The 57,415-nt window shown below is 65.3% G+C and carries 51 protein-coding genes and 2 pseudogenes (2 of these 53 running past the window's edge); 35 read left to right on the top strand and 18 right to left on the bottom strand.

Features of this window, described 5'->3' with window-relative positions:
• From AC3FJ6_RS09325 to AC3FJ6_RS09295, 7 genes are all read left to right on the top strand, one after another.
• On the top strand, positions 1-308 hold the final stretch of the coding sequence (locus AC3FJ6_RS09325; RefSeq protein ID WP_488771604.1) for a transposase family protein. 1,636 nt of this gene lie to the left of the window's left edge; 308 of the gene's 1,944 nt are visible here — the last part of the coding sequence; its start codon lies off the left edge, out of view; its stop codon occupies positions 306-308.
• Between the two features lie 17 nt (positions 309-325).
• On the top strand, positions 326-1,255 hold the full coding sequence (locus AC3FJ6_RS09320; RefSeq protein ID WP_488771603.1) for a TniB family NTP-binding protein: 930 nt from the start codon (positions 326-328) through the stop codon (positions 1,253-1,255).
• Positions 1,218-2,324, top strand: a complete 1,107-nt coding sequence (locus tag AC3FJ6_RS09315) for a TniQ family protein (protein ID WP_488771602.1) — start codon at positions 1,218-1,220, stop codon at positions 2,322-2,324. The genes AC3FJ6_RS09320 and AC3FJ6_RS09315 overlap by 38 nt, the downstream gene beginning before the upstream one ends.
• Positions 2,312-4,156, top strand: coding sequence for a TniQ family protein (locus AC3FJ6_RS09310; protein ID WP_488771601.1), 1,845 nt, complete (start codon positions 2,312-2,314; stop codon positions 4,154-4,156). The genes AC3FJ6_RS09315 and AC3FJ6_RS09310 overlap by 13 nt, the downstream gene beginning before the upstream one ends.
• Positions 4,153-4,671, top strand: a complete 519-nt coding sequence (locus AC3FJ6_RS09305) for an HAD domain-containing protein (protein WP_488771600.1) — start codon at positions 4,153-4,155, stop codon at positions 4,669-4,671. Before AC3FJ6_RS09310 ends, AC3FJ6_RS09305 begins: the two co-directional genes overlap by 4 nt.
• A 221-nt stretch (positions 4,672-4,892) precedes the next feature.
• Positions 4,893-5,357 carry a hypothetical protein gene (locus tag AC3FJ6_RS09300; RefSeq protein WP_488771599.1) on the top strand — a complete coding sequence of 155 codons (465 nt, stop codon included), beginning with the start codon at positions 4,893-4,895 and terminating at the stop codon, positions 5,355-5,357.
• Positions 5,358-5,466: 109 nt separating this feature from the next.
• Positions 5,467-6,738, top strand: a complete 1,272-nt coding sequence (locus AC3FJ6_RS09295) for a hypothetical protein (protein ID WP_488771598.1) — start codon at positions 5,467-5,469, stop codon at positions 6,736-6,738.
• A gap of 44 nt (positions 6,739-6,782) precedes the next feature.
• On the opposite strand, the gene AC3FJ6_RS09290 is transcribed toward AC3FJ6_RS09295, so the two are convergent.
• The 6 genes and pseudogenes from AC3FJ6_RS09290 to AC3FJ6_RS09265 all read right to left on the bottom strand — a co-directional run.
• A complete protein-coding gene (locus tag AC3FJ6_RS09290) occupies positions 6,783-7,664 on the bottom strand; it encodes a plasmid partitioning protein RepB C-terminal domain-containing protein (protein ID WP_488771597.1) in 882 nt (293 codons plus the stop codon).
• On the bottom strand, positions 7,661-8,563 hold the full coding sequence (locus AC3FJ6_RS09285; RefSeq protein ID WP_488771861.1) for a ParB/RepB/Spo0J family partition protein: 903 nt from the start codon (positions 8,561-8,563) through the stop codon (positions 7,661-7,663). Before AC3FJ6_RS09285 ends, AC3FJ6_RS09290 begins: the two co-directional genes overlap by 4 nt.
• Positions 8,563-10,125, bottom strand: coding sequence for a recombinase family protein (locus AC3FJ6_RS09280; protein ID WP_488771596.1), 1,563 nt, complete (start codon positions 10,123-10,125; stop codon positions 8,563-8,565). Before AC3FJ6_RS09280 ends, AC3FJ6_RS09285 begins: the two co-directional genes overlap by 1 nt.
• Before the next feature lie 91 nt (positions 10,126-10,216).
• Entirely contained in the window at positions 10,217-10,399 is a 183-nt protein-coding gene (locus AC3FJ6_RS09275; RefSeq protein ID WP_488771595.1) for a hypothetical protein, read from the bottom strand.
• 576 nt (positions 10,400-10,975) lie between these two features.
• Positions 10,976-11,209 (bottom strand): CopG family ribbon-helix-helix protein, encoded by a 234-nt coding sequence (locus AC3FJ6_RS09270; RefSeq protein ID WP_488771594.1) that lies wholly within the window; start codon positions 11,207-11,209, stop codon positions 10,976-10,978.
• A 272-nt stretch (positions 11,210-11,481) separates the two neighbouring features.
• Positions 11,482-11,669: pseudogene (locus AC3FJ6_RS09265) on the bottom strand (methyltransferase family protein); the annotation flags it as partial.
• A 95-nt stretch (positions 11,670-11,764) separates the two neighbouring features.
• Between AC3FJ6_RS09265 and AC3FJ6_RS09260 the strand changes: the two are divergent.
• From AC3FJ6_RS09260 to AC3FJ6_RS09230, 7 genes and pseudogenes are all read left to right on the top strand, one after another.
• Entirely contained in the window at positions 11,765-12,097 is a 333-nt protein-coding gene (locus tag AC3FJ6_RS09260; RefSeq protein WP_153946211.1) for a nucleotide pyrophosphohydrolase, read from the top strand.
• Between the two features lie 111 nt (positions 12,098-12,208).
• Positions 12,209-13,036: pseudogene (locus AC3FJ6_RS09255) on the top strand (DUF72 domain-containing protein); the annotation flags it as partial.
• Between the two features lie 385 nt (positions 13,037-13,421).
• A complete protein-coding gene (locus AC3FJ6_RS09250; protein ID WP_488771593.1) occupies positions 13,422-14,060 on the top strand; it encodes a DEAD/DEAH box helicase in 639 nt (212 codons plus the stop codon).
• A gap of 187 nt (positions 14,061-14,247) precedes the next feature.
• Entirely contained in the window at positions 14,248-14,688 is a 441-nt protein-coding gene (locus AC3FJ6_RS09245; protein WP_400396345.1) for a CBS domain-containing protein, read from the top strand.
• A gap of 322 nt (positions 14,689-15,010) precedes the next feature.
• Positions 15,011-16,501 (top strand): MDR family MFS transporter, encoded by a 1,491-nt coding sequence (locus AC3FJ6_RS09240; protein ID WP_488771859.1) that lies wholly within the window; start codon positions 15,011-15,013, stop codon positions 16,499-16,501.
• 142 nt (positions 16,502-16,643) lie between these two features.
• Positions 16,644-17,261 (top strand): glutathione peroxidase, encoded by a 618-nt coding sequence (locus AC3FJ6_RS09235; RefSeq protein WP_488771858.1) that lies wholly within the window; start codon positions 16,644-16,646, stop codon positions 17,259-17,261.
• A 131-nt stretch (positions 17,262-17,392) separates the two neighbouring features.
• On the top strand, positions 17,393-18,178 hold the full coding sequence (locus AC3FJ6_RS09230) for an oxygen-binding di-iron domain-containing protein (RefSeq protein ID WP_488771592.1): 786 nt from the start codon (positions 17,393-17,395) through the stop codon (positions 18,176-18,178).
• A gap of 17 nt (positions 18,179-18,195) precedes the next feature.
• Here the strand turns inward: AC3FJ6_RS09230 and gstA are convergent, their stop codons facing one another.
• The gene (gene gstA, locus AC3FJ6_RS09225; RefSeq protein WP_488771591.1) at positions 18,196-18,822 is read right to left on the bottom strand and encodes a glutathione transferase GstA; all 627 of its coding nucleotides are present in this window, start codon (positions 18,820-18,822) and stop codon (positions 18,196-18,198) included.
• Positions 18,823-19,062: 240 nt separating this feature from the next.
• Between gstA and AC3FJ6_RS09220 the strand changes: the two genes are divergently transcribed.
• Together AC3FJ6_RS09220 and AC3FJ6_RS09215 are read left to right on the top strand one after the other, a co-directional pair.
• Entirely contained in the window at positions 19,063-19,911 is an 849-nt protein-coding gene (locus AC3FJ6_RS09220; RefSeq protein ID WP_488771590.1) for a fumarylacetoacetate hydrolase family protein, read from the top strand.
• Positions 19,912-20,135: 224 nt separating this feature from the next.
• Positions 20,136-21,383, top strand: a complete 1,248-nt coding sequence (locus tag AC3FJ6_RS09215) for a M20 aminoacylase family protein (RefSeq protein ID WP_488771589.1) — start codon at positions 20,136-20,138, stop codon at positions 21,381-21,383.
• A gap of 52 nt (positions 21,384-21,435) precedes the next feature.
• Here AC3FJ6_RS09215 and AC3FJ6_RS09210 read toward each other — a convergent pair whose 3' ends face one another.
• Positions 21,436-22,254, bottom strand: a complete 819-nt coding sequence (locus AC3FJ6_RS09210; protein WP_488771857.1) for an AraC family transcriptional regulator — start codon at positions 22,252-22,254, stop codon at positions 21,436-21,438.
• A gap of 259 nt (positions 22,255-22,513) precedes the next feature.
• Between AC3FJ6_RS09210 and AC3FJ6_RS09205 the strand changes: the two genes are divergently transcribed.
• On the top strand, positions 22,514-23,731 hold the full coding sequence (locus tag AC3FJ6_RS09205) for an MFS transporter (protein WP_488771588.1): 1,218 nt from the start codon (positions 22,514-22,516) through the stop codon (positions 23,729-23,731).
• Positions 23,732-23,802: 71 nt separating this feature from the next.
• Here AC3FJ6_RS09205 and AC3FJ6_RS09200 read toward each other — a convergent pair whose 3' ends face one another.
• Positions 23,803-25,104, bottom strand: coding sequence for a M20/M25/M40 family metallo-hydrolase (locus AC3FJ6_RS09200; protein ID WP_488771587.1), 1,302 nt, complete (start codon positions 25,102-25,104; stop codon positions 23,803-23,805).
• A 104-nt stretch (positions 25,105-25,208) separates the two neighbouring features.
• Between AC3FJ6_RS09200 and AC3FJ6_RS09195 the strand changes: the two genes are divergently transcribed.
• Positions 25,209-25,487, top strand: coding sequence for a hypothetical protein (locus AC3FJ6_RS09195; protein WP_153946201.1), 279 nt, complete (start codon positions 25,209-25,211; stop codon positions 25,485-25,487).
• A 177-nt stretch (positions 25,488-25,664) separates the two neighbouring features.
• Positions 25,665-26,654 carry a Bug family tripartite tricarboxylate transporter substrate binding protein gene (locus tag AC3FJ6_RS09190; protein ID WP_488771586.1) on the top strand — a complete coding sequence of 330 codons (990 nt, stop codon included), beginning with the start codon at positions 25,665-25,667 and terminating at the stop codon, positions 26,652-26,654.
• 69 nt (positions 26,655-26,723) lie between these two features.
• Here the strand turns inward: AC3FJ6_RS09190 and AC3FJ6_RS09185 are convergent, their stop codons facing one another.
• Positions 26,724-27,446 (bottom strand): response regulator transcription factor, encoded by a 723-nt coding sequence (locus tag AC3FJ6_RS09185; RefSeq protein ID WP_488771585.1) that lies wholly within the window; start codon positions 27,444-27,446, stop codon positions 26,724-26,726.
• A gap of 191 nt (positions 27,447-27,637) precedes the next feature.
• Between AC3FJ6_RS09185 and AC3FJ6_RS09180 the strand changes: the two genes are divergently transcribed.
• Complete coding sequence (locus AC3FJ6_RS09180; RefSeq protein WP_488771584.1) at positions 27,638-28,099, top strand: response regulator transcription factor; 462 nt, start codon at positions 27,638-27,640, stop codon at positions 28,097-28,099.
• Entirely contained in the window at positions 28,077-28,445 is a 369-nt protein-coding gene (locus tag AC3FJ6_RS09175; protein ID WP_488771583.1) for a winged helix-turn-helix domain-containing protein, read from the top strand. The genes AC3FJ6_RS09180 and AC3FJ6_RS09175 overlap by 23 nt, the downstream gene beginning before the upstream one ends.
• Positions 28,446-28,449: 4 nt before the next feature.
• Here AC3FJ6_RS09175 and AC3FJ6_RS09170 read toward each other — a convergent pair whose 3' ends face one another.
• The 4 genes from AC3FJ6_RS09170 to minC all read right to left on the bottom strand — a co-directional run bounded on the left by AC3FJ6_RS09170 (position 28,450) and on the right by minC (position 31,945).
• Positions 28,450-29,532: a porin gene (locus AC3FJ6_RS09170; protein ID WP_487523353.1), complete on the bottom strand. Its 1,083-nt coding sequence runs from the start codon at positions 29,530-29,532 to the stop codon at positions 28,450-28,452.
• A 397-nt stretch (positions 29,533-29,929) separates the two neighbouring features.
• Positions 29,930-30,184, bottom strand: a complete 255-nt coding sequence (gene minE, locus AC3FJ6_RS09165; protein WP_061959726.1) for a cell division topological specificity factor MinE — start codon at positions 30,182-30,184, stop codon at positions 29,930-29,932.
• A 17-nt stretch (positions 30,185-30,201) separates the two neighbouring features.
• Positions 30,202-31,014 carry a septum site-determining protein MinD gene (minD, locus tag AC3FJ6_RS09160; RefSeq protein ID WP_101679758.1) on the bottom strand — a complete coding sequence of 271 codons (813 nt, stop codon included), beginning with the start codon at positions 31,012-31,014 and terminating at the stop codon, positions 30,202-30,204.
• Between the two features lie 49 nt (positions 31,015-31,063).
• Positions 31,064-31,945 (bottom strand): septum site-determining protein MinC, encoded by an 882-nt coding sequence (gene minC / locus AC3FJ6_RS09155; RefSeq protein ID WP_488771582.1) that lies wholly within the window; start codon positions 31,943-31,945, stop codon positions 31,064-31,066.
• 249 nt (positions 31,946-32,194) lie between these two features.
• Between minC and AC3FJ6_RS09150 the strand changes: the two genes are divergently transcribed.
• The 14 genes from AC3FJ6_RS09150 to AC3FJ6_RS09085 all read left to right on the top strand — a co-directional run bounded on the left by AC3FJ6_RS09150 (position 32,195) and on the right by AC3FJ6_RS09085 (position 54,105).
• Positions 32,195-33,166 carry a magnesium and cobalt transport protein CorA gene (locus tag AC3FJ6_RS09150; protein ID WP_488771581.1) on the top strand — a complete coding sequence of 324 codons (972 nt, stop codon included), beginning with the start codon at positions 32,195-32,197 and terminating at the stop codon, positions 33,164-33,166.
• Between the two features lie 198 nt (positions 33,167-33,364).
• Positions 33,365-33,535 (top strand): hypothetical protein, encoded by a 171-nt coding sequence (locus tag AC3FJ6_RS09145; protein ID WP_400393744.1) that lies wholly within the window; start codon positions 33,365-33,367, stop codon positions 33,533-33,535.
• The gene (gene kdpF, locus AC3FJ6_RS09140) at positions 33,535-33,624 is read left to right on the top strand and encodes a K(+)-transporting ATPase subunit F (protein ID WP_400393746.1); all 90 of its coding nucleotides are present in this window, start codon (positions 33,535-33,537) and stop codon (positions 33,622-33,624) included. The genes AC3FJ6_RS09145 and kdpF overlap by 1 nt, the downstream gene beginning before the upstream one ends.
• A complete protein-coding gene (gene kdpA, locus AC3FJ6_RS09135; RefSeq protein ID WP_488771580.1) occupies positions 33,624-35,456 on the top strand; it encodes a potassium-transporting ATPase subunit KdpA in 1,833 nt (610 codons plus the stop codon). Before kdpF ends, kdpA begins: the two co-directional genes overlap by 1 nt.
• 15 nt (positions 35,457-35,471) lie before the next feature.
• On the top strand, positions 35,472-37,709 hold the full coding sequence (gene kdpB / locus AC3FJ6_RS09130) for a potassium-transporting ATPase subunit KdpB (protein WP_488771579.1): 2,238 nt from the start codon (positions 35,472-35,474) through the stop codon (positions 37,707-37,709).
• Between the two features lie 15 nt (positions 37,710-37,724).
• The gene (gene kdpC, locus AC3FJ6_RS09125; RefSeq protein ID WP_488771578.1) at positions 37,725-38,342 is read left to right on the top strand and encodes a potassium-transporting ATPase subunit KdpC; all 618 of its coding nucleotides are present in this window, start codon (positions 37,725-37,727) and stop codon (positions 38,340-38,342) included.
• A gap of 204 nt (positions 38,343-38,546) precedes the next feature.
• Positions 38,547-41,393, top strand: coding sequence for a DUF4118 domain-containing protein (locus tag AC3FJ6_RS09120; RefSeq protein WP_488771576.1), 2,847 nt, complete (start codon positions 38,547-38,549; stop codon positions 41,391-41,393).
• A 1-nt stretch (position 41,394) separates the two neighbouring features.
• Positions 41,395-42,090, top strand: a complete 696-nt coding sequence (gene kdpE, locus AC3FJ6_RS09115) for a two-component system response regulator KdpE (protein ID WP_488771575.1) — start codon at positions 41,395-41,397, stop codon at positions 42,088-42,090.
• 188 nt (positions 42,091-42,278) lie between these two features.
• Positions 42,279-43,265 (top strand): hypothetical protein, encoded by a 987-nt coding sequence (locus AC3FJ6_RS09110; RefSeq protein WP_488771574.1) that lies wholly within the window; start codon positions 42,279-42,281, stop codon positions 43,263-43,265.
• Positions 43,266-43,507: 242 nt separating this feature from the next.
• The gene (locus AC3FJ6_RS09105; protein ID WP_488771856.1) at positions 43,508-44,170 is read left to right on the top strand and encodes a tetratricopeptide repeat protein; all 663 of its coding nucleotides are present in this window, start codon (positions 43,508-43,510) and stop codon (positions 44,168-44,170) included.
• 96 nt (positions 44,171-44,266) lie between these two features.
• Positions 44,267-47,689: a transglutaminase family protein gene (locus tag AC3FJ6_RS09100; protein WP_488771573.1), complete on the top strand. Its 3,423-nt coding sequence runs from the start codon at positions 44,267-44,269 to the stop codon at positions 47,687-47,689.
• 39 nt (positions 47,690-47,728) lie between these two features.
• Positions 47,729-50,416 carry a circularly permuted type 2 ATP-grasp protein gene (locus AC3FJ6_RS09095; protein ID WP_488771572.1) on the top strand — a complete coding sequence of 896 codons (2,688 nt, stop codon included), beginning with the start codon at positions 47,729-47,731 and terminating at the stop codon, positions 50,414-50,416.
• Between the two features lie 65 nt (positions 50,417-50,481).
• On the top strand, positions 50,482-51,411 hold the full coding sequence (locus AC3FJ6_RS09090; protein WP_488771855.1) for a transglutaminase family protein: 930 nt from the start codon (positions 50,482-50,484) through the stop codon (positions 51,409-51,411).
• A 183-nt stretch (positions 51,412-51,594) separates the two neighbouring features.
• Positions 51,595-54,105: a hypothetical protein gene (locus tag AC3FJ6_RS09085; RefSeq protein ID WP_488771571.1), complete on the top strand. Its 2,511-nt coding sequence runs from the start codon at positions 51,595-51,597 to the stop codon at positions 54,103-54,105.
• A gap of 85 nt (positions 54,106-54,190) precedes the next feature.
• On the opposite strand, the gene gatB is transcribed toward AC3FJ6_RS09085, so the two are convergent.
• The 4 genes from gatB to gatA all read right to left on the bottom strand — a co-directional run.
• A complete protein-coding gene (gene gatB / locus AC3FJ6_RS09080; protein ID WP_488771854.1) occupies positions 54,191-55,660 on the bottom strand; it encodes an Asp-tRNA(Asn)/Glu-tRNA(Gln) amidotransferase subunit GatB in 1,470 nt (489 codons plus the stop codon).
• A 64-nt stretch (positions 55,661-55,724) separates the two neighbouring features.
• A complete protein-coding gene (locus AC3FJ6_RS09075; RefSeq protein ID WP_488771570.1) occupies positions 55,725-56,813 on the bottom strand; it encodes a dienelactone hydrolase family protein in 1,089 nt (362 codons plus the stop codon).
• Between the two features lie 26 nt (positions 56,814-56,839).
• Entirely contained in the window at positions 56,840-57,310 is a 471-nt protein-coding gene (locus AC3FJ6_RS09070; protein ID WP_092600407.1) for a hypothetical protein, read from the bottom strand.
• A 38-nt stretch (positions 57,311-57,348) separates the two neighbouring features.
• Positions 57,349-57,415, bottom strand: the final stretch of a protein-coding gene (gene gatA / locus AC3FJ6_RS09065; RefSeq protein WP_488771569.1) for an Asp-tRNA(Asn)/Glu-tRNA(Gln) amidotransferase subunit GatA. Its footprint extends 1,433 nt past the window's final position; the window shows 67 of its 1,500 coding nt (coding positions 1,434-1,500); the start codon falls outside the window, past its right edge — the gene reads right to left on this strand; it ends in the stop codon at positions 57,349-57,351.

Raw genomic sequence — 57,415 nt, 5'->3', positions numbered from 1 at the left:
GCATGCGCGGTCTCAGCCGAGATTTGTACCGCGTTGCGCGCACACGTGCCAGGAAGGAAGTTCAAAGCGGTTCCCAAGCGAATGCCCAGATGGTCTTGGAAACCTACCGCTCCATCATGGCCGAAGCCGACGCCGCGATGGACTCCAACAAGCTGCGCAAGCGCAGATATGCAGCACGGTCTCGGCTGGATAAGGAGGGCAATAGCCGAGAAACACCGGTTCCTCAGGCGGAGCTTGGAGTACCCCAAGTGACGCTGGATCTCGACATCGAACCAGAGACTATTCAGATTCGTCCACTAGCCTTTTGAACGTCGCCCAAAAATCTATGAGCGAAATCCATTTCTCTCTCCGTCGTCACTTCATCGAAACGCAGCAAGTAACGAAAGTATTTCAGCGCATCGGTGAAGTGCATCAGGATATGTTGCGATCCGGTACGAGCAAAGGTCTTACTCTCGTTGGCGTTAGTGGTTCTGGCAAAACCACCGCCATCCGCCAGTGTCTCGCGTCCTCATTTCCGGCTGGCTTCATCCCCGGGAAACTTCGTCGAACAATGAAGGTCGCGACGCCTTCAAGTCCAACGACGAAGAACCTGGCGAGCGCTGTCTTGACCGGCTTGGATGATCCTTTCGCCGACTCGCGTAGTCACACCGAAAGTGTAAAGACCAAGCGAATCATCAAGCTAATTAAGAACTTGGAGACCGAGATTGTTGTGTTCGACGAGGCCCAACACATCGTCGATTGCACACGAAGCACTACCTACGAGGCTGCAGACTGGCTTAAAGAACTAATGAACGAATGCAACATCGTGGTTGTGCTTGCTGGGCTCGCGAGAACTCAGCAGCTTCTGTGGACTAACGAGCAGTTGCGGCGGCGCTTCTCTGCCGTCATACATCTCAAAGGATACGACCTCCATGTGCGGGAGGATGCGAAGCAGTTTGTCTCGCTACTGTCGGCATTGCATGCTTTTCTACCAGTGCCTACCGTTGATTTTATAACGGACGAAATGATCAAGCGCTTCCACTTCGCGAGCGACGGCTTGATCGATTATCTAATCAAGGTGCTTGACCGCGCGACCTGGCAGGTGTTGGCTGGGGGAGCGAAAGGAATCGACTGCACCGTTCTCTCCCGGGCATTTCGCGACGAGATTTGGTCGGAAGCACCGGCGCTACGCAACCCGTTTGCTCTCGAGTTCAACTTCAAGCCGTTACGAGGCGCACATGAACCATTTGAGGTGTTCAATGGATCGAAGGGGTGACTCGGTGCCGCGCAATGCAGAGGTCAATAAGCAGCGGACGCCAGTGTCAGCAGTTGATGCGTTCTTTCGCACCGTTGGCCTTCAACGCGTGGCACCGCTCTTCCCAACCAGTGTCGATCCATATCCGAAGGAAAATTTCGAGAGCTATCTATTTCGCGTCGCTGAGCGCAATGGTGTGCCCTCCATATATGAAGTCATGCAGGCGCTGCAAATACCGCCACGTAGAACGTACACGTTCAGCGAGCACAACGGTATCTGCCTTCGACTGGATCATCGACTTCGTGAACTCGTCCCAAGGGAGCATGTGGACAGCGAGGGCAAAGCAATCTTTGCTGGGCAATGGATCCGGGCAAAACATCTGACGACGTTCTCCACACGCTTGTGTCCTCAATGCCTCATCGAGGATGGATACGGTCAGATTGGGTGGAAATTGATCCCACTGCCGGTGTGCGATCGGCATGGTACCTATCTACTCGACAGATGTCCTTGCTCTCCGACTCGCGCCATCAGTTTACGGAGATATCGATACTGGGAGTGCGAGTGCGGCATGGATTTGCGCGCGGTCATCACTCGCCGGGCTAGTGACGTGGCCCACTTGCTTGCACGCGCTGTCATCAAGCGCTTGTTCGACAAGTCGTCTGACGACGCAATAGATAGACTTGGTGGCCTCTCGTCGATACCCCGCGCGATATCTTGTACGGAGCTACTGGACATCATTGTGGTCCTCGGTTGCATGGATCCAAGGACCGGAAAATTGGGCCCTCGGTACGGCTCGCCATCAAGTGAGTTGCGGCCGAACATTGAGCGGTTCGAGCGCGCGGCTAGGATGCTGGCGACCTGGCCTGAGAGTTTGCTTCCCTCAATCCGAGTGGTAATTGCGCCTACCGCGCATGGCTCCCTATCATGGGCCGATCCTTCCGATCGTCATGATGCAACGCGTAGATACCTGGATCCGACGCTATTCAACTGGATCAAGGCGGCTCAGTTTGAGGTCCTGCAGAAGAATGTTGGCTGGATGCTGCAGTCGTTGCGCACGGAGATATTAGAGGGGGAACCATGCTCTCACTAGCAGTATGCGCGGAACCCGCGCCAGATGAGGGACTCATGGGGTATCTCTCGCGGCTAGAGGGTGCGAATGCTTTAGTGGCGAACGAACTGCTTCGGCTTTTCAAGGCAATACCCGGGGAGGGTCTATCGTGTCTGACCTTCACCGGAAAACAACCTTCCGGGTGGGCGGCGGAGGCCGCCGAGATAAGATGTCCATCGACGAGGCCAGCGCGAGTATGGAGTCATAAGGTGTGGAAGTATTGTCCTCCATGCCTCCGCGTAGACGGCTACTGGCGCGGCCATTGGAGCCTCACTTTGGTCTCCTGCTGTCCGTTGCATGAAACCAGACTCATAGATCATTGCTCGAGGTGCGGGAAGAGAATCGCTCGGCGAGCACTGCTGGATTTCCGTTGTGACGAATGCGGGCAACCGCTCGCGAATGGCATCGCGCACAAGACCCACTCCCGAGGGGCCCTCTGGTTGGCGGCAGAACTTACCAACCGATTGAACGATGCGCGTCGCGACAAACTGGATGGCATCAGCGGGCTCGGACTCATAGAGTTGCATGAGTTGGCATTGCGACTAGGCCTGCGGGCTGCCCGTACCGAGCGGCTGAAGCCCTTGAAAGTTAAGAATGCCAGTCTGGTTGCCGAAGCGTTGCCGATCGCACGAGAGGCCGGCGGGATACTCATGGCGTGGCCCGACGGGATGAAGCAATTACTCGCCAGCCTTTGCGCCCAGGATCCTCAACGGAGCCGATGGCGAATTGAGAAGGCCGTGGGCCCCTTGTATCGAGATATTTATAAAGACCTAGATGGCCCTTGCTTCAACTTTGTAAGAAGGGAATTCGAGGCTTACGTGGAGGAGGAGTGGGAGGCGCCGCTCGCTCGGCGAAACCGACATCTCTCACGGTGGGTCGTCCGGCGACATAGTTGGCTGAACATAAGGAACGCCGCATCCCGGATCGGTATCCGGCCCTCTTTGGTAACACGGCTTGTAGGTAGCGGCGAACTGCGTGCGAATGAGGTTAAGCATTCGAGCGGGAGGGTCAGCCGATCGGTTGATCTAAACGACTTGACTGCAATCCGAACTGCGCTTCGTTCGGCATTGTCGCTACAACAGACGGCTCAGAGGTTGGGCCTTGGTCCGGAACGGGTGCGTCAACTCCTCAACGCCGGCTTGCTTCGGGCCATCGGCGGGCGGCCAAGACCGGGAGAACAGTGGTGGATTGATAAACAATGCCTGCCTGTTCCGGCCATACGAGCGAGCCGACCGCTGCAGGTCGCGGATTGTGCGTCAATCGCGATCGCGGATGCAGCGAAATATATCGTCGCCGATGCGGATGCCTTCGTTGACTTGATCGGCGCCATCTGTATCGGTTCATTGTCGGTTCGGCGGGGACGTGATGTTGCAAGAATCGGGGAGTGGCGCGTGCATCGGCTAGAGCTCGAGACTTGGTTGCGTGGAAGGCGAGGGCGCGGCGAAGTCTCGCTGGCTGAAGCAGCGACAGAGCTTGGCGTGAAGCAGGAGGTAGCGTATGCATTGTCTCGGGCGGGTATTCTGAAGACTGACGTGGCGCGGGTCGGTCGTCGTTACGCGCGGCGCGTGTCCAGGGACGCAATAACACAGTTCTCCAATACCTACGTGTTAAACACCGAGTTGGCACGACGTGCCGGTACGAGTCCGAAGCACTTAGCTCACAGACTTCTTGTGTCAGGAATCAACCCCATCGCCGGACCAACGGTGACGAGTTGCAGGTGTAGGCAATATGTATGGGCGCGTAGTCAGCAGACTCTCGATGTTGCGATGACCGCCCCCATGAAAACACATAGGAACGGAAGGCTAGAAGAATGATCATTTTTCTCGACTATGACGGCGTGCTCCATCCTGACGCCGCTTACCTTGTTAAGGGCAAGCCAGTTCTTTGTGCCGAAGGTGAGTTGTTCATGTGGATGCCGGTGCTTGAGGAGATTTTGTCGCCATTTCCGGACGTGGACATCGTTCTCTCTACGTCATGGGTGCGCGTCCTGGGCTTTAGCCGCGCTCGCGACTATTTGTCGCCCGCTCTGAGGCGTCGCGCAATCGGAGCGACTTGGCATTCGGCGATGCGTCGTCACAACGAGGGCTCACATCGCGTGGATGAAGGGTGGTTTGTTGCCCTGTCGCGTTATCAACAGATTGCCAGGTACGTTGATAGGGCGGGGGACCGCGCAAAGGCCTGGTTGGCAGTAGATGACGACGACAAGGGTTGGCCAGACGATCTTCGGGACCACCTCGTCGCCACTAACAGTGGCATGGGGCTCTCTTGTCCAAGCACGCAACAAGTACTTCGATCAAGAATTGAACAACTGGTGGATCGTGAGTCGTAGCACTCCCGCGTATGCTTTGCTAAAAGGGAGTTCCGAGTGTCTCGGCGACGCCCTTTGTCTGCAGGGTCCGCTGAAGAAGACAATGTCGTCGGTGCTCGTCTCTGAGCAAGTTCAACGGGTCTTTGATTCGAGGAGCCGGGGCTTAGAGAACATAGACGGCCGCGTCAGCCATCAACGTTTGGGACAGTATGCTATTTTTCGTTGATACCGAGTTCACTGACATGATTAACTGCGAGTTGATCAGCATCGCGCTGGTCGCCGAGAATGGTGCGGAATTTTACGGGGAGTTGAATGATTTCGACGACCTGGCCTGTAGTCCGTTGGTTCGAGAGGCGGTGTTGCCACAGCTCGGAAAATTCCCCGGAGCTGTGCATTCCTCCGGTCAGCTTTGTGAGAAGCTGATCGATTGGGTGAGAGGTGTTTCTCCAAATGATGAATGCTTTATCTGCGTCGATAATGTTCTTGATTGGGACATTCTCCTGAATCTAGTGGGAAATGTGCCAACCGGCTGGCAAGGTCTCCTGATCGGTCACTTGATTGACCGGAGCGCACAGGAGTCATATTTTAGGGAGTACGGCGGGAGACATCACGCATTACATGACGCCCGAGCGCTACGATTGTCGGCTCCGAGTGATCTAGCTGGTGCCATTTCTCCCAGGGATCTTAAGCATACCCGACTGTTCTGAATGGGAAGTTCCGCATACCTTCAGCCGCTGGACTACCAATATGGGGCTCCTTCTCGCCAGACTTGGAAAACAGCGCCCTCGCGATGGCCCAAGAATCCAGAGGTGAGTCATGAAGCGCAGCGAGCTATACATGAAAGTGTGGGCTACGCCGATCGTCCGATTGGCGAAAGAGTTGGGAATCTCCGATGTCGGACTTGCGAAGGCGTGTCGACGACATGCGATACCTGTACCTCCACGAGGCTACTGGGCGAAGCTAAGCGCAAGGAAAAATCCAACAAAAATCCCGCTACCTGCGCCTGAGTTGGATGTGTTTGTTCGATTTGCAGCAAGCGAACCAGACGAGCAAGCTAGGCAGCGCGCCATGGCTCAGCACCGGGCCAACTTGCTTACGGCGCGGGTAGCCGAGGCTGCCAACGCGGTGCCCGTTGAGTTCGCATTGACTCTTGAAGGTGCGCATCCCCTTGTGAGGACTACCCACAAATACTGCGAGCGCATTCCCAAGCTAATCGAGCGGTCGCGGCGTCGTAGCTACAGTTGGCCGATGGCCAAACCTGAAGATCATCCTCCGCCCGAACAACATGGCAGATACAGCTTATCCCGCAAGGGATGTCTTAACATTGTCGCTTCACTGGAATCGATGGACTGGATCCTTCGGTTGCATGCCACCCTGTTTCGCGGGCTTCTGAATGGGGGAATGAAGATTGCACAACGAGAAGTGCAAAGCGATCGCTCGTCCGGCAGAACGGACGATCCAGCAATTGAGTTGCGCTTTGACGAGGAGGTGCTAACGCTCAAATTTTCTGAAGGGTACCGTCGCGTTCGACTCACATCCGCGGAACTTGAGGAAAAGCGCAAGGAAGCGGCATGGGCTAGAGAGTTCGAGATGCACCCGTCCGGAATCTTCACATTGAGTCTTGAAGGCACCGAGTATCAAGCGCGCAAGTCCTGGCAGGGAAGCAAAGAGAAGCTGGAGATGCAGGTCAACGAAGTCATCCAAACAGCCTTTCATCTGGTTGGGTTGCTGCCACAACTCAGATCCGAACGAAAGGATCGGGAGGCCAACGCTCGCAGAGAAGAAGAGCTTCGAGCACGAGAGCGCAGGCGCCGAGAGGCGAGGGATGATCAGCTGAAGCAGGCTTTTGCGATGATGGAGGCGGACGGACGAGTACAGCAGTTGTACGCATTCCTTGACCGATTGGAAAAATGCTGCGCTGACTTCTCCCCGCCCTATGACGAGCGTGCCAGAGTTTGGATAAGCGTCATAAGGAACGAGCTGTCTGGCCGCAGCCCAGTCGATGAGATGTTGCAGAAATGTCTGAGTGTCCCTACGTGGGCGAGTTGGCCGCCGGCATGGTGGCCGGAAAACGTACCGTCTTCGTAAACCGTTCCAAATGCCACATGCCGTCGGGCCCAAAGAGTGCACGTTCACTGATCCAGCGAAACTGTTTGCACGATGAGTTCAAACTCGGCAAGGAGGTCAGGTTGACGCAGACGAAGGAAGTTTGCGACAGACTGATTCTCCAAGAGCTTTGCCAGGTATCCTTTAGCTAATACGAGATTGAGAATGTCTTGCCCGTACGTTTGCTCGACAAGCCGATACTGGCCTTGAAGATTGCCCATCTCCCGCTCCATCTTGGCCATTTGTTCCTGGCTGATGCCGACAAGTTTGCTGGGCTTCTTGCCGTCGATGAGCATCTCCACGGGCGTAGCGACCAGCAGCGCTTCAGCATATGCCACTGTTAAGTTGTTGGCAGACACCATCAGCTCTAGGCACTCCACTTGCCTTGTGGGCTTCATCTTGCGTATCACCCGTCCGAGCTCTGGCGAGAACTGTTGATCCTTAAGCAAGTCCGCAGCTTCCGGACAGATGCCGTTCAAGAGATTGATCTTCTTCTGGATGTGAGTGATGTCGACGCTGAATGCACGTGCCAATCGTTCTGGGGACACGCCGCGTTCAATAGCTCGCCGCAACATGAAATGTTCTTGGATCGTGGATAAGCGGTTGATGCGGTTGTTGTAGGTGTAGGCTTCGTCGTCCGTCGCGATGAGGCAAGAGGCCTCTACGAAGCCCAAGTCGCGCAAGGCGATTAGACGCATGTGACCATCCAAAAGTACGTGCTGCCCTGACTGTTCGTTCGCAGACGTTACGGTCAAGGGCTCGATAAGCCCGATCTCTTCTATGGAGGATTTGATCTGTTTGAACTTTCTCGAAGTACTTAGGCCTTCCGGAATGCGGCGCGACGGCAGTATGCATACAACTGGTACGCATCGTGGTTCCGGAATGAATCCAAGTGTGATGCCGCTCATTTTCCATATCCTCCTGCAACGACTCGCTCCGATAGATACTTGGGAAGCGTGGCGAGATCTTCAGCGCGAAGGAGATTGACGAAATTTTCATCGGCGAAAAGTTGGCGTAGTGCACCGACGACGAAGAGCAATCGCTGCTGTGCGAACTCCGCCTTTCGAACCATTGCTCTCTGGCGTTCCACCTCATTCTGATAAGTTCGAACCAGGCTTGACGTGGAGACATCGGTTTCGGACCCGCGCGGCATGCGGCGTGTCGCCGTACGACCGAGTGTCTGTCGTCGCTCGATTACACGTCGTGCATCCATCAACTGCTTACCACGCAGTTTCCCGGACTCGTACGCTTCCTGTAGTGCTGCCTGAATTGCCTTGTCGTCATCGCCAGCGCCGACAATGGTCAGTGCTGCGCTAAGGGGAATCGTTCCCTTTTCAACAGCGACAAGCAATCGTTCTTCCCCCTGTTGCAGAAGCGTGAGAATTCCTTGAACGTACGATTGGGTCAGACCGGTCTTATCTGCAATCACCTTGGGGATGTAGCCCTGTTCATGTAGTTGCCGGATGCCCGCGAGCAACTCCAAGGAGCGACACTGCCGTCTGGCGATGTTCTCCGCGAGGCTCATGATGAAGGCGTCTTCGTCGCTCACGTTCACAACGAGAGCGGGAATCATCGTTTCCCCTAGAGAGCGGAACGCCTTCAATCGGCCCTCGCCGCAAACGAGCATGTACCGTTCGCCACCATCTGACGCAGGCCTAGGCGTAACAGTTATGGGCTTCTTTAGTCCAATCGTCTTGATGTTTGTGACGATCTCTTCAAAGACTTTGCCGTTTCGCTCGCGAGTATTCAGAACCTCCACGCGGTCGATAGGGACCATGCGAACTTCGCCGGGCAGAGATTGCTCCATCATGCAGCCCTCCGAAGCTTCGCGCGGGCAGCCATACCGTAGAGGTAATCGAGCGTATCGAAACGATAGCTCTCAAGCTCGGCAGGGTTCCTTTCCGCAAGGCTGATACGAGCCTTAGAGAAGTCGATATGGGGTAAGAGGTAGTAGTCCAACGGCGCAGTGTTGGCTTGGTCCAGTCGAACAGCGACCGTGACATCGGGCAAGAGGCCAGCGTCGAATCGCACCTTCCAGCGGTTGCGCCCACATGCTGACGTTTGACACCGCGCGAGCACCAGCGATACCGAAAACTCACCATTGATCGTGAGTATGTCGGTCGCCAGGTCGCGCTCGACTGATCCGCCAAGATCCGCTATTCGGCGTTCTGTGTTTTCGACAATGTCCGGGTGGAGCCGTCTGAGAAATCGATTTGCTTCTATATATCGATAGTCTCGGGCCGGCGTAAATCCAACGACCTGGTAGGCGCGGATCAAGCTACCGAACCGGTACGAATAGACAGAGGACGAGGGCATGCCTTCGGTTTCGTCAATGATCAAGCCCGACAGAATTCCTCGAGTTTGATAGAGCGCGCGCAACCGTTCTATCAATTCGTCTTCGGAGTAGCGACGAGCTCGCGCCCGCATGATCCCTTGTGCCGTGTAGAAAATGTCGGCGGGTACAATTGGCTCAAAGGCATGTTCCTTCCTGATCCACATGTCAGGTGTGTTGACGACCCGAGCCTTCTTTAGCTTGTATGAAACGCGGTTGTAGACGTTGTTTCCGATGTACTTCTCATTCGTCAATACTTCTCTCACCGTTGAACGGCTCCAGCGGCGGCCGAAGTCGGTCTCGATTCCCATGGTGTTCAGGCGAGCGGCGATGTCGAACTCGTTAAGCGCATCGTTGATGAACCAGTTGTAAACAAGGTTAACTATGCGAGTTTCGCTCTCTGGGCCGGGTATCAGAATGACCCGGTCAGTTTGGAGACTTTTGTGTTCGCCCCTGCCCAGGGTACCTTTCATGACGCCATGCTGATCCACTAGCACGCGACGCAGTCCGAAGCCTGCTGGTCCTCCTTGGCGAAACCCCAGTTCTATGAGGCGACACTGACCGGCAAACACTTTCGAGGAGAGTTCGCGACTGTACTCCCCGGCCATCGCGCGCTTGACTCCCTTTACAACTGTGGAGATTGGTGACCCATCATTCTCGAACTGCTCGGCACAGTAGGCCACCTGGAGGCCCGCGCGCCGGCAGATGTACTCGTAGTAAGCGCTCTCGTCTGCATCTTGGAATCTTCCCCAGCGGCTAACGTCGTACACCAGGATCACTTGATAATCGACAGTTCCGGATTCGACATCTCGGATCAACTCCTGTAAGGCATGCCGGCCTTCGATTCGAAGGCCGCTCTTTCCCTCGTCAGCGTATGTTCTGACGACGGTAAGCCCTCGGTTTGCGGCGTACTCGTGTATCTTGCTTCGTTGATTCTCTGTGGAGTATTGCTGATGCTCAGTAGACATGCGGACGTACTCCGCTGCTCGAACGGGTATCTCCGGTGCCGTATCGGCTTGTAGGGCGAACGACTGCATGATGACGACTCGATGCTCTTGCATGCTCTCGATGGTCGCATTGGCGATCGATGGGCATACAAACTAGTTCTAGCAAATTGCGACATCCGCGTTACGCGTCTTCTCTTTGCAATTTGTGAAAGTCGCTCGGAACGTTGAAAAGAAAGCCGATACGGACCACCCACGCATCCATCTTGCGCCAAAGAATGCTGTCATAAACGGGCGCCAGGAGATACAGCCCACCAGGATTCAAGACGGGCGGTCCGCAGACATCCATCTTTGCAAGAGCCTTCATGGTCGAACGCTCCGCCTGCTGCTCGCGGTTGCGAGCGCTATATTCAGGGTGCAACTTTCGGTATGCCTTCCAATACTCTGGATGGCGTTTGGCCCAAGCCGCCTGAGCGCGGAACTGATTGTCTCGATAGTCAGGGTCGTTATGGCGGCGCGCGCGCTGCCATGCAGCGCGTCGACAGCGCTGACACGAGGGGGATGAGCAGTACTGCTGATGCGGCGATTGCGGCCGAGGTGTGAAGGGGGTACCGCAGCCAAGACATTTTCGGACAATCACAACGGCCTCCGATGCAGCGAACGGACGTGCCCAAGCGCCAGAGGGTGACGCTCTTGTGATGGCTAGCTTTTGCTCCATGGAGTGGCGGTGGGCGCGAAGTGTCGAACTTGCCACTTCGGGTTGGGCTACGCCCGGCGCGCTCAGTTCTAGCGGTGTCCGTTCTCGGCCTGGCTTAGCGAATTCCGGCTTCGATGACAACAGCTTCGCGAGTCTGCTGCAGGAGGTGACCTTGGTCACATGACGCGGCGGTGCTCACGCCGAACGAGAGTGCTGGGCGTGTTCGGCAGGCACATTTGTGCAGCATTAGGCCGAAGGTGGGCCTTCCCAGTCGCCACGAATATTGTCTTGGTAGGCTTGTCCGTCCGCGCTGTTGTTCCAAAGCCCGAACGCGTCGGCACTTGCGAGGCGATTTTTCTGAGCTATGTACGCCTGGATGGCGTCACGGATGATGGCAGCCCGGGATCGCCCTTCAGTTGTGGCGAGTCTTTCCAGTTCTTCCAATTGAGCGGCGGGCAGATCGACAAGGATGCGGACCATCTTGAGGTGCTCACGGATTCCATGGGAGGCCTCACGCGTTCGATCAGCGATTGGCGACTCGTAGTATGGAGGTACTTCCTGGGCGGGTCCCATCTTTTGTGGGAGTTCTGTAGGAAATTCTCAACTATTTTGAGTTTTCGCGGAACGGGTGTTGCAGAATAGTTGGTTAAGTTATTGATCTGTATGGCAAGATTTGCCATCTATTGTGAACACCTACAGGGTTGCAGACGCACAGAAATCCCGGCTCAAGGCCGGGATTTTTTTTGGGGCTTTCACCACACCTCCGGCACCATCCGCCATGTCCGCGCGCGCAATAGCGCGCATATTCGTCGCCGAACGTCTCGCGCAGCAGGGCCTCTTCGGCCCGGATCCGCGCGATCTGTGGCCATAGCATCAGCGCAGTCAGCATCACACCGATCAGGGATCGGAACACCAGTACCCACCCTAGCGAACCGGCCATAAGGGTATGCCTGCCGGCATCGCGCTGTCGAGCCGTGAATCGTCCACGATCAATGGGACAATGCCGCCTGATCCCGAATTCGCACCAGGCAGACCATGGCTCTTATCGACCTCAGCAACCTCCAGCAAGCGGCGCTCGCCTTCGGCGAGGCGCGGGGCTGGGGCAAGTATCACAGTCCGAAGAATCTGGCGATGGCGCTCAGTGTGGAAGTGGCCGAGCTGGTGGAAATCTTCCAGTGGCAAACCGAGGAAGAGTCGCGCGGCATCATGTCGACGACCGAGCGTGCACACGTCGAGCAGGAACTGGCCGATATCACGATCTACCTGACGCAGCTGGTGACGGCGTTGGGCGTCGACCTCGATGCGGCGGTGCGCGCCAAGATGGAGATGAACGCGCGCAAGTATCCGGCGCCGGACGAGGGAAAGTAGGCCAGGGGCGCGAATCAGCATGCCGCGCGCGAATCACGTGTCCGCATCCTGACAGCCGCGTGCGGCAAATGCGGCTAGACTTGGTCCATCGTCTTTCGCGGAGATGGCGCCATGGCAGTGCGCAAGCAAGGCAAGTCATTTGGCAATGTCCACATTGGTATCGGCGGCTGGAATTTCGCGCCGTGGCGCGACAATTTCTATCCGGCGGGCCTGCCGCAGGCCCGAGAGCTGGAATATGCGAGCCGCCACCTGACCGCGATCGAGATCAACAGCACCTATCACGGCACGCAGAAGCGCGCGTCGTTTGCCAACTGGCGCGATGCCACGCCCGATGACTTCGTGTTCGCCGTCAAGGCGTCGCGCTTTGCCACCAACCGGCGCATCCTGGCCGAGGGCGCCGATTCGATTCATCGCTTTATCGACAGCGGCATCGCCGAGCTGCGCCACAAACTTGGCCCCGTCGTCTGGCAGTTCGCACCGACCAAGCAGTTCGTGCCCGATGACTTCGAGGCCTTCCTGAACCTGTTGCCCGATGCCGTGGAAGGCGTGCCGCTGCGCCACGTGCTGGAGGTGCGCCACGCCAGCTTCATGTGCGACGAATACCTGAAGCTGGCGCGCAAGTTCAAGGCGGCCACGGTATTCACCGATTCTCCAAAATTTCCGTCATTTGCCGATCTGACCGCCGACTTTGTCTACGCGCGCCTGATGAATGCACAGGAAAAGCTGGCGACCGGCTACGCGCCGAAAGACCTGGACCAGTGGGCCGGACGTGTCGCAAGCTGGGCCGAAGGGAAGGCGCCCGACGACCTGCCCGTGGTGGAAGACGAGCCGGGCGCGAAGCTCAAGCCGAAGACGGTCTACCTGTTCTTCATCAACGGTGCGAAGGAGCGGGCGCCGTCTGCGGCCGGCGCGCTGCTCCAACGGCTGGGCTGGACACCGACCGAGGAGGTCCCGGTGAAGGTTGCGGTGTCGAAGCCAGCTGCCGTCGAGGGATCGGCGGAGGCCCCGGCAACAAAGGCCCGCGCAACAAAGGCCCCCGCAACAAAGGCATCCGTGGAGAAACCTCCGGCAAGGAAGGCCGCTGCAAAGCAGGCGGCAACTAAGCAGGCGGCAACGAAGACGGCCGCAACGAAGACGGCGGCAACGAAGACGGCGGCAACGAAGACGGCCGCCAGCAAGCCAGCCGCACCCCCACCCTCGACAAGGAAGGCGCCCGCGAAGAAAGCCGCTGCAAAGAAAGCCGCCACCCGCGCCGCCGCGTAAGGCCATGCGTGCCAGCCGGCCCCCATCCCCGGTGATTGCGCTTCGGTGCGAACCCTTTTCGGTGCTGCCGCTGGAACCGATGTGGCTCGACGCGCTGGCGCAATCGGGCCATGTTTCGATGACGCCGCTGCAGGCCGCCGCCCTGCCCCTGGCGCTTGCCGGGCACGACCTGATCGTCCAGGCGCGCCAGGGCGGCAGGGCCACCACGCTGGCGATCGCCCTGCTCCACCGGCTCGATCCACAACGCTTCGACGTGCAGGCGCTGGTGCTGTGTCCCACGCGCGATCGCGCCGACATGGTGGCGCGGCGCATCCGGCAGCTGGCGCGGGTGGCCGGCCAGGTCAAGGTGGCGCTGCTCTGCACCGGCATGCCGATCCGGGCACAAATCGATAGCCTGATTCACGGCGCGCATATCGTTGTCGGCACCCCGGGACGCATGCTCGACCATATCGATGCGGCCAGCCTGGATCTGCGTGCGGTGAACACGGTCATCTTCGAAGCCGCCGACACCATGCTCGACATGGGGTTTGCCGATGACATCGCCTTCGTGGCCAGCCGCTGCCCGAAGTCGCGGCAGACGCTGCTGTTCCATGCGTCCCCCGACGCCGATCCGCCGCCGGAAATCGTCCGTCTGGCACGGCAATGGCAGCGCAAGCCGCGCGCCGTCCGGGCGGCGATGGGCGACCAGCCGTCTGTCTGACGCCGCGCGCCATGCCAGCACTGCCTGACGAAGATTCGTGAAAGTCACCCTGTAAGGCGGCGCTTTCGTTTGCTAATCTGGATACACGCAGCCAGATCCCCGGGGGGTGCGGGCTATTGCGCAGCACCGCAGATCGATCGCGTCTGGGCAGCGACTGTTTCCAAAACGGCAACAAGGAGTCGGTGACATGAAGACCGCACGGCAGGTTCTGGAAAACAAGGCAAATCACGCCATCTACAGTATTCCACCCACGGCGACGGTGTACGCGGCGCTGCAGCTGATGGCCGACAAGGGCATCGGCGCGCTGCTGGTAATGGAACACGACAAGATCGTCGGCATCCTGAGCGAACGGGATTACGCGCGCAAGGTGATCCTGATGCAACGCACGTCGCGCGAGACGCTGGTCAAGGAAATCATGACCACGGCCGTGATTTACGTACGTGCCGATCAGAGCACAGACGACTGCATGGCGTTGATGACCAGGCATCGCCTGCGTCACCTGCCGGTGATGGATGGCGACACGCTGATGGGGATGTTGTCGATCGGCGACCTCGTCAACGACATCATCAGCGAGCAGCGTTTCACCATCGAACAGCTGGAACACTACATCACGGGCGGCTCACGCTAGCCGCCCCTCAGCGCGGTCCAATCCCACCCTCTCAACCCCGGGCACGTGGCGAACGTGCCCGGGGGCGTCGTTCGGCCTGTGGTTTTTGTCCCATCGCGGCCTTTTGCAGGCAATCGGCTCGAGCGAAAAAATACTAAGCATGCATATAATTATGCGGTCACTGAATAAGGCCGCGTCGATGTTGTGCGGTCTGAGGTTTTTGTGATCTGCGCGGCACCATCGGCGCCCCCACACCATCCGCACCCATTGCATGTCATCGCCCTCGCCTTCCCAGTCCGTCACGCTGGACGCCGCTCCCGATGCCCACGACCACGCCGCGATCATGCGCGTGATCGGCGGGATCGTGCTCTGTATCCTGCTGGCCGCGCTCGACCAGACCGTGGTCATTCCGGCCGTGCCGGCCATCGCCAACGACCTGAACGGTTTCGGCCATCTGTCGTGGATCGTCACGGCCTACCTGATCGTGTCGACGGTCACCACACCGCTCTACGGCAAGCTGTCTGACAGTTTTGGCCGCCGGCGCCTGCTGATGCTGGCGATCTCGCTATTTATCGCCGCATCGGTGGCCTGCGCGCTGGCGCAGTCGCTGACGCAGCTGATCCTGTTCCGCGCGCTGCAGGGCGTGGGCGGCGGCGGGCTGATGTCGCTGGCCCAGGCGGCCATCGCCGATGTGGTGGCGCCGCGCCAGCGCGGCCGCTACCAGGGCTACCTCGCGACGGTCTGGGCGGTCTCGTCGATTGCGGGACCGCTGGTGGGCGGCTGGGTGTCCGACCACATGTCGTGGCGCTGGCTGTTCTGGATCAACGTGCCGCTGGGCCTGCTGGCGATGGCCATGTGCTATCGCGGACTGGCGCACCTGCGTGCCCGGGGCGGCCGGCCGCAGGTGGACTGGCTGGGCGCCAGCCTGCTGGCGGTCGCCATCGTCGCCTTTCTGCTGGCGATGAGCTGGGCGGGCGAGGCCTTCGACTGGATCTCGCTGGAAATGGGCGGCCTGCTTTTGCTGACGCTGGTGGCCGTGGCGCTGCTGGCCTGGCAGGAACGGCGCGCCGCCGATCCGATGCTGCCGCCGCGCCTGTTCGCCAACCGCGCCTATGTGATGGGCGTGGGCGCCTCGTCGCTGGCTGCGCTCAACATCTTCCTGTGCATCTTCGCGCTGCCGCTGCACTTCCAGCTGGTGCGTGATGCCGATGCCTCGACGTCGGGCCTGCTGGTGGTGCCGTTCCTGCTGTCCACGGTGGCCGGCAACTTCGTGGTGGCGTGGCTGGCGCCTCGCCTGGGCCGCATGCGCGAGATACTGACCGGCGGCTACGTGGCCGCCGCCGTGGGGCTGGTGTCGCTGGCCACGGTCACGGCCGCCGTGCCCACGACGCTGGTACTGGTGGCGATGACGATTGCCGGCATCGGCCTGGGCATGTCGATGGTGGGCACGCTGATTTCGGTGCAGAACGCGCTGGAGCGCCGCGACATGGGCGCCGGCACCGGCGCGCTGCTGGTGATCCGCGCGCTGGGCAGCGCCCTGGGCGGCGCACTGGCCGGCACGCTGCTGGCGATGGAATTCCGCGACGCGCTGGCGCGCTCGGGCGTGAACCAGGCGCTGGACCTGGGCTCGCTGCGCCATGGCAGCGAGGCGATGGCCCATCTGTCGCCGGCCGTGCACCAGGTGCTGGCGGGCGGCGTGGAATCGGGCTTTCACATGATCTTCGCGGCGGGCGCGGTCGCGGCCATCATCGCGCTGGTCATCGTGCGACGCATGCCGGACCTGGAACTGCGCAGCAGCGTGACCGAACACGCGGCCAAGATTCACATGGATTGAAGGTGGTCCGGGGCCGGCGGCGCCTGTCGCTGCCGCCGCGCGTCATGACGCGAATCGCCCGAGAGCGTAGACTTTGCTGCACTAAAGGAAACCGGAGCCCGTACCCATGTCTCGCGAACGCACCCTGGCAACTGCAGTCCACATGGACCGGATGCGGCAACACCTCCAGCGCACCGCCCTGCTGGGCGCGTTGAGCCTGGCCGCCGCGGCCGCCATGCTGCCGCACCCTGCCCGCGCGGCAGACAAGTCTGCCACGGTGTCGGCACAGCCGGCCGGCAACTGCCCGGCTTCGCTGAATTTCCGTTTCCCGCGTCTGCAGGACGAATCGCCCCAGAACCTGTGCCAGTACGCCGGCAAGGTCGTGCTGGTGGTCAATACGGCCAGCTATTGCGGCTTCACGCCGCAATACGAAGGCCTGGAGGCGCTTTACGCCAAGTACCGCGAGCGCGGCCTGGTGGTACTGGGCTTCCCGTCGAACGACTTCTCGCAGGAGCCCGGTTCGGCGAAGGAAATTTCGGACTTCTGCTACAACACCTACGGCGTCAAGTTCCCGATGCTCGGCAAGTCCCACGTGCGCGGCGGCGAAGCCAATCCGATGTACGTGTTGCTGACGAAGGAAACCGGCACCGCGCCGAAGTGGAATTTCTACAAATACCTGATCGACCGCAAGGGCCAGGTCGTGGGCAGCTACAACAGCATGGTCAAGCCCGACGACAAGCAGTTCGTGGCCAAGATCGAAGAGTTGCTGTCCACGCGCTGAATGGCCCCGCCGCCGGTGCCCGTCCGGCTTTTTCGGCCGCTTTCCAGGATTTTTGATTCACATCAATTGAAAACCTCGCGCAACTGAGTACTTTCGCCGCTTAAAAATAACCACAAGCGGTTGAGGGAGTCATGAGCAAGGTGCTTTACGAATGCAACGGGCATGTCTGCCTGGCGTTTACGGACCTGGTCGACGATACGCATGGCGATGCGGTGCAGAGCAACCAGTTCCTGGTGGTCAATCACGGGCACGCGGCCCTGATCGATCCGGGCGGGCAGATGACCTATAGCGAGCTGTACATGACGATCAGCCGCTATTTCCCGCCCAAGCAACTCGATTACGTACTGGCGTCGCACGCCGATCCCGACATCGTGGCGTCGGTGGGGCGCTGGCTGACGGCGTCCGACAGCCGCGTGCTGATCTCCGAGGTCTGGGCGCGCTTCCTGCCGCATTTCTGCCAGACCGGCAAGACCGCCGGGCGCATTGTCCCGATTCCCGATGCGGGCATGGTGGTGCCGCTGGGCAAGTCGTCGATCATGGCCGTGCCGGCCCATTTCCTGCATTCCGAGGGCAATTTCCAGTTTTTCGATCCGATCAGCAGGATCCTGTTCTCGGGCGATCTCGGGGCGTCGATGACCTCGACGGAAGACGCGCGCGGCGACGTGACCGATTTCGATGCCCACGCGGCCCGCATGCTGGGGTTCCACCGCCGCTACATGAGCGGCAACAAGGCCTGCCGGCTGTGGGCGGCCATGGCGCGCACGCTCGATATCCAGTGCATCGTGCCGCAGCACGGGCCGTCGATCCGGGGGCGCCAGATGGTGGCGCGGTTCATCGACTGGGTCGAGCAGCTCCAGTGCGGGCTGGATCTGGTCGACGCCAGTCACTATCAGGTGCCCACGCAGGTCCTGCGCTGAACCCGCGGGCGGCGCCGTCAGTCGCGCACCAGGCCTTCGGCACGCATTGCCGCCTGCACGGCCGGGCGCGCGGCCACGCGCGACAGATATTCCTGCAGCTTCGGGTACGCATCGAGCTTCAGGTGCAGCAGCCGGGCCCAACTGACGATCGTGAAGCAGTACGCATCGGCCACGCTGAACTGGTTGCCCAGCAGGTAATCGCGCGACGCCAGGTGTTGGTCCAGTTCGCCAAAACGCTTGTGCAGCTTGGCCTTGCAGGCCTCGACGGTGCTGGCGTCGGTTTCCTTGTGCCACAGCCACGGGCTGAACACCTTGTGCAGTTCGGTGGAGATCAGCGTCAGCCAGCCCACGGCCTCCAGCCTGGCCTGGCTGCCGGGCGCCGGCAGCAGGTTGCGTGCCGGCACCATGTCGGCGATGAACTGGAGCAGGGCGGACGCCTCGCTGTGGCGCGACCCGTCATCGAGCTGCAGCAGTGGCACATAGCCGCGCGGGTGGATGGCGTAGTAGTCGTTGGTGCCGTTTTCGGGCTCGGCCAGCGTGTGATGGATCAGGTCGACGCGGGCCAGCGTGACGGGCAGGCCGGCCTCGCGCAGGGCGATATGAACGGCCATCGAGCAGGCGGCGGGCGAATAGTAGAGCTTCATGGGATTCCTTGGGAGATGGCACGGCGCGGGGCGCGGCGTGCGGTGATGGCAGTCTAGGCAGCGGCCCAGGCCCCCACAATGCGTGGCGATGCACAGCGGGTATGCAAAGATGCATGGCCTGCATGATGTGTCAGAAGAATGCCGACGCAGGGCGGTCGGGGACGGGCGTGCGGGGGCCGCGCGCGGGCCGCTGGCTTGCGATATGCTCGCGAGGCTGACCTGACCCCCATAGGAGACAAGATGAAGCTAGTCCGTGTAGGAAACCCCGGCGCCGAGCGTCCGGGCCTGGTTGACCGTGATGGGCGCGTGCGCGATCTGTCCGGTGTCGTCGGCAATATCGGCCCGGGCGAACTGGCGCCGGCGGCGCTGGCCCGGCTGGCCGCGATCGACCCGGCCACGTTGCCCGTGGTGGAGGGCCAGCGCCATGGCGTGCCCTGGACCGGTATCGGCAAGATCATCGCCATCGGCCTGAACTACGCCGACCATGCCGCCGAGGCAGGCATGCCGCTGCCGGCCGAGCCGATCGTGTTCCTGAAGGCGAATACCTCGCTGAACGGCCCGAACGACGCCGTGATGCTGCCGTTCGAGTCAAAGAAGTCGGACTGGGAGGTGGAACTGGGCGTGGTCATCGGCACCACGGCGCGCAATGTGTCCAAGGCCCAGGCGCTGGAGCACGTGGCGGGCTACTGCGTGGTGAACGATGTGTCCGAGCGCGAATTCCAGCTCGAACGCGGCGGCACTTGGGACAAGGGCAAGGGCTGCGACACGTTCTGCCCGGTCGGCCCGTGGCTGGTCACCCGCGACGAGGTGCCCGACGCCCAGAAGCTGGGCATGTGGCTCGACGTCAACGGCGAGCGCATGCAGAAGGGCAGCACCGCGACGATGGTCTTCGACGTGGCCACGGTGGTCAGCTACGTCAGCCGCTTCATGACGCTGGAACCCGGCGACCTGATCGCCACCGGTACGCCGCCCGGCGTGGGCATGGGCTTCAAGCCGCCGCGCTACCTGAAGGCTGGCGATGTGATGCGCCTGGGCATTGAGGGCCTGGGCGAACAGAGCCAGAAGGTTGTGGCGTACGGCGAACGCTAGATTCTGCGATGTGAAAAATGCGGGGCGACCGCGTGGCTTCGCGAGGTTCCCCGCTGAAACATCGTCTTGCAAAGCGTCGCGTTTTCAAACAAAGCGTCCGTTAAGGGCAACAGTTTTGGGACCATATGGGGCGCTTTCGCACGAAATTCCCATTCGGGGTTTCACCTCCCGGGGGTGCGTGAAATACTGTTCTTACATGATGTCTGCCAAACAAGAGCAATGCCATGTCTGAACACGCCCCCGAAATCGAGTCGATATTGAAGACCGTCCCGGTTAGCCTCGCCCGGAACGGTCCCACCCGCACCTTCTGCACCCTGCATGACACGCTCGACTCGCGTGACGAACTGCAGGACATCCGCCGCAGCATCCACCAGCATCCCGAACTCGCCTTCAATGAAGTCCGTACCGCCGAGCTTGTCGCCAGCAAGCTCGAAGGGTGGGGCTACACCGTGACGCGCGGTGTGGGCGGCACCGGGGTGGTGGCCACGCTGCGGTCGGGCAGCAGCCAGCGCAGCGTCGGCATTCGCGCCGACATGGACGCGCTGCCGATCCACGAGCGCACCAACCTGCCATACGCCAGCGTCAACGAAGGCAGGATGCACGCCTGTGGCCACGACGGGCACACCGCCGTGCTGCTGGGCGCTGCCCGCCAGCTGGCGCGCACGCGCCATTTCAACGGCACTGTCCACCTGATCTTCCAGCCTGCCGAGGAAATCGGCGCCGGCGGCGGGGCCGAGCGCATGCTGGCCGATGGCCTGTTCGAACGGTTTCCGTGCGACGCCATCTTTGGCCTGCATAACCACCCTGGCGTGGAAGCCGGTACGTTCATGTTCCGCGCGGGGCCGTTCATGGCCGCGTGCGACACGGTGACGATCACCATTCGTGGCAAGGGCGGCCACGCGGCCCGCCCGCACCAGTCGATCGACCCGATCCTGGTGGCCGGCAGCCTGGTGATGGCGCTGCAATCGATCGTGGCGCGCAATGTCGATCCGAACGAGACCGCCGTGGTCACCATCGGCACGCTGCACGCCGGCCACGCGCCAAACGTGATCCCGGACAGCGCGCGCATGGAAATCAGCGTGCGGTCGTTCAGCGCCGAGGTGCGGGCGTCGATGGAAGCGCGTATCCGCCAGCTGGTCACGGCGCATGCCGAAGGCTATGGCGCCGCCGCCGATATCGACTACGTGCGCGGCTATCCGGTACTGGTCAACAGCGAGGCGGAGACCGAATTCGCCCGGCAGGTGGCCGAGGAACTGGTGGGTCCGGAGCGGGCGATCGGCAATTTCCATCGCATCGCGGGCAGCGAGGACTTCGCGTACTTCCTGCAGCAGCGCCCGGGCTGCTTCGTGCGGATGGGCAATGGCGCCAACCAGCCGCTGCTGCACAACGCCGGCTACGACTTCAACGACGACAACCTGACCGTGGGCGCAGCGTACTGGACGCGCCTGGTGGAACGGTATCTGGCGGAATAACGATCGAGCCGCCGCAGGTTTGCAGATCGACAGGCCGCCAGGGCAGGGCAGGTCACTTGAAGAGGGCGCTCGGCGGCACGCCAAACTGCCGCCGGAACATCGTCGCAAAGGCGCTCGGGCTGTCGTAGCCCATGTCGAGCGCCACATCCACCACCTTGTCGCCGGCAGCCAGGCGCTCCAGCGCGGCCAGCAACCGCGCCTGCTGGCGCCACTGGCCAAAGGTCATCCCGGTTTCGCGCGCAAAGCGCCGCTGGATCGTCTTCGGGTCCACGCCCAGGCGCGTGCCCCAGTCGGCCAGGGTCAGGCCGGTATCGGGCTCGCCGACGATCTGGTCGCAGATCGTGCGCAGGTCCGGGTCGGTGGGGCGGGGCAGGTGCAGCGGCAGCGTCGGCACCAGCTTCACTTCGTCGAGCAGCAGCCGCATCAGGCGGCCATCGCGCGAATCCATGTCATATAGAGCGGGCACGTCAATGGCGGCCAGGATCAGCTCGCGCAGCAGCGGCGATATGCCCAGAACGGTACATGCCGTGGGCAGATCGGGCGCGGCGTCGGGGCGGATATAGGCGGTGCGCATCTGCACCCGGCCCACCATGCGGATCCAGTGCGTGGTGCCGCCCGGCATCCACATGCCGCGCGTGGGCGGCACGGTCCACTGGCCTTCGGCCGTCGAGACCACCATCACACCATGCATGGCATGGATCAGCTGGGCATGCGGATGCTGGTGGGGCTTGGTGACGTGGCCCGGCACATAGTCGGCAGCCATGGCCGTGACCGGCATCGGGCTGCGGTCGTACTGGACATAGGCGGGGCGCTCGGCATAGGTGTCGGCGCGGGCGTCCATGGCGGGATCGCGCGGCGCATCGGGGGGCAGGGGTCGGCTGCCCGGGGTGTCGTGATCGACCCAGGCGATGCGCGGGGCAGGATGGGCGGCGGATGTCGGTCGTGCGGACGGCTTGCGGCGCTGTGGCGGTCGCGGGGTACCCGGCATGTCCTTTTCTCCAAGGTTGCGGCCTTATTCTCGCAGGACAGGCGCAGGTTTGCCAATTAGCATCGTCACACTTCCTTTAATCCCGTGGAAACGGGCTCCGGGAAGATTCCCGAGAAGAAAACTGGCCAATGCGCCCCCGACCATGAGCACAACCGTCCATTCCGCCGCCGCCGCGGCGCCTCGCGAGGAGGGCACGCGCTTCCGCGTGCTGTACGCGATCAGTTTCGCGCACTTCCTCAACGACATGATCCAGTCGCTGATCCTGGCCATCTATCCGATGCTCAAGGGCGGCTTCAACCTGAGCTTCGCGCAGATTGGCCTGCTGACGCTGACGTACCAGATCACCGCATCGCTACTGCAGCCGATCGTCGGCCTGTACACGGACAAGCACCCGAAGCCCCATTCGCTGGCCATCGGCATGGGCTTCACGCTGGGTGGCCTGCTGCTGCTGTCGGTGGCGCCCAGCTACGGCGTGCTGCTGGTAGCGGCGGCGCTGGTCGGTACCGGATCGTCGATCTTCCATCCTGAGTCGTCGCGCGTGGCGCGGCTGGCATCGGGCGGCCAGCATGGCCTGGCGCAATCGATCTTCCAGGTGGGCGGCAATGGCGGCAGCGCCATGGGTCCGCTGCTGGCTGCGTGGATCGTGCATACGCAGGGCAGCGTGGCGTGGTTCTCGCTGGCGGCCGTGCTGGCCATTGCGGTGCTGTGGCAGATCGGCGGCTGGTACGGCCGCCATCTGGCCGAGCGCGCCGCGAAGAAGAAGGCCGCCGCCGGCGCGGTGGCCAAGCTGCCGACATCGACCGTCGTGCGCGCCATGACAGTGCTGCTGCTGCTGATCTTCTCGAAGTATTTCTATATGGCCAGCCTGAACACGTACTACACGTTCTATCTGATGGAGAAGTTCGCGCTGACGCGCCAGACGTCGCAGGTCTACCTGTTCCTGTTCCTGTTCGCGGTGGCGGCGGGCACGATCCTGGGCGGCCCGATCGGCGACCGCATCGGCCGCAAGCGCGTGATCTGGGCGTCGATCCTGGGCGTGGCGCCGTTTACGCTGATGCTGCCGCACGCCAACCTGTTCTGGACCGCCGTGCTGACGGTGATCATCGGCTTCATCCTGGCGTCGGCGTTCTCGGCCATCCTGGTGTTTGCCCAGGAACTGATTCCGGGCAAGGTCGGCATGGTGTCGGGCCTGTTCTTCGGCTTCGCGTTCGGCATGGGCGGCATCGGCGCCGCTGTGCTGGGCAAGCTGGCCGACGCCCATGGCATCGAATCGGTCTACCAGTTCTGCGCCTACCTGCCGCTGCTGGGGCTGCTGGCGGTGTTCCTGCCAGACCTGCGGGGACGCGCGAAGGCGGCTTGAGGTAGCCGTTCTGCGAAAAAAGGAAGGCGACCCTCCCGGGTCCCTTCCTTTTTTCATGTCAACGTGGCGGATTACTTGCCGGCCTTGTCCTGCGACACATCCATGATCATGCGCGTCAGCAGGTACAGGCGCGGCGTGACCGAGTTCAGGTCCACGTACTCGGCGTCGTTCGAATGGGCGCCGAACCCGCGCAGGCCGAAACGCTCGATGACCGGGGCCCTGGTGGCTGCCGCGGCGAATGCGGCATCGGTGCCGCCGCCTTCTGCCGTGTCGTAGACGGCCAGCTTTTCACCGATTTCCGCATAGATGCCCTGGGCATGGGCGGCGAGGGCGCGCGCGGCCGGCGTGACTTCCAGCGGCGGCCGGCGGCGCTCGAACTTGACCTCGACCTTGGTGTCGGGAATCAGCGTCTTCCTGGTCCGCTCCTGCAACGTCTTCTCCAGGCCGTCATAGTCGGCGGTGCGCAGCACGCGCACATCGGCCTGGGCCGTGGCCACGGCGGGAATCACGTTGCGATTGGTGCCGGCCTGCGACAGTGTCCAGTTGACCTTGAGCCCGGTATCGGGATTCGACAAGTCGCGCATCTGCAGGATCTGGTGCGACATCTCGTACAGCGCATTGCGGCCCAGTTCCGGCGAGCTGCCCGCGTGCGACGACTTGCCGTCCACCTTGAGCGCGATAGCGCCGATGCCGCTGGTGGCCAGCGACAGGCGGTCGCCGGTCACGCGCGTCGCCTCGCACGAGAACACGGCGTCCTGCTCCGAACCGAGCTTGGTCAGCATCGCGCGGGCGCCCGGCGAGCTGATTTCCTCGTCGCCGTTGATCAGCACGGTCAGGGTGCCGTAGTCCTTGAAGTTCATCTTCTGCAGGATCGCCACGGTGTGCAGGATCACGGCCACGCCGTTCTTGTCATCGGCGATGCCCAGCCCGTAGGCCTTGTCGCCTTCCACGCGGAACGGCTGCTGTGCCAGCATGCCGCGCAGGTACACGGTGTCCATATGGGCAATCAGCATGATCTTGCGCTTGCCCGTGCCCTGGAATGTGGCATGCACCATCTTGCCCACGGTCTCGGGCGTGTCCTCCATGCGGTAGACCTCGGTCGGCGCCACCAGCCTGGCGTCGCCCCCCATGGCGGCCAGCCGGTCGCGGATCAGGTTGGCAATGCGGTCCAGGCCTTCGATGTCCTTGCTGCCGGATTCGATCGACACCAGGTCCTTCATGGTGCTGATGAGCGCGGGCTTTTCCTGCTGGGCAAGCCGGTAGACAGGTTCGACCGGCGCGGCTGCGGCGGTGCCGGCAAGCAGCGCCGCGGCCAGGGCGACCGATGACAGGGTGACAGGACGATGACGAAACACGGGGCGGGGGACGGACACGGAACGACTCCTCTTTCTTCCTGGTGGTGTGAAGCCCACATGTTGCGCGCGCAACGCGCACGGGTCCAGTACCCTGGCATCGGTTTTGCGGCATCATCTGGGTCATGAAGTCCGCCGTGCCCCAGCCCTCCGCATTACCCGCCATGTCTGCCCGTCCCGCCTGCGCCCACTGCCTTGCCCTTGCCGACGATCCGCGCCGCCGCGAGCCGCATCCGTGCCTGGCGCTGCGCAACACCGCGCCGCTGGTCAGCCAGAGTGCGGCTGGCGTGCCCTTCAGCATGATGTCGTTCACCTGCCGCGAGTGCGGGACGGGCTGGCGGCTCTACGACCGCGCCAACGAACTGTTCGTGTCGTGGGTGCCCGAGCACCCGCTGGTGCGATAGCCGTCCCGACACCCCCTGGTGCGATAGCCGCCCGCACGCCCGGGGGTGGCATAGCCGATCAGCTAAGATAGCGGCTGGCCGGACGCCGCCAACGCGCGCCACCCGGTACCCAGACGATGTCTTTCGCGCGCCGCGTTCGCGCCCATCCCCACGTATTTCCCGCTTCCAAGCCCGACCATGGCCGTTTTCCGTCTCCTGCCGCTGCGCGCCGCCTGCCTCGCCGTCACGCTGATGGCCGCCGCCGCTGCCCCCGCCCTTGCCGCCGACAACTACCCGAGCCGGCCGATCCGCATGATCGTGGCCTATCCCACCGGCGGCATCAGCGACGCCGTGGCGCGCGCGCTGGGCGAAAAGCTGTCGGTCCAGATGGGCACGTCGGTGGTGGTGGAAAACAAGGCCGGCGCCGGCGGCAGCATCGGCATCGACGCCGTGGCCAAGGCCGCGCCCGATGGTTACACGCTCGGTTTCGCCTCGACCAGCCCGCTGACGCTCAATCCGCACGTGGGCCGCGTCAACTATGACCCCCAGCGCGATGTGGCGCCGGTCATGAGCGTGATGTATTCGCCCGTGCTGGTGATTGCCACGCCGAGCTTCACCGGCAAGGCGTTCCCGGACCTGATCGCCCAGTCGAAGGCCAGGCCGGGCTCGGTGCGCTGGGCCACGTCGGGCCTGGGCACGGTGGGCCACGTGATGCTGGAACAGGTGCGCGCGAAGTCCCGGGCCGACATCACGCTGATCCCGTACAAGGGCGCGGGCCAGCAGATGAACGATGCGCTGGGCGGCCAGTTCGAGGTGATGAGCACCAACGCCAGCCCGATGCTGACGCAGCATATGCAGGCTGGCCGCCTGCGGGCCATCGCCGTGGGCGCGCCCAGGCGGCTCGACAGCCTGCCCAACGTGCCGACCTTCGACGAACTCGGCTATCCGAAGGCCAACCTGACCTCGACATTCGGCATCTTCGCGCCGGGCAAGACGCCGGCGGCCATCATCGACAAGCTCAACGCCGAACTGAACAAGGCGCTGGCCGAGCCCGAGGTGCGCGACCGCCTGCTGCGCGGCGGCGAAGTGCCTACCGGCGGCTCGGCGGCGCAGTTTGCCAAGGCCATTCACGCCGAATCGCAGGAAAACGCCCGCATCGTCAAGGAAGCGGGCATCAAGGCGGACTGAGCGAAACGAGGGACCGGGGGGCAGGGGCTTTCGCCAGATCGACCCCATGGCACCTTCATCGCACTTTCTTCAAGCCACGTCGAGCCGGCTGCCCAGCCGGTAGACCGTGCGCAGCATCACGCCGTTGAACGGCCATAGCGCCAGCTTGTTCCGGATGCGCGACAGATGGCTGTCGATGGTGCGCGACTGTTCTTCCATGTCGGCACCGCGCCAGACCTTGTCGATCATCGTCCGGCGCGTCACCAGCGTGCCGAGATTGCGGAACAGCAGCAGCGCCAGCGCATATTCCTTGGGCGACAGCGTCACCGGCATGCCTTTCACCCAGACCTGACGCTCGGCCACCGCGAAGCGGAATTCCCCGCAGACCAGCTGGTCGGGCCCGTCGTCCAGCACCCCGGCCGGCGCGGTGGCTGGCCGCACGGGCTGCGTGGCGGCGCGCCGGCCCAGCGCCTCGATGCGCGCGAGCAGTTCGCCGTCGCGCACCGGCTGCGGCACATAGGCATCGGCGCCGGCCATCAGGCAGCGCGCCACATCCGATTCGGCGTCGCTGGCACCGAACATCATCACGGGCAGGGCGTGTCCGAGCGTGCGCCGGACCCAGTCGAGCAATTCCTCGGCATCGGCGTCGGCCACGTCGCGGTCCAGCAGCAGCATGTCGAAGGGCTCGGCATGGATGGCGTCCACCAGGGGCGGCCCGCAGCGAAAGCGTGCCAGATGGTGCCCGCCCCGTTGCAGGGCGCGCTCCAGCACCATGATGCGAGCCGGATTATCTTCAAGCGCGGCGATCTTCACGTTGCGTTCCTTGCAGGTCCTTGCCAGTCATTCAATGCGGCCCATGGTAGGTCGCGGCCCGCCGAGGACGAAGTAAACATTTGTGGCGGACACAAAAATGAGCATCGTCTTATAGGGTTTGTGCGCAACTCCGCATCTAATGGTCGTCGGACTTATTCACCGGGGCCCCGAAGCGGGGCGCGCGACGACGCATGACGAAGACAGGACTGAGGGTGGCTTCCCTGGAGAACGACAGCGCCCAGGCGGCGATGATCCGCGCCATCGTGAACGGCGCCGGCCATGAATGCGTGACCTTTACCGACGGCCGCCGCATGTTGCTGACCCTGCGCAAGGTCACATTCGACCTGCTGCTGCTGGACTGGGACGTGCCGCAGGTATCCGGGCTGGAGGTGCTGCACTGGGTGCGCACGCACCTGGACCCACGCCTGCCGGTGATGTTCGTGGCCGGGCGCCAGGCCGAGGCCGATATCGCGGTGGCGCTGTCCGCCGGCGCCGACGACTTCATGGTCAAGCCGATCCGGCCAGTGGAACTGTCCGCGCGCATCCAGGCGCTGCTGCGACGGGTCTATCCCGATACGCGCCAGCGCGACGACGACCGCCCTGAGCTGGGGCCGCTACGCCTTCGACATCGTGACGCACCGGGCCACGCGTGACGGCGCGGTGGTGCCGCTCACGCCCAAGGAATTCGAACTGGCGCTGCTGATGTTCCGCCATGCCAATCGCGTGGTGCCGCGCGACCACATGGTGACGGCGGTGTGGGGACGCGAGTTCTCGCCGATGTCGCGCACCATCGACACGCATATCTCGCGCGTGCGCAACAAGCTCGGGCTGTGGGACGAAAACGGGGTGCGCGTGGTGCCGGTCTACACCTACGGCTACCGGCTGGAACTGCTCGACGACGGGCCCGCCCGCGACACGGCCGCGCAGGCGGCAGGGGCCGGGGGCGGACGAAAAAAAAGGCACCCGAAGGTGCCTTTCCCAGAACAGCCAATCGAGTGAACGATCAGAAAATGTGGCGGATGCCAGCGGCGATACCGGTCTGGTTGTTGCGGCCCGGCAGTTCGGTCTTCACGCCACCGGTCACCTTGTTGAAGTCGACCGTGCCGTAGACCTGCGTGCGCTTCGACAGCGAGTACTCGGCCAGCAGAACGCCGGTGTATCGCTTGCCGTTGCTGTCGGCGATGCCGTTCTTGTTGTCGATGAAGTCGGCGTAGAACACGCCGGTCAGCACCAGGGCCGGGGTGGCCTGATACGTGGCACCAACGTAGCCGATCGTGTCCTTGCGCGGGTTGGCCGACGCATTGCCGCCCGTGGGGATCGGGTTACCCGTGTTGGCCGGCGTGAAAAAGTTCGAATCGATCATGCCGGTGCGGTCCTTGCCACCGATATAACCCAGGAACAGCTTGGCCGGGCCGACGCCGTACTTACCAGCCACGCCCCACATTTGCTGGCGGTTCTTGGCAGCAGTCGTGTCGCGGATTTCCTGGTACACGGCGCCGATGCCGAACGGTCCGATGTCGTACGAAGCACGGGTGCCCCAGTACTGGCCCTTGGTCATGCTGCCGGCCTGCTCACCGAAACCGTAGCTGGCGCCGACGTTCAGGCCGCTAAACGAACCCGAGTAGCTGACCACGTTGTCCGAACGGAACTGGGTCAGGAAGAACGGCCAGGCGTTGTTGTCGTAGTTGCCGATGGTCAGCGGGTCGAAGTCGCCGAACAGGTTGAAGCCTTCCGTGTACTGACGGCCCAGCTTGACCGCGCCGAAATCGCCGGACAGGCCGACGTAGGCCTGACGACCGAACAGGCGGCCACCTTGGTTCGCCCTGCCGGTATCCGGATCAAAGCCGTTTTCCAGCTGGAAGATCGCCTTCAGGTTGTTGCCGAGGGCTTCCGAGCCCTTCAGGCCCCAACGGCTGTTGGTGATGGCGCCGTTCGTGACCTGGGTCTGGCTGTGGTTGCCGGCATCGGCATTGGTCTGGAAACGGACGCTTTGGTCAACGATACCGTACAGCGTGACCGACGATTGCGCGAAGGCGCTGCCTGCGCACAGCGAACCAACGGCGAGGGCCAGTAGCGATTTCTTCATGGTGCTCCTTTTCTGTCTTGTGGTCGGATCGCCCCGGATCACGGCGCGTCCGTCTTTGTGGATAACGTTTGCACTAAACGCCGCGAAAATTTAACAAAAGGCGGGTGTTTCGGACATAAATCCGAGGCGCAGGCGCGTTCCGGGAAGACATTTGGTGCAAATCCGTTGGTTTGCCGCTACACAATGCCGGAAGGCCCGCGAATTGGTGCATGGCACCATGCGCCACGGCGGTGCAGGTCAGGCGGGGAGCGGGAAAGGAGGCGGGCGGCAGCGTGCCGTACAACCGCCGCGCCGGGCGGTTGTTGCGCTGCAATATCCCCAACGAATGTGGGGAAGGGTTATCCCTCGGTGGGGATGGCCATGGCCGCGGCGCCGACGTTGCCGGCGCTGCGGCAGGTCAGGCCTGCGGAATCTCGATCTTGACCTCGAGCACTTCCAGGTTGTCCTGGCGCTCAAGGCTGACGCGCAGATCCTGGTCGCTGATCTTCACGTACTTCGAGATGACGGCCACCAGCTCGCGCTGCAGGGCCGGCAGGTAGTCGGCCGGCGCCGAATGGCCGGTCCGTTCGTGGGCGAGAATGATCTGCAGCCGCTCTTTGGCGACCGACGCGGACTTCTTCTTCTCCCCGAGCAGGAAGGACAGGATCGACATATGGATGAGCCCTCCTTTTACTTGTTGCCGAAGATGCGCGAGAGCAGCCCCGGCTTCTGGTAGTCAGTGAAACGCAGCGGCTTGTCCTTGCCCAGGAAGCGGTCCACCACGTCGCCATAGGCGTCGGCCACATCGGTGCCTTCCAGATGGATGGCCGGCGTGCCCTGGTTCGAAGCATGCAGCACGGCTTCCGATTCCGGTACCACGCCGATCAACTTGATGCGCAGGATTTCCTGGATGTCGGTCAGCGACAGCATCTCGCCGCCATGCACGCGCTTGGGGTTGTAGCGCGTGATGAGCAGGTGTTCCTTGATGGTCTCGCCTTCGCTGGCGCGCTTGGTCTTCGAGGCCAGGATGCCGAGAATGCGGTCCGAGTCACGTACCGACGAGACTTCGGGGTTGGTCACGATCAGCGCCTCGTCGGCAAAGTACATGGCCATCAGCGCGCCGGTCTCGATGCCGGCCGGCGAATCGCAGACGATGAATTCGAAGTCCATGGCCTTCAGGTCGTTGATGACCTTTTCCACGCCCTCGCGCGTCAGCGCCTCCTTGTCGCGCGTCTGCGACGCCGGCAGGATGAACAGGTTCTCGCACTTCTTGTCCTTGATCAGCGCCTGGTGCAGGTTGGCTTCGCCCTGCACCACGTTGATCAGGTCATACACCACGCGGCGCTCGCACCCCATGATCAGGTCGAGGTTGCGCAGGCCGACGTCGAAATCGATCACGGCAGTCTTGTGGCCACGCAGGGCCAGGCCGGCGGCGAAGCTCGCGCTGGTGGTGGTCTTGCCGACGCCTCCCTTGCCGGAGGTCACTACGATGATTTTTGCCATGGCTCTTGGTCCGGTATGAAAGTGGTTCGTCGTGATGGGCGCGGCGGCGTTATTTCATCCGCAGCGGTTCAAGAATCAGCTTCTCGTCGGCCAGGCGCACCTGGGCCGACTTGCCGAGCACGTCGGCCGGGAGCGTCTGCTCGGCGGTCCGGTAGATGCCGGCGATGGAAATCAGTTCGGGCTCCAGGCACGTGCAGAAGATGCGCGCGTCCGGGTTGCCCTTGACGCCCGCCAGCGCACGGCCGCGCAGCGGGGCGTAGATATGGATGTTGCCTTCGGCGATGACCTCGGCGCCGTAGCTGACCAGGTCCAGGATCACCACGTCGCCCTGCGCGTACACCTGCTGGCCCGAGCGCAGCGGCTTGTCGATCAGCAGCGTGGGGATGGCGCGCGGCGTGGCGGCCGCGGCGTTGGCGGCGGCCATGATTTCGGCGATTTCCGATGCGCTGCCGTTGGCCGCGCCCGCTTCGGCGCCCTGCACACCGTTGCCGGCCGGGTTGGCGCTGGCGGACGCGTCATCGGCGGCACCCTGTCCGGAAGCCGATTCGGCCCCCTTTTCGGCACCCTTTTCGGCGTCCGGCCTGTCCCGGGCCGCGTCGTCGCGGCCGCCGCGCCGGCTCTGGCTGTCCAGCAGCGGCAGCCCGAAGCCGCCCGCCCAGCCGCGCTGGTCGGGGCGCGCCACCACGCCGATGGCGCGCGCCTTCAAGGTGGAAAGGGTGTCGATCACGCGGTCCAGCGCCAGCGCGCTGTCGCCGTCCAGGCGGCGCAGGTCCAGCGCCACCACGTCGTCGGAGAAGAAATCGGGAGTCGATTCGAAGCGGGAGAGAAGGTCATCCCGCACCGCGTCGATGTCCGCGGTCTGCAGGGCGAGAAGGAGGGCGTCGACATTGCCACTGCGCAGCTCGAAGCGTGGCGATTTCTTCTGGGACATAGCCGGGTGACCGTGGAAATGGGACATTCTAACGTCGGATTTCTCGGGAACTGTAACAAATCTTGGTCGGCCCGCAGGGGGTGAACCATGCGGACCATATGCCCCCAGCAAGGGCGCGCGCGTGTGGCGGGCGGGGCGGTACGGGTACCGGGATGGCCCGAGGTCGGGTACACCCTGATGTCAGCGCAACGCCTATCGCACGGTTCTGCCGCCCTTGTTACGATTGCGCATCTTGATCGCGGAGGAGCCATGGGCGCCATCGTCAACTGTGCGGCGTATCGCAATGGCAAGAAGCTTGGCAAGGTGGACTTCGCCGATATCGGCCAGGTGCTGGCGGAACCGGGCACGTTCGTCTGGCTGGGCCTGCACGAGCCCGACCTGACGCTGCTGCGCCGGGTGCAGCAGGCTTTCGGGCTGCATGACCTGGCCGTGGAAGACGCGCTGGACGCCCATCAGCGGCCCAAGCTCGAAACCTACGGCGATTCGGTGTTCGTGGTGCTCAACACCGCGCAGCTGGCCGGCGAGGAGGTGGTGGTGGGCGAGACCCACCTGTTTGTCGGCCCCAACTACGTGGTGTCGGTGCGCCACGGGGCCAGTTCCACCTACGCGCCCGTGCGCCAACGCTGCGAGGAAGACCCGCAGGGGCTGGCCAATGGCCCGGGCTATGTGCTGTACGCGCTGATGGACTTCGTGGTCGACCACTACCTGCCCATCGTCACGCGGCTGGAGGACACCTTCGAGCAGCTGGAGCAGGGCATCTTCCGCGATGAATTCGACCGCGAGGCCATCGAGCGGCTGTACCACGTCAAGCACCAGGTGCTGCGGCTGCGCAATGCCGTGTACCCGGTGGAGGATATCTGCGGCCAGCTGATCCGGCTGCATGAAGACCTGGTGCCCAAGGAACTGCGCGCGTATTTCCGCGATATCGAGGACCACTGCAGCCGCATCGTCCGCTCGCTGGACGTGGTGCGCGAGATGCTGACCACGGCCGTTCAGGTCAACCTGGCGCTGGTGACGGTGACGCAGAACGAGGTGGTCAAGCGGCTGGCCGGCTGGGGCGCCATCCTGGCCGTGCCGACGGTGGTGTTCTCGCTGTATGGCATGAACTTCAGCGACATGCCCGAGCTGAAGTGGCACTACGCGTATCCTGTGGTGCTCGGCTTTACCGTCACGGCCTGCGGACTGCTCTGGCGCAAGCTGCACCGGGCCGGCTGGATCTGACGCGGCTGTTTTCTCCCGGCTCCCGCCCGGCAGCAGGGCAACATCGCGTCCGGGCGGCACGGTGCCGCCCGTTTTTATATTTCGCGTTTTTATATTTCGTTTACACCCCCTCTCCCCCTCTCTACCCCGTTTTTACCCCCCGATCCCTAACCTCCTATCCGTGAATCACTCTGCAGGCGACCCGCCTGCACACACATCATGGACGGGATCTATTTCCTCGTATTGCTGGCCTTCGGCGCGTTGACGGGCGCGCTGCTGGCCCTGTGCGCCGCGCTGGGCGCCAACCTGCCCGCTGGCCGTGGTGGCGCCGACGACACCGGCGCGAAGCCCGCCCAGCCAAAGCATTCGGCAACCGACCGGAGGCTCTGATGGACTGGACCGACCTGCTCAGCGGCGGCCTGGCCGTCGCCATCTTCGTTTACCTGCTCGTTGCACTGTTCCGGCCGGAGAAATTCTGATGCCCACGTCAACCTTCTCCCAGTTTCTGGGGCTGCTCGCCCTGTTCCTTGCCGTGCTGTTCGTGGTGGGCCCGTTCCTGGGCCGCTACATGCGCCGCGCCGTCGAAGAGGGCAACTATGGGCTCACGGCATGGGGCCGTCCGCTCGAACGCGTGCTGTACCGCCTGGCCGGCGTGCGCGCCGATGCCGAAATGGGCTGGAAGCAGTACGCCGTCGCCGTGATCGTGTTCAACGTGATCGGCGTGATGGCCGTGTACGCCATCCAGCGCCTGCAAGGCATGCTGCCGCTGAACCCGCAGGGGTTTGGCGCGGTGTCGCCCGATTCGTCGTTCAACACCGCCATCAGCTTCGTGGCCAACACCAACTGGCAGGGCTATGCCGGCGAGTCCACCATGAGCTACCTGACGCAGATGCTGGCGCTGACGGTGCAGAACTTCGTTTCGGCGGCCACCGGCATCGCGGTGGTGTTTGCGCTGATTCGCGGCTTTGCGCGCCACAGCGCCCAGACCATCGGCAACTTCTGGGTCGATCTCGTGCGCAGCACGCTGTATGTGCTGCTGCCGCTGTCGATCGTCATGGCCGTGGCGCTGGTGGGGCAGGGCGTGATCCAGAACTTCGACAGCTACAAGGATGTGTCGCTGGTGTCGGCCGTGGACTACACGCAACCGGTGGTCGATGCGGCCGGGCAACCGGTGCTGGACCGCGATGGCAAGCCCGTGACCGAGGACAGGAAGACCGCCACGCAGACGCTGGCGATGGGTCCGGTGGCGTCGCAGGAAGCGATCAAGATGCTGGGCACCAATGGTGGCGGCTTCTTCAACGCCAACTCTGCCCATCCGTTCGAGAACCCGACGCCCCTGGCAAACCTGATCGAGATGCTGGCGATCTTTCTGATCCCGGCCGCGCTGTGCTTCACGTTTGGCGAGATGGTCAGGGACCGCCGCCAGGGTGTGGCCGTGATCGCGTCGATGACGGTGATCTTCGTGGTGATGGCGGTGGCCGCGATGGCGTCCGAGCAGCAGGTGAACGCCGCGCTGTCGGCGCTGCCGGTTGACCATGTGGCATCGGCGCTGCAGGCCGGCGGCAACATGGAGGGCAAGGAAGTGCGCTTCGGCATTTCGGCCAGCGCGCTGTTCGCGACGATCACCACGGCCGCGTCGTGCGGCGCCGTGAACGCCATGCACGACTCGTTCACGGCCATCGGCGGCCTGGTGCCAATGCTGCTGATGCAGCTGGGCGAGGTGGTCTTCGGCGGCGTGGGCTCGGGCCTGTACGGCATGCTGGTCTACGCGGTGCTGGCGGTCTTTATCGCGGGCCTGATGATCGGCCGCACGCCCGAATACCTGGGCAAGAAGATCGAGGCCTACGAGATGAAGATGACCGCCGTGGCCATCCTGGTGACGCCGCTGCTGGTGCTGGTCGGCACGGCCATCGCGGTGATGGCGGAGCCCGGCCGCGCAGGGGTATTCAACCCCGGCACGCACGGCTTCTCTGAGATCCTGTACGCGCTGTCGTCGGCGGCCAACAACAACGGCAGTGCCTTTGCCGGGCTGTCCGCCAACACGCCGTTCTACAACGTGCTGCTGGCCGCGGCGATGTGGTTCGGCCGCTTCTGGATCATCGTCCCGGTGCTGGCCATGGCCGGATCGCTGGCCGCCAAGCGCCGCACGCCGGCCACGTCCGGCACGATGCCCACGCACGGCCCGCTGTTCGTGGTGCTGCTGGTGGGTTCGGTCCTGCTGGTTGGCGCACTGACCTACGTGCCCGCGCTGGCGCTGGGCCCGGTCGCAGAGCAACTGCAGCCCGCCGCCGTTGCGGCGGCCGCCAAGTAATTCGCGGAGATTCTCATGCAACAACAATCCCCGGCGACGCGTAACACCCCGGCCGCGCCGTCACGTCCCGCCGGCACGGCAGCCAATGCGACCGCCACGGCGGCCGGCGGCGGCATGCCGCATCACCCGCGCCCCGCGCGCGGCATGTTCTCGCCCGAACTGGTCAAGCCGGCCATGATCGATGCGCTGCGCAAGCTCACGCCGCGCGCGCAGTTGCGCAACCCGGTGATGTTCGTGGTCTACGCGGGCAGCATCCTGACGACGATCCTGTTCCTGCGTGCGTGGCTCGGCCACGCGCAGGGCAGTGAATCCGCGGGCTTCATCCTGGCCGTTGCCGTCTGGCTGTGGTTCACGGTGCTGTTCGCCAACTTTGCCGAAGCCCTGGCCGAAGGCCGCAGCAAGCAGCAGGCCGCCGCGCTGCGCGGGCTCAAGACCACCACCATGGCGCGCGTGGTGCGCCCGGGCCGTGGCGACGCGCGCGCCGCCGGCGCCACCGAGCCGGTGATCGCCACCGACCTGCGTCGCGGCGACATCGTGCTGGTCGAAGCTGGCGAGATGATCCCCGGCGACGGCGAGGTCATCGAAGGCGTGGCCTCCGTCGATGAAAGCGCCATCACGGGAGAGTCGGCGCCCGTGATCCGCGAATCGGGCGGCGACTTCTCGTCGGTGACCGGCGGCACGCGCGTGCTGTCCGACTGGATCGTGGTCCGCATCACGACCAATCCGGGCGAAAGCTTCATCGACCGCATGATCAGCATGGTCGAAGGCGCCAAGCGCCAGAAGACGCCGAACGAGCTGGCGCTGACGATTCTGCTGGTGGGCCTGACGCTGGTGCTGCTGTTGGCCACGGCCACGCTGCAGCCGTACTCGCTCTATGCGGTGCTGGTGACCAAGGCCGGCGTGCCGGTATCGGTAACGGTGCTGGTGGCGCTGCTCGTGTGCCTGATCCCGACCACGATCGGCGGGCTGCTGTCGGCCATCGGCGTGGCCGGCATGAGCCGCATGATGGAAGCGAACGTGATTGCCACGTCGGGCCGCGCGGTGGAGGCCGCCGGGGACGTCGATGTGCTGCTGCTCGACAAGACCGGCACGATCACCCACGGCAATCGCCACGCCGCGCGCTTCCTCTGCGCCCCGGGCGTGAACGAGCGCCAGCTGGCCGAGGCCGCCTGGCTGTCGTCGCTGGCCGATGAAACGCCCGAGGGCCGCAGCATCGTCGCGCTGGCACGCCAGCAGCCCGGCGTGGCCGCGCCGGAGATGGGCGCGCGCGGACTGGCCGCCCCGGTCTTCGTGCCGTTCACTGCGCAGACGCGCATGAGCGGCGTCGATGTGGCGCAAGGCAACGTCGTGCGCAGCGTGCGCAAGGGTGCGGCCGATGCGGTGCGCCGCTACGTGACCGAGCGCGCCGGCAAGTTCCCCGACGCCGTCATGCAGGCCGTGGACGATGTCGCGCGCGCCGGCAGCACGCCGCTGGTGGTGGCCGAGGCCATTTCCGAAGGCACCGAGGACAGTGTGCGCGTGCTGGGCGTGGTGGAGCTCAAGGACATCGTCAAGACCGGCATCCGCGAGCGGTTCGGAGAACTGCGCAAGATGGGCATCCGCACCGTGATGATCACCGGCGACAACCGCCTGACGGCGGCGTCGATCGCGGCCGAGGCCGGCGTCGACGACTTCCTGGCCGAGGCCACGCCCGAGGCCAAGCTCGCGCTGATCCGCGAATACCAGGGCCAGGGCCGCCTGGTGGCGATGACCGGCGACGGCACCAACGACGCCCCCGCGCTGGCGCAGGCCGACGTGGCGGTGGCCATGAACAGCGGCACGCAGGCCGCGCGCGAGGCCGGCAACATGGTCGACCTGGACAGCAACCCGACCAAGCTGATCGAGATCGTCGAGATCGGCAAGCAGATGCTGATGACGCGCGGGTCGCTGACCACCTTCAGCGTGGCCAACGACGTGGCCAAGTATTTCGCGATCATCCCGGCCGCGTTTGCCACCACGTATCCGCAGCTGAACCTGCTGAACGTGATGCACCTGTCCACGCCGGCGTCGGCCATCATGTCGGCCGTGATCTTCAACGCGCTGATCATCGTGGCGCTGATTCCGCTGGCGCTGCGTGGCGTGGTGTACCGCCCGCTGGGCGCCGCCATCCTGCTGCGTCGCAACCTGCTGATCTACGGGCTGGGCGGCATCCTGGTGCCGTTTGCCGGCATCAAGCTGATCGACATGTTCCTGACGATGTTCGGCTGGATCTGAGTACGGAGAACTGCAATGCCTTCACAAGCCCAAATCAATCTGCCGTCCGAGCCGGCGCGCCAGACCGGCATGCTGCGCCCGGCACTGACTGTGTTCGTCGGCCTGTCCATCGTCACCGGGCTGCTCTATCCCGGCGTGGTCACCGGCATCGCGCGCGCGGTGTTTCCGCACCAGGCGGCCGGGTCGCTGATCGTGCAGAACGGCAGGACGGTCGGCTCCGAACTGATCGGCCAGCCGTTCTCGGACCCGAAATACTTCTGGGGCCGCCTGTCGGCCACGGCGCCGATGCCGTACAACGGCGCGGCGTCGGTGGGCTCGAACCTGGGCCCGACCAACCCGGCGCTGACCGATGCGGCGAAAGCGCGTATCGATGCGCTGCACGCCGCTGACCCGGACAACAAGGCAGCGATCCCGGAGGATCTGGTGACGGCCTCCGGCAGCGGCCTCGATCCACATATCAGCCCGGCCGCGGCGCAATACCAGGCGGCGCGCGTGGCGCGCCTGCGCGGCCTGCCGGAAGCGAAGGTCGAGGCGCTGATCGCGGCTAACACCGAGGGCCCGGGCCTGGCGGTGCTCGGGGAGCCGGCGGTGAACGTGCTCAAGTTGAATCTTGCGCTGGATGGGCTGAAATAGATTTCGTGGTGGTCGATGCGCTTGCCCTCTCCCCCGCCCCTCTCCCGCAGGCGGGAGAGGGGAGAACACCCGGGGCATATCGGATGCTGGTGAACTGCAAATGCTGGTGGTTTGCTCCCCTCTCCCGCGCGCGGGAGAGGGGCCGGGGGAGAGGGCCGGCGCATGCACACACCGCGAATGCCTGCGTGGCACAATCCACCCACGATGACTGACGCCGCCCGCCCGGACCCCGACGCCCTGCTGCAAACCATGCAGGCGGAGAGCGTGCGCGCCGCGCGCGGCAAGCTGCGGGTCTACTTTGGTGCATCGGCCGGCGTGGGCAAGACCTTCGCCATGCTGACCGCCGCGCGGGCCTTGCGCGAACAGGGCGTGGACGTGGCGATTGGCGTGGTCGAAACCCACGGCCGCGCCGAAACCGAATCGCTGGTGAACGGCATGGAGCGCCTGCCGCTGCGCGATGTGCCCTATCGGGATCGTGTGCTGCAGGAATTCGATCTCGATGGCGCGCTGGCCCGGCGCCCGGCGCTGGTGCTCGTGGACGAACTGGCGCACTCGAACGCGGCGGGCAGCCGCCACCCCAAACGCTGGCAGGACATCCAGGAGCTGCAGGCCGCCGGCATCGACGTCTGGACCACTGTCAACGTCCAGCACCTGGACAGCCTGAACCAGGCCGTGGGCGGCATCACCGGCGTGCGCGTCTGGGAAACCGTGCCCGACGCCGTGTTCGATGGCGCCGATGAGGTGGTGCTGGTGGACCTGCCCGCCGACGAACTGCTGCGCCGGCTGCGCGAAGGCAAGGTGTACCTGCCCGACCAGGCGCGCCACGCGGCGCGGCATTTCTTCCGCAAGGGCAATCTGATCGCGCTGCGCGAACTGGCGCTGCGCCGTACCGCCGACCGCGTCGATGACGACGTGCGCGCCTACCGCCATGCCGAGGCGATCCAGCCGGTCTGGCGCACGCGCGAGGCCGTGCTGGCATGCATTGGCACCGGTGACGATGCCGAACAGGTGGTGCGCAGCGCGCGGCGCCTGGCCAGCCAGCTCGATTGCGACTGGCACGTGGTCACCATCGCCACGCCACGGCTGATGCCGCTGGCCGACCCGGTCCGCGTGCGCGTGCGCGCGGCCATGCAGCTGGCCGAGGAACTGGGCGCCCGCACCGAGACGCTGGCCGGGCACGACATGGTCAAGTCGGTGGCCGGCTACGTGCGCCGCCACAACCTGACCAAGGTGCTGGTGGGGCGTGCCCGCAACGACTGGCACGCCGAGGGCAGCCTGATCGATCGGGCACGCATGTGGCTGGCGCGCGCGTTGTCGCCGGTCCTCGGGGCCGGCAACCGGCTGATCGGCCGGCAGACATTTGCCGATGCGCTGGCGGCCGGCTGCCCCGAGATCGACGTGATCCGCGTGGCCGCCGACACCACGCGTGCCGACCTGCGTCCGCGCGCGCCGCAGATCGCGGAGCCCCACCCCGATGCCGATGCGCAGGCGGCCGCCGAACTGGCGCGCACGCGCCGGCGCGACTACGCGTTCGCCGTGGTGTGGTGCGCCGGTGCCACGGTGCTGTCGATGCTGGCGCGCCCGTGGTTCGACCTCGTCAACATTGCGATGCTGTTCCTGGCGGGCGTGGTCGGCGTGGCCTTGCGCCATGGCCGGGGACCGGCGGCGCTGGCATCGGTGCTGGCGGTGGCGGCGTTCGACTTCTTCTTCGTGCCGCCCCGGATGTCGTTCGCCGTCAGCGACGTGCAGTACCTGCTGACGTTCTTCGTGCTGCTGACGGTGGGACTGGTCATCGGTCAGTTGACCGCCGGCCTGCGCGAGCAGGCGCAGGTGGCCGTGCGGCGCGAAACCGACGCGCGCACGCTGTACGAACTGGCCCGCGAGCTGTCGGCCGCGCTGACCACCGATCAGGTGGTCGAGATCGGCAGCCGCTTCATGCGTGCCGCGTTCGAGGCCCATGTGACGTTCTTTCTGGTGTCCGAACAGGGGCGGCTGCTGCCGATGGCAGGCGGCCCGCCGGGCGAGCCAGGTGACAAGACCGACAAGGGCGAGGCCATCGACACGGTGCTGGCGCAGTGGGTATTCGACCATGGCCAGCCGGCCGGCACCGGCACCCATACGCTGCCGGGCAGCACCGTGCTCTACCTGCCGCTCAAGGCGCCGATGCAGACGCGCGGCGTCCTGGCCGTGGAGCCGCGCGCCTGGCACGCGCTGGCCGAGCCCGGGTTGCGGCGCCAGGCCGATGTCTTCGCCACGCTGATCGCCATCGGCATCGAGCGGCTGCACTACGTGGAAGTGGCGCAGCGCGCGCTGGTGTCGATCGAATCGGAGCGGCTGCGCAGCTCGCTGCTGGCCGCCGTGTCGCACGACCTGCGCACGCCGCTGACCGGGCTGATCGGCATGGCCGAGACGCTGCAGCGCGCCACACCGCCGCTGGCCGGCGACGTGGCCGAGACCGTGGACGCCATGCGCGGCCAGGCGCTGCGCATGCGCACCATGGTGGTCAACCTGCTGGACATGGCCCGGCTGCAGCAGCACGACGTGGCACTGCAGCGCGGCTGGCAATCGCTGGAGGAACTGGTGGGCGCCGCGCTGGCGTCGATGCGCGAGGCACTGAAGGCACATCGCGTGCAGGTGGCCGACCTGTCCGCGCTGCCGCTGGTGGAATGCGACGGCGTGCTGATGGAACGCGTGCTGTGCAACCTGCTCGAGAACGCGGCCAAGTACACCGAGCCCGGCACGGTGGTGCGCATCCGCGGCGCGCTGCTGGACGACGAAGTGCGCCTGATCGTCGAGGACGAAGGCCACGGCGTGGCGGCGGGCCAGGAGCGCCATATCTTCGAGAAATTCACGCGGGGCCAGCGCGAATCGGCCACCGCCGGCGTGGGCCTGGGGCTGGCCGTGTGCGACGCCATCATGCAGGCCCACGGCGGCCGCATCTGGGTGGAGCCGGCCGGCCCCGGCGCCCGGTTCACCCTGGCGCTGCCGCGCGGCAATCCTCCCGCCGTCGAGCCGGAGCCGCTCGACGCCATCCTTCCTGACCCGCACTGAGATGCCATTCGACTATTCGCCGACCGTCCTGCTGGTCGAGGACGAACCCCATATCCGCCGCTTCGTGCGCGAATCGCTGCAGGCAGAGGGCTGCACCGTGCACGAGGCCGACACGCTCAAGCGCGGGCTGATCGATGCCGGCACGCGCCAGCCGGACATCGTGATCCTGGACCTGGGCCTGCCCGATGGCGACGGCATGACGCTGATCCGCGAAATGCGGACCTGGACACAGGTGCCGGTGCTGGTGCTGTCCGCGCGCACCGACGAAGCCGACAAGATCGCGGCGCTGGATGCCGGCGCGGACGACTACCTGACCAAGCCGTTCGGCGTGGGCGAACTGGTGGCGCGCGTGCGCGTGCTGCTGCGCCGCCACGCCAGGACGAACCCGCAGGGCACGCCGCAGATCACGTTCGGCGATGTGCGCGTGGACATGGCCAACCGGCTGGTCACGCGCGGCGACGCGCAGGTGCATCTGACCCCCATCGAATACCGGCTGCTGGCGGTGCTGATCGCCCATCGCGGCAAGGTCATGACCCATCGCGAACTGCTGCGCGAGGTCTGGGGCCCGGCGCACTCGGAAAGCAGCCACTACCTGCGCGTCTACATGGGACACCTGCGCCACAAGCTGGAGCTGGACCCCGCACAGCCCGTGCACCTACTCACCGAGGTGGGGGTCGGATACCGGTTTGCCGGGTAGCCGCCCCGTGCCGCGCTGAACCACGCCATCACAGCGAGCCCGGTCGCGCCATGGAACCGTCCTGGCCTACCAGATTCCATGGTCTCGCGCGTCGCAGTTTGAAAGGATTGGATCGCCATCCGTGGCAGCCATGGCACGCATGCCGGCTGTCGGGAAGGCGTTCCGAAACTGACATCTGGAGCGACGCAATGACACAAAATGTATCTCAGCCGGCTGCCGCACTGGCCGCAGGCGTTCAGTACTTCCGCGCCAACAGCACCGGGCCCGACGCCAACGCCAGCGGCGGCAACCCGATTGCCATCGGCCAATCGGCCGCCGCCACGGGGGGCGACTCGATCGCCATCGGGGACACCGCCCTGGCGGATGGCGATCACAACACGCTGGCCATTGGCACGGGCGCCCATAGCGGCAAGAGCTACAGCGCGGCGGTGGGCCGGGAGGCCACGGCCACCGCAGTGTGGTCGTCGGCGCTGGGCGCCCGCAGTGCTGCCACCGCCGACAACAGCACGGCACTGGGCAGTTCCACCGTCGCATCGGCGGTCAACACCACCGCCGTGGGGATCAAGGCCGCCGCCGTCGCCGAAAGCGCCACCGCCTTCGGGCAACTGGCCAATGCCACGGCGCCTTACAGCGTGGCCATTGGCGTGGCCAGCGTTGCCGGCGCAAGCGACGCCATCGCCATCGGCACGAAGGCCGGCGCGTCGGCGGCCAACTCGATTGCGCTGGGCCTGGCCGTGGTATCGGCCGTGCGCGGCATCGCGATTGGCGATCAGTGCTATGTCAGCGGTTCGCAGGCCGTGGCGATCGGATCGAATTCCAGCGCCAGCGCCCTGTTTGCCGATGCGATCGGCGCCAACTCGCAAGCCACGCAGCCCGGTGCCGTCGCCGTGGGAACCAGCTCGACGGCCACGGCGATCTTCAGCCTTGCGTTGGGGAGCCAGGCGAAGGCCAACGTGGATTACGGCGTGGCGCTGGGCAACGAATCGGTTTGCGACCGTCCGCTGTCCGTGTCGGTCGGCCGCGCAGGCGTCCGGACGCGGCAGATCGTCAACGTGGCAGCCGGCACGGAAGGCACCGATGCGGTGAATCTTGACCAGCTCCGCCAGGAACTGGTCGCTATCAACCGTCAGATCGCGGCGCTGGCCACGCGGGTATCGACACTGGAAGCGCGCTGATCTGAGGCTGCGTGCTGGCACAACTGGCGGTCATGGGGGTGCCAGCACGCCTCTGTGTTGGGTTATTCATGGAAAGAATATTTAATCGGAATAAACACGAAACTAAATCTCTCATATGGATGGGCGGTGCGCGAAATCGCCAACTACACTGAATTCACCGTCCCGCTATCCAGCCTGCCAGCCCTGCCGGCCTTCGGAGTTCCACCATGCCCGCCTCCGTTACCTCGAAGATCCGTCTGGCCATGCTGGTGCTCGCCGCAGTCGCCGGCTTCCACGCCAATGCAGCCACCGAACCGCCCGCGCCGGCCCAGGCCCAGACCCGCGAAGCGGTTGCCGCCTATGAAGCCGGTCATTTCGATGCGGCGATCAAGGGTTTCGCCGAGGCGGCCCAGAAGGGCAACCGGCTGGCCCAGTTCAACTACGCGATGATGCTGCTGCGTGGCGAAGGCACGACAGCCAGGCCGCAAGAAGCGCTGGTCTGGCTGCGCCGCGCAGCCGACAACCAGATGACACATGCGCAGTACACAGTCGGGGATCTGTACGAGCGCGGCGAACTGGTGCCGAAGTCGCTGGAGGAGGCCAACCGCTGGTATGAGCGCGCGGCGCAGGGCGGCCATATCCAGGCACAGATGGCGCTGGCCACCAACTACTTCACGGGGCGCGGGGTGCCGCTCGACTACGGCCGCGCGTTCACCTGGTACGCGAAGGCGGCCACCGCCGGCGACGGCGGGGCGCAGTACATCGTCGGCAGCTACTACGAGCGCGGCTACCCCGGCATCGTGGACAAGGATATCGAGCAGGCCAAGATCTGGTACGCCCGGGCGGCCGCGCACGGCGATCCCGGCGCGCTGGCCAAGCTGCGGTCGTTGCTGGAAGAGGGCCTGCGCGCGAAGAACCAGATGTAGGCCGGTGCGGTTGCCGGCCGCCGTCCGTGGGCAGGCACGGGCAGGCGGTACAAGTCTTGCTAAGCCTGACGCTACACACAACCCCGGGGGTCGCCAGTGGTCACGCACGTCGCGCTGAGTCATGTCACACACTACCGCTATGACCGTCCGGTGCAGTTGTCGCCGCAAGTCGTACGCCTGCGCCCGGCACCGCATTGCCGCACGCCCATCCTGTCCTACTCGCTGCGCATCGAACCGGTGCAGCATTTCGTCAACTGGCAGCAGGACCCGTTTTCCAACTACCTGGCCCGGCTGGTGATTCCGGAGCCGACCACGGAATTCCGCGTGACGGTGGACCTGATCGCCGAGATGGCGGTCTACAACCCGTTCGATTTCTTCCTGGAGCCGTCGGCCGAGAAGATTCCGTTTGCCTACGATGCCGGGCTGGCGCACGACCTGGCGCCCTACCTGGCGAAAGACCCGCTGACGCCGCGCCTTGCCGCCTTTGTCGACAGCATCGACCGCGCACCGCGTGCCACGCTGGATTTCCTGGTGGACCTGAACCAGCGGCTGCAGCGCGAGATCCGCTACCTGATCCGCATGGAGCCGGGCGTGCAGTCGCCCGAGACCACGCTTGAAAACGGGTCGGGGTCGTGCCGCGACACCGGTTGGCTGCTTGTGCAGACGTTGCGGCATCTGGGGCTGGCCGCGCGCTTCGTGTCCGGCTACCTGCTGCAGTTGACCCCCGACGTGAAGGCCGTCGATGGCCCGGTCGGGGCCGAGGCCGATTTCACCGACCTGCACGCCTGGTGCGAGGTCTACCTGCCCGGCGCCGGCTGGATCGGGCTCGATCCCACATCGGGACTCCTGGCCGGCGAGGGCCATATCCCGCTGGCCTGCACGCCGGAGCCCAGCAGCGCGGCACCGGTCAGCGGCGCGGTGGACGAATGCGAGGTGACGTTCGGGCACCATATGTCGATCTCGCGGATCTACGAGTCGCCGCGCGTGACCAAGCCCTATACCGATGCGCAGTGGACGGCCATCGACGCGGCCGGCCTGGCCGTGGACCGCCAGTTGCAGGCGCTCGACGTACGGCTGACGATGGGCGGCGAGCCCACCTTCGTCGCCGCGCGCGACCGTGACGGCGCGGAGTGGAACACCGATGCGCTGGGCCCCACCAAGCGCGGGCTGGCCACCGAACTGGTGCACAAGCTGCGTGCGCGCTACGGCGAGGGCGGCTTCCTGCATTTCGGGCAGGGCAAGTGGTATCCCGGCGAACAGTTGCCGCGCTGGGCGCTGTCGATCTGCTGGCGCGCCGATGGGCAGCCGTGCTGGCAGGACCCGTCGCTGTTTGCCGACGAGCGCGAGCCCGACGCCTACACATCGGCCGATGCGCGGCGGTTTCTCGAAACGCTGACGCGTCGGCTGGGCCTGGATGCCGACACCGTCACGCCCGGCTACGAGGATGTCTGGTACTACCTGTGGCGCGAGCGCCGGCTGCCCGTCAACGTCGATCCGTTCGAGGCCAAGCTCGACGACGAACTGGAGCGCACGCGGCTGCGGCGGGTGTTCGACGCGGGGCTGTCCAGCGTCACCGGCTACGTGCTGCCGCTGGCGCGCGACGATCGTGGCGGCTGGCTGACCGGCCGCTGGTTCGTGCGCGACGAACGCATGTACCTGCTGGCCGGCGATTCGCCAATGGGCTACCGGCTGCCGCTCGATTCGCTGCCGTGGGTGTCGAAGGCCGACTACCCGTGGCAATTCGAGCAGGACCCGTTCGCACCGCGCGCGCCGCTGCCGGCCGCGGCGCCGCTGCGCGCGCAGTCGCCGGCCGCCGCGTACAGCCCGGCCGCGATGGCCGCGCGCCGGGCCGAAGCGCGAGGCCAGCCCCGCCCGGGTGGCAAATCCGCCACGCAGGCCACGGCGCCAGCGCGGGGGGAATCGTCCAGCGACACCATCCGCACGGCAATCTGCGTGGAGGTGCGCCACCCGAGCCGTGCCGCCGGCCCCGCCGTCGAAGCGCGGTCGATGGATGACAAGCGCGGCATCCTCTATGTCTTCATGCCGCCGCTGACCGTGCTGGAGGATTACCTGGCGCTGGTGGCGGAGGTGGAAGCCACCGCCGCCGAACTGGGCGTCAGGATCGTGATGGAAGGCTATCCGCCGCCGCGCGACCCGCGCCTGAAGCTGCTGCAGGTGACGCCCGATCCGGGCGTGATCGAGGTCAACATCCATCCCGCCGCCAACTGGCCGGAACTGGTGGACCACACCGACTACCTGTACCAGGCCGCGCACGAGACCCATCTGTCCACCGAGAAATTCATGCTCGACGGGCGCCACACCGGCACCGGCGGCGGCAACCACTTCGTGCTGGGCGGCGCCACGGCGGCCGACAGCCCGTTCCTGCGCCGGCCCGACGTGCTGGCCAGCCTGATCGCGTACTGGCACAACCATCCGTCGCTGTCGTACCTGTTTTCGGGGCTGTTCATCGGCCCGACCAGCCAGGCGCCGCGCGTGGACGAGGCGCGCAACGACCAGGTCTACGAACTCGATATCGCGTTCGACGAACTGCGCCGCCAGCTTGACCTGAGCCAGGTGGTTGGCAATGGCGAGGTGCCGCCGTGGCTGATCGACCGCATCCTGCGCAACCTGCTGGTGGACGTGACGGGCAACACGCACCGTTCGGAGTTCTGCATCGACAAGCTCTACTCGCCCGACGGGCCGACCGGCCGGCTGGGCCTGCTGGAACTGCGCGCGTTCGAGATGCCGCCGCACGCGCGCATGAGCCTGGTGCAGCAACTGCTGCTGCGGGCGATGGTGGCACGCTTCTGGCGCACGCCGTACACCGCGCGGCTCACGCGCTGGGGCACGGCGCTGCACGACCGCTTCATGCTCGGCACCTTCGTGGAAATGGATTTCGACGATGTGCTGGCCGAAATGCGCGCCGCCGGCTTTGTCTTCGAGTCCAGCTGGTTCGCGCCGCACTTCGAATTCCGCTTCCCGCGCGTGGGCGAGATCGACGTGGCCGGGCTGTCGCTGACGCTGCGCACGGCGCTGGAGCCATGGCATGTGATGGGCGAGGAGGGGGCGGCCGGCGGCACCGTGCGCTATGTCGATTCGTCGGTGGAGCGCATCGAGGTGACCGTGCTCGGCATGAACGACAACCGGCATGTGGTGACGGTCAATGGCCAGACCGTTCCGCTGCAGCCCACCGGGCGGGCCGGCGAGTACGTGGCCGGGGTGCGCTATCGCGCCTGGGCGCCGCCGTCGTCGCTGCATCCGACCATCCCGTCGCACGCGCCGCTGACCTTCGACGTGGTGGATACGTGGATGGACCGCAGCCTGGGCGGCTGCCAGTATCATGTTTCGCACCCGGGCGGCCGTAATTACCAGACATTCCCGGTCAATGCGTACGAGGCGGAAAGCCGGCGCCTGGCGCGGTTTTTCGCGATCGGGCATACGCCGGGGCGCTCAGTGGCGCCGCCGCCACGCCGCAGCCTGGAATTCCCGTTCACGCTGGACCTGCGCGATATGGCCTAGCGCACCTGGCGTGCCCGCCCCACAGGAGAACCGTCAGCCGTGCCGTTGCAGTCGTCGCTGCCTTTCGAAGGATCGGATATTGCCGACGCGCCGGCCGCCCTGGCGGGCCGGCTGGCGCTGCCCGTGCCCGACGGCCATCGCGACGAACTGCGGCTGCCCGACGGCACGCTGCGCGAACCGTGGGCGCGCTTCTTCGGCATCCTGGACGACCTGCGCCCCGCCGCGCTGAACGCCCATGCGGCGGCCGTGTCGCGCCGCATCCGCGACAACGGCGTGACCTACAACGTCTACGCTGACCAGGGCGGCGCGCGGGCCTGGCAGCTGGAGGTCTTTCCGTTCCTGGTGTCCGAAGCCGACTGGGCGGTAATCGAGGCCGGCGTCACGCAACGGGCAACGCTGGCCAACGCCATCCTGGCCGATATCTACGGGCCGCAGACACTGCTCACGCGCGGGCTGCTGCCGCCGGGGCTGGTCTACGGGCATCCCGGCTACCTGCGCCCGCTCAAGGGCTACCAGCCGCCGGGCGGCAGCTTCCTGCAGACCGTGGCGGTGGACCTGGTGCATACCGACAACGGCTGGACGGTCATCGCGCATCGTACCGAGACGCCTTCGGGCATGGGCTATGCGCTGGAAAACCGGCTGATCGTTTCAGGCCAGTATGCCGAGGCGTTTCGCGAACTGCGCGTGCGGCGCCTGCCGCCGACCTTCTCGCAGCTGATCTCGACCCTGGCGCACGCGGCACCGGCGGGCCTGGCCGAAGAGGGCGTCAGCGCGGGCACGGGCGCCGGTATGGGCGCGGGGCGGCAGATCGTGCTGCTGTCGCCGGGGCCGTTCAACGAGACCTACTTCGAGCACACGTTCCTGGCGCGCTACCTGGGCATCACGCTGGTCGAGGGCAAGGACCTGACCGTGCGCAACGACGTGGTCTACCTGAAGACCTTCGGCGGGCTGGAACGCGTGGACGTGATCCTGCGCCGCCTTGACGATGTGTTCTGCGACCCGCTGGAACTGCGCAGCGATTCGATGCTGGGCGTGCCGGGCCTGCTCGAAGCGATGCGCGCGGGCAACGTGGCGGTGTCGAACGTGCCGGGATCGGGCTTTCTGGAGTCGCCCGCGATCCACGGCTTCCTGCCCGGCATCGCGCAGGCGTTGCGGGACGAGCCGCTCGCGCTGCCGTCGGTCATGAGCTGGTGGTGCGGCGAGGCCGCCGCGCAGGAAGAGGCGCTGCGGCTGCTCGACGAAGCGTTCGTGATGCCCACCTATCCGGGCACGCCCGCCGATGCGCTGCTGGGCATGGAAAAGGGGCTGCAGCCGCTCGATGCATGGCGCGCCCGCATCGCAGAAACGCCAGATCGATTTACGCTGCAGGCGCCGCTGCCGCTCTCTCACACGCCTTGCTGGGAGCCCGACGGCAAGGGCGGCGGACGGATCGGCTCGCGCGCTGCCATGCTGCGCGTGTTCGCGGTGGCCGATGGCAATGGCGGCTGGCAGGTCATGCCGGGCGGCTTCACGCGGCTCGCACCGCCCCATCTGGAAGCGGTGTCGATGCAGCTTGGCGGCACCAGCGCCGACACCTGGGTGCTGTCGAACCAGCCGGCGCAGTGGTTGATGCCGGCGTTGGCCAGCCACGCGCGCAGCGGGCCGGCATCGGCGCCGCCACCGCGTACTGCGCTGCCGTCGCTGGGCCCGGTGGCGGTGACCCGGCCGCTGGCGGTATCGAGCCGCGCGGCCGAGAACCTGTACTGGGCCGGCCGCTATGCCGAGCGCGCGGAAAACGTCGTGCGCGTGTGCCGCCAGATACTGGGCTCGATCGAATCGAACGACGAGACCGACGACGGCACACTCAATATGCTGGGCCTGCTGGCGCAGTGGTTCGGGCTGGTGGCCCCGAACACGCCGTCGCCACAGGCGTCGCTGCGCGTGTTCGAACGCAGCCTGGTCTCCACGCTGGCCGATCCGCATGCCGCGACGGGCCTGATGCCGACGCTGGCCAGCCACGCGCGTGCCGCCAACGAGATCCGCAACCGGTTGTCGAACGATCACTGGCGCACCATCCTGGCCGCGCGCAACGACTTCCAGGACGCGATGGCCGATGCCGCATGCCCGGCCGGCACGGCGGGCCACGGCGACGGGGCCTACGACCGCTCGAAGGTGCTGGCCGCGCTGGAACATCTGGCGATGCAGCTGGGCGCGATCAGCGGCGCGCAGGGCGACCGCATGACGCGCGACGAAGCGTGGCGGCTGGTCTTTATCGGCCGTCATATCGAACGGCTCGGCACGCTGGCGCTGTTCCTGGAACTGGCCGAAGGCAGCGGCGCGCTGGCGTCGCGCAGCGGCTTCGACATGCTGCTGCACCTGTTCGACAGCACGCTGACCTACCGCTCGCTGTTCCCGGGGCGTAGCGACGTGGCCGCGCTGGTCGATCTGCTGGTGCTGGAGCCGACCAATCCGCGCGGCCTCTACGGTGTGCTGGACCGCCTGCGCGACAAGCTCGCGCAATTGCCGACCGGCGCCACCGGCCAGACGCGCGTGCCGCTGGCCGAACTGCTGCCGCCGGCAACCGCGCTGCCGTCGCGCTCGCTGCTGTGCGAACGCGACAAGGACCGCTATCCCAAGCTGGCGGCGCTGTGCGATCAGCTTGGCGCGCGCATGGCCAAGCTGTCCGACGAAATCGGCGGCCGCTACTTCAGCCATGCCGGCGTGGCGCCGGAGACGGACCTGCCATGAGCAGCCTGCCGGCCAATCCCCACGCTGAAGCCGGACCGCCCGAGCCGGCCGGCGCCCTGCCGGCCATGCCATCGGCCACGCCACCGGACATGCCCACCACGCTGGACGTGCACCACGTCACCACCTACCAGTACGCCTGGCCCGTGGAACATGCGCAGCAGCGTGCCGTGGTGACGCCGCCGTCGTACCCGTGGCAGGCCGTGGGCGCGCACCGGACCGATGTGGAACCCGCGCCGACGCACCAGCACATGCGAACCGATGCGTTCGGCAACAACGTGCTGCACTTCATGCTCGATGTCCCGCACGAGACGATGCGCCTGACCACCTGCAGCACGGTCACGCTGATGCCGCGCTGGGCCGGGTTCGATGCGGCGCAGGGCACGCCATGGGAAGCGGCGGCGCGGCAACTGCGCTACCGCGCCGGCCAGCCGTTCCACCCCGAGACCGAATTCGTCTATGCATCGCCGAACGTGGCGCTGCACGCGGACCTGCGCGACTACGCGCTGCAGAGCTTCACCGCCGGTGTGACCGTGGCCGCTGGCGCCATCGACCTGATGCATCGCATCCACGCCGACTTCGCCTATCACGGCGAGACCACCGAAGTGCATACGCCCGCGCTGGAGGCGTTTGAGCTACGCAGCGGCGTGTGCCAGGACTTCGCCCAGGTGATGATCGGCTGCCTGCGCTCGATTGGCCTGGCCGCGCGCTATGTCAGCGGCTATCTGTGTACCGATCCGCCGCCGGGCGAGCCGCGCCTGCTGGGTGCCGATGCCTCGCACGCGTGGGCCGGCGTCTGGTGCCCCGCCAACGGCTGGATCGACCTCGATCCGACCAACGACGTGCTGGCCGACACCCGCCACGTGACGCTGGCCATCGCACGCGACTACAGCGACGTGCCACTGCTGCATGGCGTGATCGTCGGCGGCGGCGAGCATACGGTGGAGGTGGAGGTCAGCGTGGTACCGGTGGCGGGGGCCGTCCGGCCCGTCGCCTGAGCGGCACCGTACCGGGAATCCGCGGCGCCCCGCGCGGCAGATTCCCGATGGATCATCTTCGTGTCATTCGAATCCATTGTCCGGGGCGTGGCCATCGGCAACGATTGGCTTGGCCGCGGGCGGTGCCGATGCCGGACACCGGCACCCGAGCGGCTTCTCCAGGCCAACGATTGGGAGTTCGACATGACACAGCAGGAACAGGAAGCCGCACTGGCGCGAGACCTGGATTCGCCCGGGGCGGGCGATCAGGCTGGCGGTGCAGGGCGCGATGAGGTGGGCGTGCAGGCCGCAGCGGGTATCACGTATTTCCGTGCCAACACGGATGGAACCGACGGCTCTCCCACGGGGGGCAACGCGATAACGGTGGGCCCGAACGGCATCGCATCGGGCAGGAACAACCTCGCCATCGGCAACGGGGCGCAGGCAACGGGCGGCTACGACGCGATGGCGATGGGCTGGGACGCGCGGGCCACAGCGCAGAGCACGATCGCCTTTGGCGCGGGCGCGCGCGCCACGGGCAATCGCGCGTTCGCAATTGGCGAAAGTGCGAACGCCAGCGCGCTTCAGGCCATCGCCTTCGGGGCCGGCAGCAAGGCCAGGGGAGAGCTTAGCGTCGCGCTGGGCCACGGAAGCGTTGCCGAAGCCGATGGGACGGTCTCGGTCGGCACCAGCGAGTTCAAGCGCACCATTGTCAACGTTGCGCCCGGCGAGGTGTCGGAAAGCAGCACCGACGCCATCAACGGCAGCCAGCTCTACGCGGCGCTAGGCGGCGGAGGCGGCAGCGTTGGCAACCTCCAGTATTTCCACGCCAACAGTTCCAAGCCGGACGGCGAGGCCACCGGCAGCGACGCCATCGCGGTCGGGCCGCTGGCCGATGCACCGGGCAGCGGTGGGCTGGCGCTGGGCCTGGAAGCGGTGGCAAACGGGCAAAACTCGACGGCGCTGGGCAGCAATGCGGCCAGCGTCGCGGACTGGGCGCAGGCCATCGGCAGCCGGTCGGTGGCGATTGGCGCCGGCGATGTCGCGGTTGGTGTCAACACCCAGGCCAATGGCGACGGCACGGCCGCGCTGGCGGTGGGGACGGGCGCCAACGCGGGCGGCGCCGGAGCGGTGGCGATCGGTCACCAGGCCAGTGTATCGGCGGCGGACAGCGTGGCCATCGGCAACGGCAGCGTGGCGCTCCGCGAGGGCACGGTATCGGTCGGCACGCTGCTAAAGCCCCGCCGTATCGTGCATGTGATGAGGGGCGAACTCGATTCGGACGCCGCCACGGTAGGCCAGCTCAAGGACGCCGGGCTGAACCTGAATGCAGCCGGCGAAGTGTCCAATGCGTTCGTGGCCTATGACGACGCCACGCTGGGCCGCGTGACGCTGGCCAACACGCTGGTCACGAGCCTGGTACCCGGCGAACTGACCGAGGGCAGCCAGGATGCGGTGACAGGCGCGCAGCTGTTCGCCACCAACCAGCAGCTCGGCCAGGCCCTCGACGCGCTGAGCCAGATCAATACGGCGGTGGAAGACATCACCGGTGGTGACGCCGGCGTGAAGTACTTCCATGTCGATTCGACCGCGTCGGATGCCGATGCCAGCGGCACCAATGCGCTGGCCATCGGCCCGAATGCCTCGGCGAAGAGCACCGGGGCCGTGGCCGTGGGCGACGCCACCGCGGTGACTGGGGCGGGTGGTCTGGCGCTGGGCGCGGGGGCCAGTGTCTCGGGCTCGTACAGCGTGGCCCTGGGGCAGGGCAGCGTGGCGGACCGGCCGAACACTGTGTCGGTGGGGGCGGCCGACGCACGGCGCCGCATCGTCAACGTGGAAGCGGGCGTGGCGGACAACGACGCGGTCACTGTCGGGCAGCTGCGCACGGCCGGGCTGGACGTGAACGCGTCGGGCAACGTCGGCAACGCCTTCCTGGCCTACGACGACGACTCGAAGGCCCGTGCCACGCTCGACAACACGCTGGTGACAGGGCTGCGCGCGGCCAGCCTGACCCAGCTGAGCACCGATGCGGTGACGGGCGGCCAGCTGTTCCAGACCAACGCCAAGGTGACGAAGAACGCGCAGGACATCGCCGATCTTGCCGAGACCGTGGCAGGCATCAGCAGCGGCGATGCAGACCTGAAGTACCTGCAGGTGAAGTCCACCGGTGCGGGCGCAACCGCCAGCGGCAGCAACGCCATCGCCATCGGCCCGCTGGCCACGGCCAAGGGTGGCGGCAGTATCGTCCTGGGCGACGGCGCGACCATGGCCAGCACTGGCAGCGGCATCGTGATGGGCCGCAGCGCGCGCATCGAGACTGGCGCGGGCGGCGAGGGGTCGATTGCGCTGGGCAATGCCGTGTATGTGTCGGCCAACAACGCGGTGGTCATCGGTGCGGCGGCATCGGCGTCGAAGGCCGACAATGTGGCGATTGGCGGCTCGGCAACGGCTTCGGGCTCCACGTCGGTGGTGGTGGGCGCCAATGCCATGTCTTCGGTGACGAACGGCGTCGCGCTTGGGGCGAAATCCAACTGCGACCGCGCCAAGTCGGTGTCGGTCGGCAGCGCCAGCCTGCAGCGGCAGATCATCAACGTGGCAGCCGGCACGTCATCGACCGATGCCGTCAACGTTGGCCAGCTCACCGCCATGCTGGCGGAGCGCGACGCCTTGCTGGCCAGCCTGCAGGAACGCCTGGCCGCGCTGGAATCCGCATGACCGGTGCCAACCGCTGATGGGGCGAAAAAAAACGGCCACGTGCATTACACGTGGCCGTTTCTTTAGAACAGGAGCGGATCGGCGATCAGCCCAGCTTCTTCTTCAGCAGTTCATTGACCTGGGCCGGGTTGGCCTTGCCCTTGGTGGCCTTCATGGCCTGGCCCACCAGCGCATTGAACGCCTTTTCCTTGCCGGCGCGGAATTCGTCGACCGACTTGGCGTTGGCGGCCAGCACGTCGTCGATGATCTTTTCCAGTTCACCCGTGTCGGACATCTGCTTCAGGCCCTTGGCCGCGATGATCGCGTCGGCGTCGCCGTCCGATTCGCCGGCCCACATCGCCGGAAACACATCCTTCTTGGCCGTGTTGTTCGATACCGTGCCATCGGCAATGCGCGATAGCAGTTTCGCCAGTTGAGCCGGGCTCACTGGCGCGGCGTCGATCGTGATGCCGTCGCGGTTCAGTTGCGATGCGATCTCGCCCATCAGCCAGTTGGCGGCGGGCTTGGCGCTGGCGGCACCCACTTCCTTGACCACGGCCTCGAAGTAGCTGGCCAGGGCCTTGGTCGCGGTGATGGTGCTCGCATCGTAGGCGGACAACCCGTATTGCGACACAAAGCGTGCCTGCATGGCGGCCGGCAGCTCCGGCAGCGCGCCCTTCACGCGGTCGATCCAGGCCGCGTCGATTTCCAGCGGCATCAGGTCCGGGTCGGGGAAGTAGCGGTAGTCGTGCGCGTCTTCCTTGGTGCGCATCGCGCGCGTCTCGCCGGTGTCCGGGTCGAACAGCACCGTCGCCTGGACGATCTCGCGGCCATCCTCGATCTCGGCAATCTGCCATTGCACTTCATAGTCGATGGCCTGCTGCAGGAAGCGGAACGAGTTCAGGTTCTTGATCTCGCGCCGCGTGCCGAACTTCTCCTGGCCCACCGGACGCACGGACACGTTGGCGTCGCAGCGGAAGCTGCCTTCCTGCATGTTGCCGTCGCAGATGCCCAGCCACACCACCAGCGAATGGAGCGCCTTCGCATAGGCCACGGCTTCGGCCGAGCTGCGCATGTCGGGCTCGGTCACGATTTCCAGCAGCGGCGTGCCGGCACGGTTCAGGTCGATGCCGGTCATGCCAGCGAAGTCCTCGTGCAGCGACTTGCCGGCGTCTTCTTCCAGGTGGGCCCGCGTCAGGTTGATCGTTTTCTCATAGACGCCCTGCTTGCCTTCCACCTGCACCGTGATCTGCCCGCCCTGCACCACCGGGATCTCGTACTGGCTGATCTGGTAACCCTTGGGCAGGTCGGGGTAGAAGTAATTCTTGCGCGCAAAGATGCTGCGCGGCGCGATCTTCGCGTCGATCGACAGGCCGAACTGGATGGCGCGCTCGACGGCACCCTTGTTGAGCACGGGCAGCACGCCCGGCAGGGCCAGGTCCACGGGGCAGGCCTGCGTATTGGCCTCGGCACCGAACGCGGTCGAGGCGCCGGAGAAAATCTTGGAGGCCGTGGAGAGCTGTGCGTGCGTCTCCAGGCCGATCACCACTTCCCATTGCATGGCGGTTTTCCTAATCTGAGTGCTTTTCTGTATAGGTTGCTTCGGTTGCCGAATTCCAGGCCCTGCGCTGTCTGTGTCGTCAGGGGTCGGAACTCGTCAGCCATGAGTCGAGTTGGGCCAGCGCGGCCACGCGCGCCACGGCGTCGCCGCCGACGGTGACCCCGGAGCCGTTGCGGGCGGCGACGTCGCGCCGTACGTGCAGCTCGCTGGTGCCGTCGAAGCCATGGTACGCGCCCGGATAGATTTCCAGGCGGAAACGGGCCTTGGGCTGCCGGCTTTGCACCGCGTTCTGCAGCATTGCGCAACGCGTGGCGGGCGTCCAGTCGTCGGCGCCGCCGATCATCAGCAGCAATGGCGACCGCAGCCGGAAATCGTGCTGCTGCACGGCGCGCTTGCAGCCCGGATAGAACGCCACGGCGCGGTCCACGTTCGGCGCATCGGCGGGCCAGGGCCGGCTGGCGTCGATGGTGGCCAGCACGGCCTGCGCGCCGTTGGACCAGCCCAGCAGCACGATGCGGCGCGTGTCGATGCCCGGCTGCCTTGCCACCCAGCGCAGCGCGGCGAGGGCGTCGGCACGGCGCGTCTTGTCGTCGATCGATCGTGCGTCGAACGATTCCGTGCAAATGCCCTGGGCCTTGCCGCGCGCGCTGAAACTGTCGGGCATCAGCACGGCGTAGCCGCGCTCGGTCAGCCAGTGTGCGTACTCGCGATAGCGGGCCTGCAGGCCGGCCGCCGGATCGATCACTTCCTCGATCGTGCCGGCGCGCCTGGCCGCCACCTTCATGTCGACCAGGCCGCCGCAGCCGTGCAGCGCCACCACCACGGGCAGCGGCTGGCTGCGGGCCACGGTGCCCTCGCGCGGCATGAACCAGTAGGCGGTCAGCGCCGGCGATCCCGGATCGGCGGGCAGCCGCACCCGCGCGGTGGCCGGTTCGGTCGCGGTGGCCGGCGCTGCCACAACGGCGGCGCTGGCCGGGCCGACCGGGGCGGTCAAGGGCGACGGCGGCGACAGCGGTGCCATCGACACCGCCGGCTGGGCCGGTGCGGCCGGCATCAGCGCCGCCACCACCGCCACGCCGGCCAGCGTCCCGCGCAGCCAGCGGCCCACCGTGGTCGGAACCAGCGGCGAGGCCTTCGGCGGCAAGGTGGGCGGGAACAGGCGTGGCATGGTCGATCGACGAATTCAGCCGGGGCTCAGCGCGTGCGCGCGCATTCGCCGGTGCCCGGTTCGAACATCACGGGCCACGCCTCTTCATAGATGCCGGGCGTGCAGTGCGACTGGCAGCTTGCGTGCGCCAGCGTGACGCGGCGCGGGTCCTGCCAGACCATCAGCTTGCAGGCGCTGCCGTCGTTGGCGCGCAGCTCGATGTGCGGCGTCTTGCGCACCTGGCGGAAATCGGCCAGGTTGAAGCTGCACGAGCCACGCTTGCCCACCCACAGCTTCCACTGCAGTTGCTGCACGGTGTTGTCGGCCACGCGCAGCTGCGCGTCCTCGCGGAAGCCGTCTTCCTCGGTGCGCTGGCAGTTGCCAGCCAGGTCGATGTCGCGCGCCGCGATGGGCGTGGAGCGGCCAGCGAACGGAATCTGGCAGCCGGCCAGCGTCACGGCCACCGCCAGGGCGGCGGCCAGTCTCAGCGGGATGCGGGGCAGGGCGTGCATGCGCATGATGGCTCGGAGCAGTTGGCGGTTTGGCGGATGAGCGATCAGGCCGGACGGCGCAGGTGCCAGTCGGTGGCCTGCTGGAACGCGTGGGCCACCTGCAGCAGGCGC

This window comes from Cupriavidus sp. 94F1 (genome assembly GCF_057798875.1).
The sequence above is the reverse complement of the archived record's forward strand: the minus strand, read 5'-3'. Positions and strand labels throughout refer to the sequence as shown.

Bases quoted from the DNA above. Each gene is read 5' to 3' on its own strand.
- kdpF (WP_400393746.1), top strand. From the start codon at position 33,535: ATGGACTGGACCGACCTGCTCAGCGGCGGCCTGGCCGTCGCCATCTTC.
- AC3FJ6_RS09220 (WP_488771590.1), top strand. From the start codon at position 19,063: ATGAAGCTAGTCCGTGTAGGAAACCCCGGCGCCGAGCGTCCGGGCCTG.
- AC3FJ6_RS09170 (WP_487523353.1), bottom strand. From the start codon at position 29,532: ATGAAGAAATCGCTACTGGCCCTCGCCGTTGGTTCGCTGTGCGCAGGC.
- AC3FJ6_RS09105 (WP_488771856.1), top strand. From the start codon at position 43,508: ATGCTGGTGCTCGCCGCAGTCGCCGGCTTCCACGCCAATGCAGCCACC.
- AC3FJ6_RS09275 (WP_488771595.1), bottom strand. From the start codon at position 10,399: ATGAAGGCTCTTGCAAAGATGGATGTCTGCGGACCGCCCGTCTTGAAT.
- kdpE (WP_488771575.1), top strand. From the start codon at position 41,395: ATGCCATTCGACTATTCGCCGACCGTCCTGCTGGTCGAGGACGAACCC.
- kdpC (WP_488771578.1), top strand. From the start codon at position 37,725: ATGCCTTCACAAGCCCAAATCAATCTGCCGTCCGAGCCGGCGCGCCAG.
- minC (WP_488771582.1), bottom strand. From the start codon at position 31,945: ATGTCCCAGAAGAAATCGCCACGCTTCGAGCTGCGCAGTGGCAATGTC.
- AC3FJ6_RS09315 (WP_488771602.1), top strand. From the start codon at position 1,218: ATGAACCATTTGAGGTGTTCAATGGATCGAAGGGGTGACTCGGTGCCG.
- AC3FJ6_RS09190 (WP_488771586.1), top strand. From the start codon at position 25,665: ATGGCCGTTTTCCGTCTCCTGCCGCTGCGCGCCGCCTGCCTCGCCGTC.
- AC3FJ6_RS09205 (WP_488771588.1), top strand. From the start codon at position 22,514: ATGAGCACAACCGTCCATTCCGCCGCCGCCGCGGCGCCTCGCGAGGAG.
- kdpB (WP_488771579.1), top strand. From the start codon at position 35,472: ATGCAACAACAATCCCCGGCGACGCGTAACACCCCGGCCGCGCCGTCA.
- AC3FJ6_RS09295 (WP_488771598.1), top strand. From the start codon at position 5,467: ATGAAGCGCAGCGAGCTATACATGAAAGTGTGGGCTACGCCGATCGTC.
- AC3FJ6_RS09260 (WP_153946211.1), top strand. From the start codon at position 11,765: ATGGCTCTTATCGACCTCAGCAACCTCCAGCAAGCGGCGCTCGCCTTC.
- gstA (WP_488771591.1), bottom strand. From the start codon at position 18,822: ATGAAGCTCTACTATTCGCCCGCCGCCTGCTCGATGGCCGTTCATATC.
- AC3FJ6_RS09145 (WP_400393744.1), top strand. From the start codon at position 33,365: ATGGACGGGATCTATTTCCTCGTATTGCTGGCCTTCGGCGCGTTGACG.
- kdpA (WP_488771580.1), top strand. From the start codon at position 33,624: ATGCCCACGTCAACCTTCTCCCAGTTTCTGGGGCTGCTCGCCCTGTTC.
- AC3FJ6_RS09270 (WP_488771594.1), bottom strand. From the start codon at position 11,209: ATGGTCCGCATCCTTGTCGATCTGCCCGCCGCTCAATTGGAAGAACTG.
- AC3FJ6_RS09215 (WP_488771589.1), top strand. From the start codon at position 20,136: ATGTCTGAACACGCCCCCGAAATCGAGTCGATATTGAAGACCGTCCCG.
- minE (WP_061959726.1), bottom strand. From the start codon at position 30,184: ATGTCGATCCTGTCCTTCCTGCTCGGGGAGAAGAAGAAGTCCGCGTCG.
- AC3FJ6_RS09075 (WP_488771570.1), bottom strand. From the start codon at position 56,813: ATGCCACGCCTGTTCCCGCCCACCTTGCCGCCGAAGGCCTCGCCGCTG.
- AC3FJ6_RS09305 (WP_488771600.1), top strand. From the start codon at position 4,153: ATGATCATTTTTCTCGACTATGACGGCGTGCTCCATCCTGACGCCGCT.
- AC3FJ6_RS09290 (WP_488771597.1), bottom strand. From the start codon at position 7,664: ATGAGCGGCATCACACTTGGATTCATTCCGGAACCACGATGCGTACCA.
- AC3FJ6_RS09120 (WP_488771576.1), top strand. From the start codon at position 38,547: ATGACTGACGCCGCCCGCCCGGACCCCGACGCCCTGCTGCAAACCATG.
- AC3FJ6_RS09310 (WP_488771601.1), top strand. From the start codon at position 2,312: ATGCTCTCACTAGCAGTATGCGCGGAACCCGCGCCAGATGAGGGACTC.
- AC3FJ6_RS09300 (WP_488771599.1), top strand. From the start codon at position 4,893: ATGATTAACTGCGAGTTGATCAGCATCGCGCTGGTCGCCGAGAATGGT.
- AC3FJ6_RS09195 (WP_153946201.1), top strand. From the start codon at position 25,209: ATGAAGTCCGCCGTGCCCCAGCCCTCCGCATTACCCGCCATGTCTGCC.
- AC3FJ6_RS09285 (WP_488771861.1), bottom strand. From the start codon at position 8,563: ATGGAGCAATCTCTGCCCGGCGAAGTTCGCATGGTCCCTATCGACCGC.
- minD (WP_101679758.1), bottom strand. From the start codon at position 31,014: ATGGCAAAAATCATCGTAGTGACCTCCGGCAAGGGAGGCGTCGGCAAG.
- AC3FJ6_RS09150 (WP_488771581.1), top strand. From the start codon at position 32,195: ATGGGCGCCATCGTCAACTGTGCGGCGTATCGCAATGGCAAGAAGCTT.
- AC3FJ6_RS09110 (WP_488771574.1), top strand. From the start codon at position 42,279: ATGACACAAAATGTATCTCAGCCGGCTGCCGCACTGGCCGCAGGCGTT.
- AC3FJ6_RS09245 (WP_400396345.1), top strand. From the start codon at position 14,248: ATGAAGACCGCACGGCAGGTTCTGGAAAACAAGGCAAATCACGCCATC.
- AC3FJ6_RS09235 (WP_488771858.1), top strand. From the start codon at position 16,644: ATGGACCGGATGCGGCAACACCTCCAGCGCACCGCCCTGCTGGGCGCG.
- AC3FJ6_RS09230 (WP_488771592.1), top strand. From the start codon at position 17,393: ATGAGCAAGGTGCTTTACGAATGCAACGGGCATGTCTGCCTGGCGTTT.
- AC3FJ6_RS09240 (WP_488771859.1), top strand. From the start codon at position 15,011: ATGCGCGTGATCGGCGGGATCGTGCTCTGTATCCTGCTGGCCGCGCTC.
- AC3FJ6_RS09090 (WP_488771855.1), top strand. From the start codon at position 50,482: ATGCCATCGGCCACGCCACCGGACATGCCCACCACGCTGGACGTGCAC.
- AC3FJ6_RS09180 (WP_488771584.1), top strand. From the start codon at position 27,638: ATGACGAAGACAGGACTGAGGGTGGCTTCCCTGGAGAACGACAGCGCC.
- AC3FJ6_RS09085 (WP_488771571.1), top strand. From the start codon at position 51,595: ATGACACAGCAGGAACAGGAAGCCGCACTGGCGCGAGACCTGGATTCG.
- AC3FJ6_RS09320 (WP_488771603.1), top strand. From the start codon at position 326: ATGAGCGAAATCCATTTCTCTCTCCGTCGTCACTTCATCGAAACGCAG.
- AC3FJ6_RS09280 (WP_488771596.1), bottom strand. From the start codon at position 10,125: ATGCAGTCGTTCGCCCTACAAGCCGATACGGCACCGGAGATACCCGTT.
- AC3FJ6_RS09070 (WP_092600407.1), bottom strand. From the start codon at position 57,310: ATGCGCATGCACGCCCTGCCCCGCATCCCGCTGAGACTGGCCGCCGCC.